Genomic DNA, 56,636 nt, shown 5'->3' with positions numbered 1-56,636 from the left:
TGAACCGATTTCTTATTGCGGAAACTGTTATGCCTGCCGTAAAGGCCGGCCAAATGTTTGTGCGAAGCTTTCTGTGTTTGGCGTTCATGAAGACGGCGGGATGCGGGAATATGTTGTGCTTCCTGAAAAGCAGCTTCACGCGGTTTCAAAAGAGCTGCCTTGGGAGGAGGCAGTTATGGCCGAGCCTTATACAATAGGTGCCCAGGCTGTTTGGCGGGGACAGGTGGAAAAGGGTGATCGCGTTCTGATTCAGGGAGCGGGGCCTATCGGCATCTGTGTGTTAAAAATGGCAAAGCTTGCGGGTGCTTCCGTCATGATAACCGACTTAAATAATGAGCGGCTGGCATTTGCTACAGAAAACGGTGCCGACGCTGTTGTGAATGTTCAAACAGAACATGCGGCTGAGCGGGTTCGGGAATGGACGGGCAATGAAGGAGCCAATGTAGTCATTGATGCTGTCTGTCTCCCTGCGACTTTTGAGCTTTCCGTTGATGTTGTTTCTCCGGCAGGGCGTGTGGTGGTGCTTGGATTTGATGAGAGAGCGTCACAAATTCCCCAGCTCCCCATTACAAAAAAAGAAGTCACGATTACCGGCTCAAGACTCCAGACAAATCAGTTTCCGAAAGTTGTAAAGCTGCTGAATGAAGGCCGGTTAGCGCATAACGGGCTCGTCACCCATACGTTTTCAGTTGATGATGTCCATCACGCGTTTCAATTTATCAAGGAGCATCCCGATCAGGTGCGGAAGGCAGTGATCACATTTGATTAAAAGGCTCAATCCGGAGGTGTACGATGAATATTACATTTCGATGGTATGGACAAGGCAACGATACAGTCACACTTGAACACGTGAAACAAATTCCCGGGGTGAAAGGCATCGTCTGGGCTCTTCATCACAAACCTGCCGGGGAAGTGTGGGAAATAGAAGAAATCAAAGCTGAGACGGAATATATACAATCCCATGGTTTTCATGCGGAGGTTGTCGAAAGCGTAAACGTTCATGAAGCGATTAAACTGGGCAGCGAAGAACGCGGCCGATACATTGAAAATTATAAGCAGACCATCCGCAATCTGTCTGCTTTTGGCGTGAAAGTGATTTGCTACAATTTCATGCCGATTTTCGACTGGACACGCACCGACATGTTCCGTCCGCTGGAAGACGGCTCAACCGCTCTGTTTTTTGAAAAAGCCAAAGTGGAGAGCCTGGAGCCTCAAGAGCTGATCCGGACGGTGGAAGAAGCGTCTGACCTGACACTCCCAGGGTGGGAGCCTGAAAAAATGGCTCGGATCAAAGAACTGTTTGAGGCCTACAGGACGGTCGATGAAGAACAACTGTGGAACAATTTATCATTTTTTTTGAAGGAAATTCTGCCGGTTGCTGAAGCGCATGGCATTCAAATGGCCATTCATCCGGATGACCCGCCTTGGCCGATTTTTGGATTGCCGCGTATTATCACAGGAGAGGCAAGCTATGAGAAGCTGCGGGCCATATCAGACTCACCTTCTAACTGCATCACCTTATGTACCGGTTCCATGGGGGCCAATCCCGCCAATGACATGGTGGAAATTGCTAAAACATATGCCGGGCTTGCTCCATTTTCACACATTCGCAATGTGAAGATCTTTGAAAATGGGGATTTTATTGAAACGTCTCATCTGACAAAGGACGGTTCGATTAATATTCATGGGGTCATGGCAGAACTGCACAAGCAGGATTACAACGGATATGTCAGGCCGGATCACGGTCGCCATATTTGGGGAGAGCAATGCCGTCCGGGCTACGGCTTATACGATCGCGCTTTAGGCATCATGTATTTGAACGGACTGTGGGACGCGTACGAATCAATGGCGAAAAAAGAGGTGGAATTATGATTCCTCTTCATCATCGACTGGCAGGTAAAGTTGCTGTTATCACAGGGGGCAGCGGTGTGCTCTGCTCGGCCATGGCCCGGGAGCTTGCCCGCCATGGCATGAAGGTGGCGATACTGAACCGGGCAGCTGAAACAGGACAAGAGGTTGTGAGGGAAATTACGAAAGCTGGCGGCACAGCATGTTCCGTTTCTGCTGATGTGCTGGACAGGACGTCGCTAGAGAAGGCGAAGACTGATATCCTTGACCGATTTGGCGCTGTTCATCTCTTAATCAATGGAGCAGGAGGAAATCATCCCGCTGCGATTACTGATGTGGAGACATATGAAGAAGAAGGAGAAGGGCAATCATTCTTTGACATGGATGAAAACGGATTTTCAACTGTTTTTTCAACCAATTTCACTGGGGCATTTCTGGCTACCCAAGTGTTTGGAAAGGAACTGCTGAAGGCAGACTCACCAGCCATTGTGAATATTTCATCAATGAGCGCTTATTCACCTATGACGAGGGTTCCGGCGTACAGTGCGGCCAAAGCATCAATCAATAATTTTACAATGTGGCTGGCTGTGCATTTTGCGGAAACCGGACTGAGGGTTAACGCAATCGCACCAGGCTTTTTTCTGACAAAACAAAATCACGATCTGCTGATCAATAAGGATGGAAGCTTTACAGACCGCTCTAAAAAGATTATTGCGGGAACACCGATGAAGCGATTTGGAAAACCGGAGGACCTGCTCGGCACGCTTCTTTGGCTGGCGGATGATTCCTATTCAGGCTTTGTCACCGGCATCACCGTTCCTGTCGATGGAGGTTTTATCGCTTATTCAGGAGTGTGACGAAAGCAGATACAGATACTGAACCAACATAGGGGTGAGGTTGAGATGTTTTCAAAAGATAAGCTTCCAGTCATCCTTTTTTTGTTCCTGGCTGGTGTGATTAACTATCTGGACCGTTCGGCATTGTCCATTGCAGCTCCATTCATTCAGGATGATCTCACACTGTCCGCTACACAAATGGGCTTGATTTTCAGCAGTTTTTCGATTGGATATGCCGTTTTCAATTTTCTTGGCGGTGTGGCATCCGACCGCTACGGAGCAAAATTGACCTTATTTGTGGCCATGGTCGTTTGGTCGCTGTTCAGCGGAGCAGTTGCATTGGCTTTTGGCTTTGTCAGCCTGCTGATCATACGAATTTTGTTTGGAATGGGGGAAGGGCCGCTTTCGGCGACCATCAATAAAATGGTCAATAACTGGTTTCCGCCGACTCAGCGGGCGTCTGTTGTCGGAGTCACAAATAGCGGAACGCCCCTTGGCGGAGCCATTTCCGGCCCAATTGTCGGCATGATCGCCGTTGCATTCAGCTGGAAGGTCTCCTTCGTTCTCATCATGATCATCGGATTGATTTGGGCATTTCTCTGGTTAAAATTCGTAAAAGAAAAGCCGGCTGAGCCAATGGGCAATGCTCCTGCGATGAAAGTTGAAGCCGCTCCCGAGGAGAAAATTCCGCTGACCTTTTATCTGAAACAAAAAACAGTCTTGTTCACGGCGTTTGCTTTTTTCGCTTACAACTACATCCTCTTCTTCTTTTTGACGTGGTTTCCGAGCTATCTTGTCGAGGAGCGGGGGTTAAGTGTTGGGTCAATGAGTGTCATCACAGTCATTCCGTGGATTTTAGGATTTATCGGCCTGGCAGCCGGGGGATTTGTTTCGGACTATGTATACAAAAAAACAGTCCGGAAAGGCGTGCTGTTTTCGCGTAAAGTCGTGCTCGTCACGTGTTTGTTTTCTTCCGCGGTATTGATTGGTTTGGCAGGGCTTGTCACCACAACTGTAAGCGCTGTTACGCTCGTGGCTCTGTCTGTCTTCTTTTTATATTTGACGGGCGCGATCTACTGGGCTGTTATTCAGGATGTAGTCGACCAAAAGAATGTCGGTTCGGTTGGCGGATTCATGCATTTTCTCGCCAACACCGCAGGCATCATCGGTCCCGCTTTAACCGGCTTTATTGTTGACCGGACGGGTACTTTTTCTGGCGCATTTTTACTTGCCGGAGGGCTGGCCGTCTTCGCTTCACTGGCTGTCATCCGTTTTGTGCGGCCGATCATCGGCAGCGCAGCAGGAACGCATGATGATACGGTTTCTTATTAATCTGGAAATATGGTGGGAGAGGCGTTGTGTTTGATGATACAATATGTAATAACGAATCGTAGCCGGTATGATAAGGAAGGGAAATAGATGGTAACCATTAAAGATATCGCAAAACTTGCAAACGTATCCCACACAACCGTTTCCAGAGCACTCAATAACAGCCCTTATATTAAAGAACACACGAAGAAAAAAATATTGGAGCTCGCCTCACAGCTCAACTATACACCGAATGTGAATGCAAAAAGCCTTGCAATGCAAAAATCCCATACGATCGGGCTTTTCTTTACAAGCATCACAAACGGAACCTCACACAGTTTTTTCGCTGATACCATAAAAGGCGTAAACCAGGCAATCAGCGAGGAGTACAATCTGTATGTGCGCGGCATTGATGATCTGAAAAGCTATGACTCTGTAACACCAATGAGATATGACGGAATTATTTTAATGAGTCAAAGTGATATTGATAATTCTTTTATTTATCATATTCGGGAAAAAAAGATCCCGCTCGTCGTGCTGAACCGGGATATCGATGACAGAGGCATTACCAACATATTGTCCAATGACAAGGAAGGTTCTCAGGAAGCTGTAGAATACTTGATTAAAAACGGACATCAAGACATCGCCATCATTGAGGGAATCGAAGGATTTAAATCATCTCAGCAGCGAAAGGAAGGCTACTTAGCGGCGCTGATTCGCCATCATATACCGATCAAACATGAATACAGTGTAAAAGGGCAATACGATATGGAGAGCGGCTTTCAGGCGATGGAACGCCTGCTGGCGCTTCCGAACACTCCAACCGCTGTCTTTTGTTCGAATGATGACATGGCGATCGGAGCAATGAATGCCATATTTGCCAAGGGGATGCGCGTGCCTGATGATATATCTGTCATCGGGTTTGATGATATTGGTTTTTCGCAATATATCACGCCAAGGCTTTCTACAGTGAAACGTCCTGTTGAAAAAATCAGCGTGCTCGGTGCAAAAAAATTATTGGCGCTGATCAGCACACCTGATACGAAAGCAGAAAAAATCTTTGAAAACACAGAGTTTATGGTGCGTGATTCAGTAAAAGATGTCACGACATGATGCCCCGTTTTTCCAGCGGGCATTCTTTATACAGAGAAATGTTAACGTGTGCATAAATCCGAAAGGGAGGCAATGACGGTGCAAAAGCTGAATAAAAAATTGTACGAAAGCTATACACAGTATCCGGAAAGGATTCTCCAGTTTGGAGAAGGAAATTTTCTGCGGGCGTTTGTCGATTGGCAAATTGAGCAATTGAATCGACATACTGATTTCAATGGAAGTGTCGCAGTTGTACAGCCGAGAGGTTCAGAGAAAATCAAAAGATTAAATGACCAGGATGGCTTGTATACTCTTTTTTTACAGGGAATGAAGGATGGAGAAGCGGTAAACGAAAAGATGATTATCAATTCAATCAGCCGCGGGATTGATCTGTTTTCCGACTATGACGAGTTCAAAAAGTTGGCTTCAAGCGAATCACTGCGTTTTATCATTTCTAATACGACCGAAGCTGGTATTGTTTGTGAGAAAGAAGACCGCTTAGAGGATAGGCCGCAAAAAACATTTCCAGGGAAATTAACAGCTTTTCTGTACTTTCGCTACCAAGCTTTTGCCGGAGACGAGACAAAAGGGTGTGTCTTGATTCCGTGTGAGCTGATTGAGAATAACGGGCAAAAGCTGAAGGAAGCGATTTTGCATTATGCTGATCTATGGGAGCTGGAAGAGGGGTTTGCGCAATGGATTCAGAACGCCAACACGTTTTGTAATAGTTTAGTAGACCGCATTGTTCCCGGTTTTCCTGTAGACAGCATTAATGAGATCACTGCGGAATTAGGCTATCAAGATGAACTGGTTGTTGTGGGAGAACAGTATTATTTATGGGTGATTGAAGGGCCGAATTGGATTGGAGAAGAATTGCCCTTTGCGGCAGCCGGTCTTCATACAAAGATTGTCAGCGATCTGACCCCATACAGGACGAAAAAAGTGAGAATTTTAAATGGTACGCATACGGCAATGACGCCAGTGGCTTCTTTATACGGTTTGAAAACGGTGCGTGATTCAGTTGAACATCCGGCAGTGGGGCGCTTTGTTGAGGATCTGATTCATGATGAAATACTTCCTGTTTTGAAAATGGAAGGGCTTACTCAATATGCAGAGGATGTGCTGAATCGCTTTAAAAACCCGTACATCAAACATTATGCAGAAAGCATCGCACTGAATTCAGTGTCAAAATTCAAAACGAGAAATCTGCCGACCCTTCAGGAATATGTTGAACAGAAGGGACAGCTTCCTGCACGTTTAGTGTTTTCATTCAGCGCGCTTCTGTATAGTTATCGGAATAGGGAAATGCAGGATGACCCGGCTGTTCTTCGATTTTTCCAAGAGGTTTGGAATCAGGAGAGCGGAGATATGCTCCGTATCGCTTCAGCCTTATTAGGAGAACAATGGCTGTGGGGAGCAAATCTGAATGAGATTCCGAAGCTGACTGAGAGAGTCGCTGAGTACTTGAATCATATTCATGAACTGGGAATGGAGCGGGCTCTTGAACAATGCTGTCTGCAAAGGGGGAAAGTGCTGTGAAATCATTTATAAAGATTCATAGACAGGATAATGTTTTGCTTGCTCTGCGTGATATTCAGAAGGGAGAGCGGCTGAATGCGGGCGGCGTGATGATTGAAGTAAAAGATGATATTAAAAGAGGGCATAAGATTGCATTGCAGCATATAAAGGAAAACGACAGCATCATCAAATACGGGTTTCCGATCGGGCATGCGTTAAAAGATATTTTTATTGGAGAGCATATTCATGTTCATAATACAAAAACAAATTTATCTGATATCCAAACGTACAGTTATACACCGAAATTTGAACAAAATCCATACACACATGAGAACCGGACATTTAAAGGATATAGAAGAGTAAACGGCAATGCCGGTGTTCGCAATGAATTGTGGATCGTGCCAACCGTCGGCTGTGTCAATGGAATTGCCGAAAAAATGCTTCAGCGGTTTGTCAGAGAAACGGGGGATATTGCCCCGTTTGACAATGTGTTAGTGTTAAAACATCAATACGGATGTTCACAGCTTGGCGATGATCATGAAAATACTAGGCAAATCTTGCTGAACGCCATTCGCCATCCAAATGCCGGCGGTGTCTTGGTGCTGGGGCTCGGCTGTGAAAATAACGAGTTGGCAGCAATGAAAAAAGCGCTTCAGGATGTCAACAAGGATCGGGTGAAGTTTCTTGAATCCCAGTCGGTGACAGACGAAATGGAGGCAGGTGTCGCATTGCTGAAGGACATCCATGAAGCGGCCAAAGGGGATAAACGGGAAGACATCCCGCTTTCTGAACTGAAAATAGGGTTGAAATGCGGGGGGTCTGACGGTTTTTCCGGCATCACAGCGAACCCATTGCTCGGACGATTTTCTGATTATATCATTGCGCAGGGAGGCAGCACGGTGCTGACGGAGGTGCCGGAGATGTTCGGGGCGGAAACGCTGCTGATGCAGCGGGCTGCCAATGAAGAGGTATTCCATAAAATTGTCGATTTAATCAATGATTTTAAACAATATTTTATACAGCATGATCAGCCGGTGTACGAAAACCCTTCGCCAGGCAACAAAGCAGGCGGCATTTCCACCCTTGAGGATAAATCGCTGGGCTGCACGCAAAAGGCGGGGATTTCTCCTGTCTCAGATGTATTAAAATACGGTGAAGTGCTTCAGACAAACGGACTGACGCTATTGAGCGCGCCTGGCAATGATTTAATCGCCTCCTCCGCATTGGCTGCGGCGGGCTGCCACATTGTTTTGTTTACAACGGGGCGAGGCACGCCGTTCGGCACTTTTGTTCCAACGGTAAAGGTGGCGACGAATACACAGCTGTACGAGACGAAGCCGCACTGGATTGATTTTAACGCAGGTCTCTTAGCAGAGGATGATGTTCATGAGGAATTTGTGCTTCGTGAGTTTATCGATTATATCACGAAGGTTGCAAGCGGAGAGCTTGTGAATCACGAAAAAAATGACTTCAGAGAGCTTGCCATTTTTAAATCGGGTGTGACGCTATAAACCAAGAAAGGCTATCCTGTACAGGATAGCCTTCTTGATTAAATCAGCTTTAATCCGCTGATTAAGATAATGGATGCCATAATAAATTGCAGCGGACGGGGTGAAAATCTAGGTGAGAGATGACTGCCAACCAGCACCCCCGGAATGGAACCGATAAGCAAATTGGCCGCTAACAAATAATCAACACTCCCGAAGCTTGCATTTAAAATACCTGCCGCAGTAACGAGCAGAAAAGCATGCGCAATATCTGTTCCGACAATGTCGGATGTTTTCATTTTAAATAAGTACAGCATAGCAATCGCAAACAACGAGCCGGAACCGATCGACGTCAAGCCGACGATAAATCCAAACACGACACCGATAAGAATCGTAAGCATCCGCTTATCTTCTAGCGGCATCAGCTGCCAGCGGTTCGGGCGAAGTTTTTTGTCCAGAAACAGGCGGACGATGATCGAAATGGCAACTAGGGTCAACACATAACCAAGAGCGTGTTTAATAATCTCTTCCTGATGCTGGTGGAAGGCGGGAAACAAATGAAGTATGCCAATGGCTATAGAAGCACTCGGAATACTGCCGATGGCTAAGTATTTTACCAATTTAAAATTGATTGTTTTCTGCCGCCAATGGGACGCAACACCAAACAGCTTGGTGATCGAGTTATAGACAAGGTCCGTACCGACTGCAATGGAAGGATTGATTCCAAGCACTATTAAAAGAGGAGTTAAAAGCGCAGCTCCGCCTACACCTGTCAATCCGACTAAGACACCGACTAACAAACCCATCAAAATGATGCTAACACTCATGATAAAGGCCTCCTGAAAACCCGACTATTTTTATCAGATTATATATGATTAGGTCGCTTTAATCAATTAAATTTTTTGAATATTTGTACGTGTGTTTCTTTGATTTTTGTATGCTCAATATCTTTATTCATTTGCCCTATAATGAGTGTCAGGAGGACGAGATGGGATTGAGTTTGATCGGTTAAAACAGGTCATTCGGGGCGGTATTTGGCTGAATGAGATCACCAGTCAGCTATATGCAAATACCGGCTGTCACTGGGAATCGCGGTGTGTTGGATACGGTAGTGAACTGAAGGCAATAAAAAAAGATACCTTTAGATCAGGTATCTTTTTTTAGGTTACATACGCTGCTGATAAAAAGGCAGCTCCGTATGGCCCATTTCTCTTACATAAACAAATAGGTTGCCTTTATGGTGAATTTCATGCTCCATCGCAAGCTGAAGCAATGCGCTGCCAGTGACTTTTCTTCCGAAAGTGGCTGTCAGGTCAATTTCTCTGTCAAGGTGTTCCTCAGTGAGCTGCTCAAGGATGGCAGCCGTTTTTTCTGTAAACGTTTTAGCCAAAACATTGAGATCTGTTTCCGTTTCTTCCTGCTTGTTTTGAAAAGGTGAGGCATTGCCTTCTTTAATGACATTTGCGAACAGATGGAAAGTCGTCAGGATGTGCTTGACAAGCTCTTCTGCTGACATTGATGTTTCCGTCGGTTTGTAGCTGTAATGATTTTTGCTGATTTTTTCTGTCAGCTCAATCGTCACATTGCGATGTGACAAAAAATGACTCACAATTTGAGTGGATTGGCTCAATAGAATCTCCTCCATATGTAAAAATAAATGGTGCAATGAAATCCTATATCAATGGGCATAAATTAACAAGCAATATGCTGAGAAGTGATTGTATTTTTTGCGGTTAGCCGAAATTCGACAATTGCGGTCTTTTTGCGTTCTTCTTTTTCTTGTAAATATGATAAAATATGACATATCTCGGGTATATAAAAGGGGGGATTAATTGAGGATGAAGCAGACTATTCCGTCCTCTTATGTCGGGCTTAAAATTAATGAATGGTATACCCATATCCGGCAGTTTCACGTAGCTGAAGCCGAACGGGTCAAGCTCGAAGTAGAAAGAGAAATCGAGGATATGGAAGAAGATCAAGATTTGCTGCTGTATTATTCTTTAATGGAATTTAGGCACCGTGTTATGCTGGATTACATTAAGCCTTTGGGAGAGGACACCTCGCAGCTAGAGTTTTCAGAATTATTAGAAGACATCGAGGGGAATCAGTACAAGCTGACAGGACTGCTCGAATACTACTTTAACTTTTTTCGCGGGATGTATGAATTTAAGCAGAAAATGTTTGTCAGTGCCATGATGTACTATAAGAGGGCAGAAAAGAACCTTGCCCTTGTGTCAGACGACATTGAAAAAGCTGAATTTGCTTTTAAAATGGCTGAGATCTTTTACAATTTAAAGCAGACTTATGTCTCTATGAGCTATGCCGTTCAGGCGTTAGAAACGTATCAGATGTATGAAACGTACACTGTCCGCAGAATCCAATGTGAATTCGTTATTGCAGGTAATTATGATGATATGCAGTATCCAGAAAGAGCATTGCCCCATTTAGAACTGGCTTTAGATCTTGCAAAGAAAGAAGGCAATCCCCGCCTGATCAGTTCGGCCCTTTACAATCTCGGGAACTGTTACGAGAAAATGGGTGAACTGCAAAAGGCAGCCGAATACTTTGAGAAATCTGTTTCTATTTGCAAGTCGGAAAAGTTCGATAATCTTCCGCATTCTATCTACTCATTAACACAAGTTCTGTATAAACAAAAAAATGATGCCGAAGCGCAAAAGCAATATCGTCAAGGATTGGAAATCGCCCGTCAGTATAGTGATGAATTATTCGTGGAGCTTTTTCAATTTTTACATGCGTTATACGGAAAAAACATTGACACAGAATCAGTCTCACACACCTTTCAATTTCTTGAAGAACATATGCTGTATCCTTACATTGAAGAGCTGGCGCATGATGCTGCCCAATTCTATATAGAAAACGGACAGCCTGAAAAAGCACTTTCCTTTTATGAGAAAATGGTGCACGCACAAAAACAAATCCAGAGAGGAGATTGTTTGTATGAAATCTAAATGGATGACAGGTTTGTTGCTCGTTGCGGTCGGGTTCAGCTTTACTCAGGTGATGGTCCATGCAGGAGAAACAGCAGATACAGAGGGAAAAACATTTCATATTGCGGCACGCAATCAAACATGATGATGACAAAAAAAGACCCTCAGGGGTCTTTTTTATTTCAGATTCCATTCCTTTATGGCCAGCTCAGAGGACCCGCTGGACACCAATGGATCAGCTTGTCCGATTTCGCGCGCCTCTTCCAGTGAACCCGCTTTGATAACGTATGCTCCGCCTGTGGCGTCGCTGAAAGGCCCGAACATTTTTAAGCGTTTTTCTGCCTGCAGACGGTCCAAAAATTCATAGTGTCCGGCTGCATGCTCCTGATTGAATTGATCTGTTCTCGTAGTCAGTATTAAGTACGTATTCAAGAATGTCCCCTCCTTTTGAACTTTAGCTTAGCACAATTATCCATATAGCGGTGCTTTTCGTCCTACGAATGCCACCTATTGATGAAAAAAGAAAAAGGAGAGATGATAGGTGAGCATTCAAGTGAAGAAAAATTTGGTTTCTGAGGCGAAGTACGCGCTGAAATGCCCGAATGCGATGTCCGCTGAATATATTACCATTCACAACACGGCAAATGACGCGTCCGCTGCCAACGAAATTAGCTACATGATCGGAAACACCAGCTCGACAAGCTTTCATTTCGCGGTTGATGATAAAGAGGTGATTCAAGGATTGCCGCTTAACCGTAACGCTTGGCATACTGGTGACGGCACAAACGGTACAGGCAACCGCAAGTCGATTGGCGTTGAAATTTGCTACAGCAAATCGGGAGGCCCAAAGTACGAGGCAGCTGAGGCATTAGCGATCTCTTTTGTGGCACAGCTTTTGAAGGAGCGGGGCTGGGGAATTGATCGAGTCAGAAAGCACCAAGACTGGAACGGAAAATACTGCCCGCACCGCATTTTATCAGAGGGGCGCTGGGAGCAAGTCAAGGCGGCAATTGAAGCGGAATTAAACGGCAGCGTTTCAGCGAAAAAGGCTTCTTCTTCTGCGCAAGTGTATCATGTGAAAAAAGGAGATACGCTGTCCGGTATCGCAGCATCACACGGTGTCAGTGTGAAAACTCTGCAAAGCTTAAATCACATCACTGATCCAAATTACATTAAAGTCGGACAGGAGATCAAGCTTTCCGGGACCGCCTCTTCCTCTAAAAGCCATGCCGCATCCTCTTATCCGCTGCCATCGGGGGTAATCAAAGTAACGAGCCCGCTGACAAAAGGCACAAAAGTAAAGCAGGTTCAGACTGCGCTGGCAGCTCTTTATTTTTATCCTGATAAAGGGGCGAAGAATCATGGGGTTGACGGTGTATATGGGCCAAAAACAGCAAATGCTGTCAAACGCTTTCAATCTGTCAGCGGATTAACGGCAGACGGCATTTACGGGCCGAAAACGAAAGCTAAAATTGAACAAAAACGATAATGAAAAAAAGGAAGCTTCACTTGAATGGAGCTTCCTTTTTCCCTTACAAACAAACGGCAGCGAGAACCTTTTGACTGATTTGGCACAGCAGGAGAGTGCCGCGCCATAATAGGATGTTAAGAGTTATGAACAATTTGCTGGGCACGAAGTTGACAAGAAATCTAGAAAAGCAAAAACCTTCGAGCAATAAAATAGAAAATAAAAAGACCCGGTGATCACCGGGGAAAAGAAATAGAAAGTTACAGGTTTAGTAATACTTTTTATATTCTACTTTGTAATCATAGTCATGCTTGTCATGGTCATAACACTTTTTGCCGTGGTCATAATATTTTTTGTCATGGTCATAGTACTTTTTGTCGCAATCATAATCTTTCTCATGATCATCATAATACTTTTTATCGTGGTCGTAATACTTCTTGTAGTACTTCTTTTTGTAAGTGTAATACTCTTCTTTATATTTTTTATAATAACCCATACTAAACCCTCCTTTAATGTTTGATCAGTTTTATTATATGGATTAAAAAAGAGATGGTATGGTCAAATGTATTCGTCATCAAAAAAAGGCTGTTTTCAAAAACAAACTGATAAAAATGATAGCGTGCCATCTTACATAAGCCTTTTAAAAGAATGATTTATAACATTTATACTTAATCCACCTGTAGATCGACGGCATAAGGCCCCCATTTAAACGCCGCAGTTTTTCTTTCTAGTAAAATAAGTGCTTACTCTTCTTTCGCCTCAGCTGTTGAAAGAGTTGACACATTCCAGCAATATATCGATAAATCCCTTCATATATCTCCTGATATGGAAATACGATAAAAAGGTTTTCATTCATAGATGAGTAGAGTAAACTGGTGCTGACTGATAAAGGAGAGCGCTTAACATGAAAGATATGTATGACAGTTTTTTATCTCTTTCTGCGTCTGAATCGGAATACCGGATTATTTATGAAGAGAACAGCGGGAGCGAGCATATTGTCATCGGCCCTCACGGCGGAAGAATTGAGCCGGGCGTCAGCGAACTGGTGCGGGCATTTGCTGATCAAAGTTCCATTTATATCTTTGAAGGATTGAAGCAGCGCAACAACCGTTCGCTCCACCTGACAAGCACTCGTTTTGATGAACCGCTTGCCATAGAAAAAGTAAACGCTCACCGATTCGCGCTGGCATTTCACGGCTATCGTGATCTGAAAAAGCCGCATACATTGGTCGGGGGCGCGGATCGGATAAAAGCAGTAGCCATTTGCGAGTTGCTGAATGAGGCAGGTTTCAGTGCGGAACTGGTCAGTGAAAAAGACCGGCTGGCAGGTGTTCATCCGCAAAATATCGTCAATCGGACGAAAAGGGAGATGGGGCTGCAGCTGGAACTGAGTACGGCGCAGCGGAGCGCGCTATTTCACAATTTTGGCTGCCGTAAGGGACAATACATAGAAAACAATCTTTTTTCTCGATATGTGAATGCCGTTAAGCTTGGTTTTTATGGAAGAAGCAAGCAGGACCTGCAATAACTGCCCATTCCTTCATATGCTGTGATTGTTTGAATGCGCAGGGAGGAATGAACGATGTTTTATCATATTAAAGAGCTTCAATATCAGGCAAAGCCTTCCCATCCGGATCCTGTTTATGCAAAAAAGCTCCAAGAGGTGCTGGGCGGCCAATTTGGTGAAATTAGTGTGATGATGCAATATTTGTTTCAGGGTTTTAACTGCAGGGCGGATGCCAAGTATAAAGATTTGCTATGTGATGTGGGGACGGAAGAGATCGGACATGTGGAAATGTTGGCAACAATGATTTCCAGGCTTCTGGATGATGCTCCCGCTGATGTACAGGAAAATGCTTATAAAAGCAACCCCGCTATTGCAGCAGTGATGTCAGGGATGAATCCTCAGCACGCTATTGTGTCCGGCTTGGGTGCGATGGCATCAGATAGTGAGGGCTATCCGTGGAATGCAAAATACATTATCTCAAGCGGAAATCTGCTGGCGGATTTCCGTGCAAACTTAAATGCGGAAGCTCAGGGGCGCCTTCAGGTGACACGGCTTTACGCCATGACTGATGATCCCGGGGTAAGAGATATGCTGTCATTTTTGATTGCAAGGGATACTTATCATCAAAATATGTGGTATGCAGCGATTAAAGAGCTGGAAGAAAGAGAACGGGATATTGTCGTTCCCACGACATTTCCGCGTGAGCTAGAAAAGCAGGAAGTATCCTATGACCTGTTTAACTTTTCCAGAGGGGATGAAAGCTCACAGGGAAGGTGGGCTCACGGTGAATCATTTGACGGCCGGGGAGAATTCAGATATATACCGGCTCCGATTGCATTTGGTCCGGAACCTCATCTTAAACCGGCACCGAAGTGGTTGCATGATACGATGCCTCCCATGTCAAAATGCTAGTTTCTCTGCCGGGCTGAGGACATATGTCCCCAGCCCGTTTTCATGTCAGCCACGCCTTCTGATATTGTACAGTGCTTTTGCTTCCGCTACCTGTAATGGGGGCTGATCTTCCTCATATTCCGCTTTTGGCCGCTTATCAGATAATAAATAAGCAAGCCGCTTCTGAAATTGAATACCTGCTTTACGCCGTTCAAACATTTCAAGTCTTTTCTCAGCAAAGTCCTTTGTTACCCGGAATACCGTCGCAATGGTTGCAAGAGCCTGACTTCTCCATTGCGGCAGTTCCATCTGCAACAGCATAAAGGTTGGCACACAGAAGTGGTACATAAATTGGTTCGCCTGAAATTCCTGCAGCTCCCTGAAGAGCTTGTTCATCTGAAAATGATTGCCTGCATGCTTTAATACGTGGCACAGTTCATGGCCAAAATCCTCCCATTGCTCTTCCTGGGACTTTTTTTGGTTCAATATGATACTGTACATGCCGTCGTATTTCACCATCATGCTTCCCATATCCTCGAAATGAACCCATATATCAAGATCGTTTGCGATTTTCAGCATGTCAATGTGATGGGGAGAGGTGATGCCCAGCCTGCTGTATAAATTTTTTACGTATTCCTCCAGATGTGATAAGTAATCGCCCAATTGAATACTCCCTTTCGAACATACGTTCTGTTTATAGCGAGAAAGAAAAGCCCGTTTAGGACTAAAAAGTGTGTTGAAATCTTTCCCTTTTCTTTAAAAAATAAACACTTTTTTCTTTATATCGGTCTATTTTTTATATGTTTTAGAGAACAGAGAAATATTTATTTGTTTTTCGGTTTCCGGTTTTTCTCTTTTTCTTTTAAATAGTTGATAAATTCGATGGCCTGCTGCTTGCTTTCCGGGGAAAAATCCTGCATATCCCGGTATGCGAGCTGCAAGTCCGGATCAGAAAACATATCATCATCAGATTTTTTTTCTTTTCCTGTTAATAAGTAATCCGTTGTCACTTGGAAGTAATCAGCCAGCTTTTGCAGTGTGTCGTAATCAGGTTCGCTTCGCCCGTTTTCATAATGAGAATATCGTGCGCGCGATACACCGATGTGAGATGCGATTTCTTCCTGTGTCCTTTTTCCTCTGAGACTCTTCAATCTGCCGCCTATCATACTATGACCTCTCTTTTTTTAACTCCCTAAGTTACTTATGATTATAGATACAATCTGTATCAAAATAAAGTTATGATAAAAAAAGTATCAAAAATAACTTGATGATACGGAATGTATCGTTTATACTTGGTAACAGTTGATACGAATTGTATCAAAGACAAATCGGGAGAGTGATCATATGCATCCGATTCAAATCGTTTTTAGTGAACATCCGATAGATCAGCGCCATCTCGGACAATCCGGCGGCTCCATTTCTTTTACGGCATGCGGCTTTCCGGTATTCCATTTTGAAAATCGAGAACAATTTCAAGCATACTTGCTGTTAAAAGAAGAGGTGAAACGCAATGAAAAGGGATAAAAGCTATCCTTTTCCCATGTATTCAGGGCTCTTGAATTCAGAACATTATGACAAAATAGGCTCGGCCCTGTGGCTGTTTCTCTGGTTTATCAGCTCAACGACAAAAGAAATTGAGAAGGACGGCGTGAGCTGGGGAATTGTGCTCGGTCATAAGCCATTAAAAGCAAGAGAGATGGCGGCCGTATTCGGTGTAAGTGAAAAAACAGTCAGAAGATGGCTGGAGCTTCTTGAAAGCCATGGATACATAAAGGCTGCCCGCGCGCCATACGGACTCATGATTTCTGTGAAGCACTCTAAAAAATTCAGCTTCAGATCGGACAAAACTGCACACCGCAGCGATAATGAGCGGTCATTTTCGCCGCTGGCACAGGACAAAGAAGACCGCTCTAATATAGATAAAACAAAAACATATACTGCTGCTGATGATGCAGTGGATCACATTGCGAAGCGGTTTACACAATTACGGTCGGCTCAAGAAGGACGCACCGTGTATCCTTCCTCCAGAGATTATCAAGCCATCGCCCGTATTGTCGCCATCGGCGTTCCCGTAACGCAAACAATCAAATGGCTTGAGGAATGTTTTCAAGCTTTTGAAAACCGGCGAACCGCTGCTTCAGAAACGATAAAGGCCTTTCGCTACTGTTCGAAATTCATCGAAGACCGATTTTTCGCGCAGCAAGCCAAAAAGACCGCTGCAATACAACATGAGAGGAATGAAAGTAATGACAAAACATACAATCGAGCAGATTTTAGACGAGTTGAGAAAAGGGAGACGTCCATTACTGGCGGACAAACCGGCCGAATCAGACACAAGCCGGTATGATTGCCAGCGATGCAAGGATCAGAGAGGATATCTCAGCCGGCAAGACGGTCTGGAAGTGTGGACAATGTGCAGCTGTATGGCAGAACGAAAAGTGAAACGGCTGCTTGGCGCAAGTGAAATTACACCTGCTTTCAGACAGCTTGGCTTTCATGAATTCCGCACCCAAGGGAAGCCGCAGGCCGTCAAGGACGCGTTTGAATGCGCCAAAGAGTTTGTGGCGGATTATGAACAAATCAAGGACAGCCGGAAAAACAGCATCGCCCTTTTGGGTCAGCCTGGTTCCGGGAAAACACATCTTCTTACCGCTGCGGCCAATGACCTGATGAGAAAGCGCCATGTGCCGGTCATTTATTTTCCATTCGTCGAAGGCTTTATTGATTTAAAAAATGATTTTGATCTTTTGGAAGCCAAGCTGAACCGAATAAAGCAGGCAGATGTGCTGTTCATTGATGATCTCTTTAAACCGGTAAACGGCAAACCGCGCGCCACTGATTGGCAGCTGGAACAAATGTATTCCGTTTTGAACTACCGCTACTTAAATCATAAACCGATTCTGCTTTCAAGCGAGCTTACGATTGAAACGCTCGTCCGGGTTGATGAAGCGATCGGCACGAGAATCTATGAAATGTGCAGTGATTATTTAGTGATTATCAAAGGAACAGCGTATGACCTGAATCATAGATTGGAGGGCATCAGATAATGTGCAAGCTCTGTAAGACAAAGAAAGTAATTGTTGAACATACCGGGATCGGAACGGTTTTTCATCCATGTCCGAACTGCCGGTCCGGCAATGATTTAACGCCTGTTATTCAAAAGCTGGAACAAATGCTGACAGCCGGAAAAGCGGGGCTGAATGCCCGTGATTAAACAGCTGGCTGCTCTGTTCGCGTTGCTGTTTCGGGCGAAGCGGACAGAAAAAAACATCGAACAATGGTACAAGGATGACGGGAAGTGAAGCAGATGCCGGAAACAAAACAATTTGAAATGAGTCCTGCGCCGTGGCGTGCTGTCGCATGCGGGGATGAGAAGCCAATTTATATCTATTCTGCTTACAGTGAAGAAGAAAAAGAGAGATTCCCTTATTCAAACGGCCGGCTGATCGCCGCTGTATTTGACCTCAGCTCTTTTTCGCAAATAAGCAATGCCAACTTGATGGCAGCCGCACCTGAGCTGAAGGAAGCGGCTAAAGCGGCGCTGGATTTTCTGAACGGGAATTCCGCTCATTCCAAGGAGCACATCATAAAGGTATTAGAAGAAGCCAACAAAAGCGCTGAACCCGAAAGGAAGGAAATGACACATGATCAACCCTAAAAAACTCGTAAATATTGATTCCATCACGCTTGACAGCCAGCTTGAGGATGGGAAAATCCGCGTTATTATAGTCGACGGCATAAAGCAAGAAGCCTGGATCACAGAAGCTCCGGAGCACGGGAAAACGCTTGTTGAAACGAGAAAGGGAGACCTTGCCCGCGTAGAATTTGAAATCGGCTACAAATTAAATTAAAGCGAAAAAAGAATACGTCCAAGACGGAAAGCCTGCGGACACTGATCAACATGCACAGCATTTGTGCGTTGATTGGTGTCCGCTTTTTTATTGCACAAATGAGGAGGAATCATAGAATGCAAGACTTATTATTTGAATATAAACGCACATTAAAACAAACAAGAACACAATATAAACCGCTCGCTGAAGCAGATGAATCAGTGCTCTCAGCTGAGGACATGAAGGATAAAAAGATTATCAGAAACATCATCACAGACCTTGAATATGTAACAGAATGGCTTGAAAAAGGAAGACAGCCCGGCATCAGACGGGCGATTGACCGGCGTGATGCGTATCAGCGGCTGATGATCAAAGATCCAAGAATCATAGAATCATTTTCTTGCGATATGATGTTTGAGCCGGACGGACAGGTATCTGAGGAAGACAGGGAGAGAATCCGAGAAGCTTTATCCCTTTTAACGGACAGGGAGAAAGAAATGTTTTTGCTGCACAAGGTGGAATGCTTTTCTTATGAACGCATTGCCGATCTTCTTGGCGTCAAAAAATCAACTGTGCAGACAACAATCAAACGGGCTTTATTAAAGATGCAAAGACAGCAGGAGGAAATAAACCGATCGCTTGCCTGAATGCTTGTCATACGTTTGCCACCTATAAGTGAAAAGAGCATGACACATAAGCGGCCGGCATAACCAGCCGCTTTTATGAATAGAAATCCATGCTGGAGGTGGCGGTGATGCCGTAGCATGAAAACACAACAGAGAGAACAAGCATTAGCAATCTATCAGCACCATCAGGGAAATATCACAAACAGGGCCATTGCAGACACAATCGGCGTTTCGGCGAAAACAATCGGCATCTGGAAAAAACAGGACGGATGGAAAGAAGCCTTGTTTTCTGAAAACGGACATAAGCAGCGCCGCATAGAAAACGATGAATTAAATGAACGGCAGCGGCTGTTCTGCCTGTACTACGTAAAAAGCTTCAATGCGACACAGTCAGCGATCAAGGCGGGCTATTCTCCGGACAGCGCCCATGTGACGGGCTGCAGGCTGTTAAAGAATGAAAAGGTTGCCGCTGAAATCAGGCGGATAAAAAAAGAAATGGTGAATGAAGTGTTTATTGAAGCGATGGACGTTTTGCAGGTATATGTCAAAATCGCGTTCGCCGATATTACGGATTATGTGACCTTTGGCAAAAAAGAGGTGCAGGCCGTCGGAAAGTCGGGACCGCTGTTTGATGAAGATGATAACCCGATCATGAAGGAAATCAGCTTTGTCGACGTCAAAGACTCCGGTCTCGTTGACGGCACTATTGTCACGGAGGCAAAGCTCGGCAAGGAAGGCATCGCCATTAAGCTTGCCGATAAGATGAAAGCACTTGAAAAGCTGTCATTATACTTTGATTTGTTTCCGGATCAATTTAAACAAAAAATAGAAAAAGAGAAGTTAAAGCTCGCAAAACAAAAAGCGGAAAAAACTGATGACGGCCGCGAGCCAATTGAAATCATGATCAAACGAAAAGAGGACAAGGCATGATTGTAAAAGAAATCAATCCTCATTTTGAAGATTACGTGTTCAATTGGGAGCAGACGTACCAGTTTCTCGTCGGCGGCTACGGCTCATCCAAAAGCTATCATACGGCGCTGAAAATCGTGTTAAAGCTGTTGAAGGAAAAGCGGACGGCGCTCGTCGTACGAGAGGTGTTCGATACCCACCGGGATTCGACCTTCGCTTTATTTGAAGAGGTGATTGAAGAGCTTGGTCTCACGAAGGCAGCCGCAGCACTTTCTTCCCCGCTTCAGCTGCGGTTTCAAAACGGCAGCCGGATCATGTTCAAAGGAATGGACAACCCGGCGAAGCTGAAATCTGTTCACAACATTTCTTTAATATGGATTGAAGAGTGCTCTGAGGTGAAATATGAAGGCTTTAAGGAATTAATCGGCCGTCTTCGCCACCCTGAGCTGAAACTGCACATGATTTGCACCACCAATCCTGTCGGCACCTCCAATTGGACGTACCGGCATTTTTTTCGGGATGAACGCAATCAGCGGTTTGTGCTGGACGACAGCGAGCTTTATGAAAAGCGGACACTTGTCAGGAGAGATACGTATTACCATCATTCCACGGCAAACGACAACCTCTTTCTCCCCGAAAGCTATATCAAGCAGCTTGACGGACTGAAGGAATATGATCCTGACTTATACCGAATTGCCCGTAAAGGCAGGTTCGGCGTCAATGGAATCAGGGTGCTGCCGCAGTTTGAGGTGCTCCCGCACGACCGTATCGAAGAACGTATTGCCGCCATCAGCAAGCCGATCCTTCGCACAGGCATGGATTTTGGTTTTGAAGAATCCTACAATGCTGTCGTCCGTCTCGCCGTCGATCCTGATAAGAAATATCTCTACATTTATTGGGAGTATTATAAAAACAAAATGACAGATGACAAGACGGCTGAGGAACTGCGGGAATTGGCTGAAACACAGGAAATGATCAAAGCCGACTCCGCTGAGCCGAAAAGCATTCAATATTTCCGCCAGCAGGGTTTTCGGATGGTCGGAGCCAGGAAGTTTCCCGGCTCCAGGCTTCAATACACCAAAAAGGTCAAACGCTTCAAAAAAATTTTCTGTTCGGACCGCTGTGAAAATGTCATCTATGAGCTCAAGACACTGACGTATGCCAAAGATAAAAACGGTGCGCTGATTGAGGATGAATTCACGATCGATCCGCATACGTTTTCTGCTATTTGGTATGCGCTTGATGATTATGAGGTCGCAGATGTGAAGGAAACAGCGCAAAAACGAATCCGTCCGAACCGAGAAAGGAGGAGGTCATAAATGCCGCACAATCAAACAGTCAGAGCAACGGTTTTAAAAGCCAATGCATCTGCTCCTCAGACAAAGCAAATTTATGAAGACGACTTTTCTGATTTGTACGGAGAGGATATCATCGCTCCGCCCTACAATATCACCGAGCTCAAAACAATTGCTGAATACTCAACCATTCTTCAGCAATGCATTGATGCGTACAGAGTGAATATTACTGGTTTTGGTTTTGATGTGGAGTACACGTTTGATGTCAACGCCACGGATGTCGACCAGGCGAAAAAGAAAAAAGCGGAAAAAGACTGGGCCAGACTTGAAGCCTTTTACAAATGCCTTCACTTTGATGAATCTGCTGAAATGATTTTAGGCTATGCCATTGAAGACAGGGAAAAAACCGGAAACGGCTTTATGGAAGTGCTTCGCGACGGGATGGGAAAACCGGCCGGCATTGAATATTTGGATGTGAAATATATGCGCGTATGCGGAGCCGGCGAACCTGTCGAAGTATCTTTTATGTATGAAGAAAACGGAAAAGTGAAGAGAATCAAAAGGCAAAAACGGTTTCGGAAATTTGTGCAGATGATCAATGGAAAAAAAGTATTTTTCAAAGAATACGGCGATCCTCGAAAACTGGACATGCGCACGGGCGAATATGTCAGCACACTGGCTGAAAAGCACCAAGCAAACGAAGTGATCCATCTTAAAATCGGAAGCGGCGTATACGGCGTGCCCCGCTGGGTAGGCAATATCGTCAATTTATACGGCGCCCGGAAAGCGGAAGAGCTCAATTTTATGTACTTTAAGCAGGGGCGTCACGTACCCGCGGCGATTACGGTGGAAAACGGGATGCTGTCTGAAGCTTCTTACCGGGAACTGCAGGAGTATATGAATGACCTTGAAGGTGTGGAAAACGCCCATAAATTTCTTCTGATTGAGGCGGAAGGCATCGCGAAGGAGAAGGACCTTCACGGCGGTGAAGATATCACGCCGGTTTCTGTGGAAATCAAATCCCTTGCGGAAATCCTGCAAAACGACGCCTTGTTTCTTGAATATGATGAAAAAAGCAGAAATAAGCTGCGCTCTGCTTTCCGTCTGCCGCCGCTTTATACGGGAGAAGCTCAGGAATACAACCGAGCTACGGCTGATACAGCGAGAAAAATTACGGAGGAGCAGGTGTTTCAGCCAGAGCGGAAAACGCTTGTCAACAAATTGAACACACTGCTTTTGCCGGAGCTGAATCTTCATGATGTGAGGCTGACATTAAAAGGACCGGACTTTCGTGATCCGCTTGAGATTGCGAAAGTGCTCGGTCCTTTTATTACAGCTGGAGCCGTTTCGCCGAATGATTTGCGAGACCTTGCCGGACGGGTGCTCGGCAAAACGCTTGAGGAGTGGCCGGAGGACATTTACAAACGCCCTGCCGGACAGGATGCTGAAAAGACAAATCTGACAGCACTTATGCAGGAGCTGAAGGACAGCATCGAAGATATCAAAACGTCCTGAAGGGAGGTGAATCAAGCAGGTGGCGCGGGAATTGAAAAATGCCAAAATCAGCTTTGTCAGCTATGTGGACAAGGCGGCAAACCAGACAGAATTTTTCTTTACGAAGTCAGCCGAACCTCCGTCATTTGAAAAAAAAGTTCGGCTGTTTACGAAAAGCGAGCAGGATGAACAAAAGCTCGTATACGGAATTGTGTATGAGCCTGATGTTCCAGATGCCCACGGCGACTATATGACCGCAGAAGAAATTGAAAAAGCGGCGCATGGCTTTCTTGCAGACGCGCGGGAGATTGATATCAATCACAGCTTTGAAGGCGGCACAGGCGTGGTCGTTGAATCCTATGTGGCGCCCGATGATTTTATCATCGGAACAAAACGGATTACAAAGGGCTCGTGGGTGCTTGTGACAAGAGCGTCAGATGAGGTGTGGGAACAAATCAAAGCCGGCATCATCACCGGCTACAGCATGGCGGGCACTGCTGATGTATATGAAGAAGAACCGGTTGAAAAAGCCGGATTTCTAAGCGTGTTCAAGCAGCTGCTGGCCGACAAAACAGGAAAGGAGACTGAAGAAATGAGGAAAGAAGACATGAGGGAATCAATCGAGCATGCGCTGTATCCGTTGCTCAAACGGCTGGAGACAATTGAAAAAAACACAGAAACAGAGGAAAAACCGGAGCAGACGGGAGATGACGAGCGCCTGAAGAAGCTCGTTGAGGACATGATTGCCCCGCTGATCGAACGCATTGAAGCCCTGGAAAAAGCTCGGGGAGCCTCTAAACAGACGGCGGACGATGCGGCCGGCAATACAGAGCAAGTCAAAAAATCAATCTGGAGCGGACTGCTGTAAACCAGTCAAAGAGGAGGAAATCAATTGAGAAATCAAGAGATCATTCGGAAAGCGGAAATGTCGCTTTCTGCTTTAAAAAGCGGCGGGCTCATGAACCCTGCACAAGCATCAGCTTTTATCCGCATGGTGCAAAACACGCCGACGATTTTCAGTGAATCCCGCGTGATTCAAATGGAAAACGATTCGCAAAAATTTGAAAAAATCGGCTTCGGCCAGCGTATTTTGCGCGCGGCTCAAGAAGGAAAGGCGCTGACAACAGACGAACTGACGGTTCCGACGACAAGCACTGTCCAGCTGAACACAAAGGAAGTCATTGCGGAAATTAACATTACGTACGACACGCTCGAAAACAATATTGAAAAAGGCGGACTGCAGCAGACGATCATGCAAATTTTAGCAGAGCGGGCGGCAGTTGATATTGAAGAGCTGATCGTAAACGGAGATACTGCATCAGCAGATCCATACCTGGCGCAGCTGGACGGCATCCGTAAACAAGCAGTGTCCCACATCGTCGATATGAACGGTGAAGAACTGTCGAGAGCGACATTTAAAAAAGGCTTAAAGGCTGTTCCGCCGAAATATTTGCGCATCCCTCAGGAATTCAGATTCTATACGTCGCACGGCTTAGAAGTTGAATGGAAGGACCGCGTGGCGGACCGTCAGACAAATCTTGGGGACCAGGCTGTTCAGGGCGGCTTGTCCACAGCATTCGGCGTACCGGTAAAAGGGGTATCCAATATCCAGCCGTACGCAGTCGGAGAGGGAGACGCGCAATATGATGCGTCCGATATCATTCTGACACATCCGAAAAATATCATTCTCGGCTTCTCACGCAATATTCGAATTGAAGTCGACAAGGATATCCGCTCCCGTAAGTTCATCATTGTCTTAACGGCGAAGCTGGACAGCAAGTTCGAGGAAGAGGATGCCTGCGCTAAATTAATTAACGTAAAAGAATAATCGAAATGGGGTGGCCAGCTTATATGCTCATCGAACCGACGGACGTTGCCTCCTATTCGGTCTATGACGAGGTGAAAAACAGGCCGGAAGAACTGCTGGCGCAGGATATCATCGAGGCGGAATCGGAAGCGGCCCACATTACAGGGCACAGCTTTACAGACAGTATCTACGACCCGCTCCCTGAAAAGGCGAAATTAGCTTTGCTGAAGCTCGCCCAATACTTTGCGCTAGTAAACAGCGACGAATCAGCCGCATCAAGCTATCAGTCTGAGAAAATGGGGGATTACTCTTACACGGTTTCCGGTGAAGCCGGCATTCAAAAGCCCGATGTGTATCATTTGCTGGAAGAGTTTATCGCACCGGACTATGTTCCGGAGTCTGCCAGATTGAAGGTGCGGTCGTTATGAGTTATCAGCAGATGCTGATCCATCGCTGTGATATTTATCATGAAACAGCGCAGCCGCCGCCGGCAGGACGATTCGGAATTCCGGCGGACAAGCTTCAGCCGGTATTTTCATATCCGAATACACCTGATGAAGAAAATGTCCCTTGCTACTTTACAGAAAAAACGCAGCAGCTGATTCAGGAGGAGCCTGATCAAACCGTGTATCACAGCTTTCTTGTCCATTTTCCATTCTCTGCGGATATCCGGATGAACGACAAAATCATTTGGCAACACAACAGTTATATTCTGAAGCTGCCAAAAAAGATCAGACACCATCATTGGGAAGTCATCGCTGTCAGAGATGAAAGTCTATGAAGATAGCGGGACTTAAACAGCTGAACGCATCGTTAAAAGAAGCGGCATCCGGCGGTTTTTCCCGCGAGGCGTCCCGGTGGCTTGAAGAGTGCGGGCAAGATTTTCTGGAGATCGTACAATCTGAACTCATCAGCACGCAAACGATAGATACAGAAAAACTGCTCAGCTCCTTTCAGAAAGGCTCAGAGGACAACCTCTGGAAGATACAAAGCGGCGGACTCTCACTTGAGGTCGGGACCCAGCTTGAATATGCTTCTTTTCTCAATGACGGCCACTGGACGTCGAAAGCGGACGATGTGAGATGGGTGCCGGGGCATTTTCAAGGCTCACGGTTTATCTATGATCCGGCTTCTTCCACAGGCATGGCACTCAAGAAAAAATGGATACCCGGCACGAGCTATTGGGAGCATGCACTGCTTCTATATGAACAGCTGTTTGCAAAATCAATGGAACATAAATTGCGCCAGTGGCTGAAAAAGATGTAAAGGAGGAGCGGGATGAACAGCGAAACAGGATCGATCATGGCTTTTTTGTACAGCCAGTGGTCTGTTCCCATTTATGAAAGCGAGCTGCCTGATCAGTTTCAAGTGCCGTCTTTATATGTCCCTGCGCCATCTGTTTTTGAAGAAACAGATACAGTCTCCACGTTTAAAAAAACCTACAGTCTCAATGTGAAGCTGTTTCATCTTGACTCCGTGCAGGCGCTGGATGAAGCGGACAGGCTCGCGGATGCCATCAGAGAAGCGAGAAATATGATACCGCTGCTCAGTGAATCCGGTGAGAAGACAGGGGATATGCTTCGCATCACCCGAATCGAGACGAGGGTGGGAGACAGGGGCGAGGCGGTCATGGTGATCAGGTGGAGCAGCCGATATTATTATCACAAAACAGAACAGCCTGTCTTACAGGATATCGATATGAACAGCGGGGTGAAATAGCGGTGGCAAAGCAGAAACAAGCGAAGGCTGTACATACAGAGAGCCGGGAAGCACTTTTTGATACAGCGGATTTGATCAAGCACGCAAAGGAACTGTTCGGCGTTAAGCCGGAGATCCTTCAGGGGGCTTTATTTGGCGTGGACAAAACACGCCTGACGAAATCAGAGGCAAGTCAATTGATACAAACATTTTTAACTAAGGAGGTCATGCAATAATGAATGGCGGAACATTTACAGCGGGAAAAGAAAAGGACCGTGCAGGCATTTATTTCAATTTTAAAACGACGGCACAGGAACGGGTGTCACTTGGTGAACGGGGGACGGTCGCACTTCCTGTCGCATCAAGCTGGGGCGAAGCGAAAACATTCGTCTCCATTTCAAGCGTGGAGGATTTAAACAAAAAAGTGGGTCTCAGCATCGACGATCCATCTTTATTACTGTTGCGTGAAGCGAAGAAAAACGCGAAAACGGTATTGATGTACCGCCTCACTGAAGGCGTCAGAGCATCTGCCGATATTGCCGAAGGCGTTAAAGCGACTGCTTTATACGGCGGATCAAAAGGGAATGACATCATCATCCGCATTAATGAAAATGTACTGGATGCAGCGTCATTTGATGTCACAACGTATATGGATGAATCAGAAGTGGATAAACAGACTGTCAAAAAAGCTGAAGAATTAACAGCAAACGGCTATGTGACATTTACCGGAACAGGAGATCTTTCCTCTTCAATTCCGCTGACTGGATCAGAGGGAGACACGGCTGCCGAGACGCTGAACGCATCTGCGGGAATCCGTCTATCCGGCGGTACGGATAAAGCGCCGGTCAACTCAGACTATACCGATTTCTTGGCTGCGGCTGAAACGGAGAGCTTTGATGTCATCGCTTTGCCGGTTGCAGAAGGAGATCAGCTGAAGGCGACCTTTGCCGCATTCATTAAGCGTCTGCGTGACGGGCAAGGGCAAAAAGTCCAAGGGGTAACAGCCAATTACAGCGGTGACTATGAAGGTATCATCAACGTGACAGAAGGTGTGCTGCTGGAAGACGGAACAGAAGTGACACCGGACAAAGCGACGGCGTGGGTAGCCGGTGCAAGTGCGGGAGCAACCTTTAACCAATCTCTCACATTTGTGGAGTATGAAGGTGCCGTTGATGTCTTAAACCGCCTTGACCACGACGCGATTGTGGAGCGCTTAGGCAAAGGCGAATTTTTATTCACATTTGACGCCCGCGATAAATCGGTAAGCGTAGAAAAAGACATTAACTCACTTGTCACGTTTACGGCTGAGAAAAACAAGAAGTTTGCGAAAAACAAAATCGTCCGTGTACTCGACGCCGTCAATAACGATTTAACACGCGAGCTGAAAGCCTTAATCAAATCAAGAAAAGGCAGCGGAAGCGATATTCCGGCGTCTGAAGACGGACTTCAGTATGTGAAAACGATGATTACGCAATACATGACAACCCTTCAGGATGCGGGCGGCATTACCGGTTTTGATTCTGATCAAGATATCACAATTTCAATGAATGAAGACCGTGACGGCTTCTTGATCGACCTCGCTGTACAGCCTGTCGACGCAGCAGAAAAATTCTACTTTAATGTGGAGGTAAACTAATATGGCATTAAAAGCACAAAACACGATTTCAGGTAAAGAAGGACGCTTATTTCTCGATGGAGAAGAAATGGCGCATATCAAAACATTTGAAGCAAATGTGGAGAAAAACAAGTCTGAAGTAAATATTATGGGCCGCCGCATGACAGGCCATAAAACAACAGGCGCAAACGGAACAGGCACAGCGACGTTCTACAAAGTCACTTCAAAATTTGTGATCCTCATGATGGACTACGTCAAAAAAGGCAGCGATCCTTATTTCACCCTGCAGGCTGTGTTAGATGATAAATCTTCCGGAAGAGGAACGGAAAGAGTCACGCTTTACGACGTAAACTTCGATTCCGCAAAAATCGCCAGCCTCGATGTCGATTCAGAAGCATTAGAGGAAGAAGTTCCGTTTACATTTGAAGACTTCGACGTGCCTGAAAAGCTTTCTGACACGTTTTAATCAAAACTGAACAAGCCATAAACAGACCTTTCTCAGAAAGGTCTGTTTTTAAATGATGAAATCAATTTAAAGATAAGGGAGTTTTTTACATGAGCGAGAAGAACGAAAACGTATATGATCTTTCCTTTTTTATGCCGGGAAAAACAATCGAAGCCGAAGAAATCAAAGTGCCGATCTCTAAACGTTTTGTTGATAAAAAAGGAAATATCGTACCATTTATTTTCAAAGCGATCACGACAGAGCGCATTGACGAACTGGAGAAAGAAACAACAACTTATAAAAATGTAAAAGGCAGAGGCCGTGTAAAAGATTTAGACAGCCAGCGCTTTTATGCCCGAATCGCAGTGGAATCGACAGTCTATCCGGACTTCCGTTCAAAAGATCTTCGAGAAGCTTACAAAACGGCCGACCCGGTAGAAGTAGCTAAACGTGTCCTGTCTGTAGGAGGCGAATACGCAAACTGGCTCAACAAAGCAATTGAGATTAATGGATTCGAAGACGAATTAGAAGACCTGGAAGAAGAAGCAAAAAACTAATAAAAGATGGGCATAAAGAAGCCGTGTATCTCTACTATGCGATGCACGAGCTTCATTATTCTCCATCAGATTTATTAGAACTGTATGAAGCGCCCAAAAACTTTAAGGCGCTGTTGTATGGGCTGATTGGGTATAAGCTTGAATTAATGGAAAAAGAATCGAGGAAAGGAGGTACATAATATCGCTAAATTGACAGCTCGTTTTGACCTGGAAGATAAAGTTTCTAAAAAGTTAAAACGAATTCATAAAGGGTTTCAAATGGTCGAAAAAAAGGTGAAAACCATTAATCGACAAATCAAAATCAGTATTAAGGCAGAGGACCAAGCCTTTTACAGATTGAGGAAGATCAATGACTATATTGTTTTGAAATTCGCAAAATCACTTGAAGTTAAAGTGGTTCTAGATGATCAGGCGACTGCCGGGCTTAATGTTATTGAGCATAAGCTGAAACGGCTCCCGAAAGAAAGAAACATTACTGTAAGTCTAATTGAACATGTAACAGATGCTTATAAAAAAATAAGAAAAATGTTGAGCGGAAATCAGTTTTCAGTCGGTCTTTTCGTCAATGATCAAATCACCCTAGCTACAAAACGAATATTGGGATATTTGCAAAAGAACCTTAAAAACGGGTATTCAGTTAAATTAAAAGTGATTGATGAAATAACAAAAACCGTTAATCGAATTACAGCCCTTTTAGGAGATTTTGAAAAAACATATACAGTTAAATTAAAAGTGATTGATGAAATAACAAAAACCGTTAATCGAATTACAGCCCTTTTAAAAGATTTTGAAAAAACATATACAGTTAATATTATCGCTAAAGAAAAATTAACTGCTGATAAGATCAACGAGAAGAAACCGGAAGAAAAAAAGAACTGGTTTATGCAAACATTAGAAGACTTCGGAACAGCTTTTAAAGATAAAGTGATAGAAAAGATTCTTGACTCGTTATTTGAAAAAATTCCTTGGTTTAAAAAAAATGATAATGAAGAAAATACCCCGAATCATGCGCCTGGGAATACGCAGAGTAATGAGAAAGTCGATAACCGCAACACCGGGCAGAGATGCTGTTGTTGCTGCTGTGGGTGCGGAGGTAATAGCTCTGGAAGCAAAGCCAACAAAAGATATAAAAAAAGAAAAAGTCCGACAAGTGCAAGGACTTCAGGACGAACACTGAGAGTTCCAGGCGAGGTATTACGAAGACGTCAGAGCGGTGCATCAGGAGAAAATGCCACAAGCGGAAGAAATTCTGGTTCTAAGTTCAGAAACTGGCTCGGAAGCATGAGGTCCACTGCCACCGACTCATCAAAATGGGGGAAAGTTTTAACGCCTTTAAAAGGTTTGGGGAAATTTGCGAAAGGTATCCCTCTTTTGGGAACTGCATTAGCGGCAACCGATTTGCTCGGGATGAACAAAGAAAATGCAGGTGAAAAAGTTGGTTCCTTTGCGGGGAATCTTGGCGGAGCCGCTGCAGGTGGAGCCGCAGGAGCAGCCATTGGTTCTGTTGTCCCTGTTGTCGGCACTGCAGTTGGCGGAGTTGTCGGTAGTATCGCAGGCGGTATAGGGGGTTCTGATTTAGGATCCTCTATTGGCAAATGGTTTGATGATGGCGGCGCTTCTAAAGCTTGGGATGGAATTGTTGACGGCGCAAAAAATGCTGTCGATTGGATCAGCGATACTTGGTCTGATTTCTCGGATTGGTTCACGGATAATGTCTGGACTCCTGTTAGTGATTGGGCCGGAGATAAGATTGATAAGATCACCGAAAAATTCGAGGATGCTAAGAAATGGCTGACTGATACCTGGAATGACGTATCATCCTGGTTTATGGATAACGTGTGGACACCAATTTATAACACGGCAGTTCCGATCATAAATTTAGTAGTAGGTGCTTTTTTATTTGCCTGGGATGGTATCCAAGCGCTCTGGAGTATTGTTTCTACTTGGTTCATGGATAATGTCTGGAATCCATTAGTTGACGGTGTCACTGATGCCGCTGATTGGATTTGGACAAAAATAAATGACGCCTGGACTTGGATCTCAGATACATGGTCTACAGTCTCAACTTGGTTCATGGATAACGTGTGGAATCCGATTAGTAATGCAGTGGCGACTGTGGCTGGCTGGATACAAGCACATATTGATTATGCGCGAATCTGGATCCAATTAAAATGGCTTCAAGTGGCGACGTGGTTCTATGACAACGTCTGGAATCCGATCAGTACAGCTGTTAGTAACGTGGCAAATTGGATCTGGACGAAGATCAACGAAGCATGGACATTTATTTCGGATTTATGGTCTACAGTCTCAACTTGGTTTATGGAAAATGTGTGGACACCGGTAAGTGATGCAGTCACTAATGCAGCAAACTGGATATGGACTAAGCTTAACGAAGCATGGACATGGATATCTGACAAGTGGAGTGCAGTTTCAACTTGGTTCAGTGAAAATGTTTGGAATCCAATTGTTTCAAAAGTGGAAGATGCCAAAAAATCCATTTCCGAAAAATTTGAGTCAGCTATAACAGCAGTTAAAGACGCTTGGAAAGGTATTAAGGCTTGGTTCCAAAAAAATGTGGGTGATCCGTTAGGCGAAATAGCTGATGGAATTAAGACGAAGTTTGAAGATACCTTCTGGTGGGTCATTAAACTCCAAGAATTGGCCGGCGCTGGAGGACGGTTCATAAATAACCTTATCGGTAGAGGTGAGGAAGCTACTGGAATAACAACAAAGGAAACCGGTAAGTCTTCATCCGGTAAAAATCCTAGCGGTAGCGGAGGAATTGCTGGTCTTGTCCAGTCTCAGTCATCAGCGCCAACAAGTATTTTTCCTAAACAAAAAAGTGTTCTTGAAACTGAAACGAATGCGACGGGCGGCTATATTACGAAACCAACCATTTCATGGATTGGTGAAGCGGGTAAAGAGTTTGTCATCCCTGTTGATAACAACAAAGGCCGCGGTAAAATGCTTCTTTCTCAGGCAGCTTCAAAACTGGGGATGAGTGTTGTTGACGACGTGGCTTCTGCTTCATCCGCAGGCGGAGAATCAGCAGTTTCTCCATTAGCCGGCGCAGCATCAGTCACCGCAACAGTATCTCCTACCGTTGATACTTCGAGTCTTAATGAACAGGCTTCTTCTTTCGGCCAACAGTTCACTCGGGGTTTTGATCAAGGTATTGAGGATAAAGTTGTTTCGATGGCCACTTGGAAACAGAAAAACGTTGGTCAGCCTATGAATAATTTGATCTCCTACTCTCCGAATTACGGAAAACAGGTGGTCAATGGTTATGCTAACGGTCAGAACAGTACAGCAACCGGCACAGATGGCTTCTTACAGACGAAAGTTAAAACACCATTCCAGAACACCGTGAATAAATCCTCCTCATGGGGAAGCAGTACAATCAAAGGATTTGCTTCCGGACAAAATAGTTCCCAAACCGGTACTGATCAATATGTAAATACACATGTGAATAAGCCGTTTTTGCGATCTAAAGAATCATCAAACGGCTGGGGAAGCGGCATGATTGGGAATTTTGTTTCAGGTATGACTTCAAAGGCAAGTGAAGTCCATGAAGCCGCCAAGGAACTCGCGAAAAAAGTTGAGAAGGCTTTCCGTGAAGAATTAGATATCCATTCGCCTTCTCGAGTTATGATGAGTCTCGGTCGCTTTGCATCTGTCGGTGTAGTAAAAGGATTGGATTCTGTCGATGTGAAAAAATACGCTGAAAAGCAAGCCGGTTCACTGGCAGCTGCTTATTCCGGAATGGGTGCAGTAGGGGGAAATGTGAAGCAGTGGCTTATGGCTGCAATGATGGCCACAAAGACACCATTAAGCTGGCTTCCAGGATTGATGACGATTGCTCAGTATGAATCAGGAGGCAACCCGAACTCTATTAACCTGTGGGACAGCAACGCGAAGGCGGGAAATCCATCACAAGGACTCATGCAGACAGTCCCGACCACATTTAATGCTCATAAAGCACCGGGCATGGGTAACATTAGAAATCCGATTCACAACGCTGCTGCCGCTATCGGCTATATCAAAAGCAGATACGGCTCAATTGATAATGTACCTGGCATTAAAAGCCTGAAACGTGGCGGTCCCTATGTCGGTTATGCCAACGGCGGGCTGATCACAAAAGAACAAATCGCCCGTGTCGGTGAAGGAAACAAGCGGGAATGGATCATTCCGGAGGAGCGGGGCATTCGCGGCCGCTACCTCCTTCAGAGAGCAGCCCAAGCTTTAGGAATGGAAGTAACAGATCCATCACAAACTCAGCAGTCTGAGCTTTCATCAGGACAAGTTTCAGCAGCCGTTACTTCCGGATCCCGGCAAACGGTACAAACAGCCGGAACGAAAGAAATAAAGATTGAATTCAATGGCGACCAGCATTTTCATAACGGACAGGATGCTGACAGTCTAATAGCTAAAATCAGGCAAGCATTACTTGATGAATTACAAAAAGACATTAACACCGGAACAAAGGGGGTCGTGGCTTTTGACTAAGTCTGTCTATGAATTTTGGATATCACAGGGGAAGGAAAAGCTGCGATTTCCCGTTCTTCCCGAGACAATTGACGTATCTAATAGCTTACAAAATGACTCAGTAAAAATAACAGGGCTGGGTGAAATCACATTTATTGAAGAGCCCGGAGCTAAAGAAATCTCTTTTTCTTCTTTTTTTCCAAAAAAGTATAGCCCGATAGCTGAATATCAGAATATCCCTTCTCCAGAGAACGCCTTTGTTAAAATTGAAAAATGGATGAAGGCTAAAAAGCCTGTTCAATTTTTAATTACGGGAACAAAAATAAATATGACATGCAGCATCGAAAGCTTTAAATACAGTGAAGGAGACAAAGAGATAGGAGATAGGGATTTTGATATTGTACTGAAAGAATACAAAACCGCTTCCCCCCGAAAAATCAAGCAAAAGAAAAAAACAAAGGCAAAACGTCCGTCAAAGGCCTCTCCGAAAACCTATACAGTAAAAAAGGGAGACACGCTTTGGGACATTGCCGGCAGATTTTACGGGAACAGCACGCAATGGCGCAAAATTTGGAACGCCAATAAAACAGCGATGATCAAGCGAAGCAAACGAAATATCAGGCAGCCGGGCCACTGGATTTTTCCCGGTCAAAAATTAAAGATACCGCAATGAAGCAGGTGATGTATGATGATAGAATTGTTCGTCATTAAAGATACAGAATGGCTTGAGCTGGTAGCGGAAAGCGTGTCGCTGGAGGGGCACCGATATCAAGCGCCGCGCTCCATAGAAGCGACCATCGTCATTAAACAGGGCGACCAGAAATATTACAGCGTCACAGAAGGAGATACCGTCTTGTTTAAGTGGAAGGGAAAAGAGCTTTTCCGCGGGATCGTCTTCGCCCGAACGCCTGATGAACATACGCTTGCCTTCAGTGCGTACGATATGCTGCAATATCTGGTCAAAAATCAGGATGTGTACGTGTTTTCCAATCAGCGTGCTGACCAGATGATCAGGAGGATCGCCAATGATTTTCAAATTCCGACAACCTCTATTGCGAACACAAGTCATACGATCAAAAGCCTTGTGATTAAAAATGATACGAGCCTGTACGACATCATATTGAAGGCTTTAAAACAGACAAAGAGCCAGACGGGCCGGAATTATCAGCTGTATTCGGAAAAAGGAAAGCTGGGTCTGCGCGCTTGGCCAGATCCATCAGAGGTATGGGTGCTGGAAACAGGTGTCAATATTACGGGCTACCAATACAGCACGTCTATAAATGATACTGCTACACGAGTCGTGCTGCGCCGCCAGAAGGATAATAAGACGTATAAAGCGTCTGCGAAGGACAGTTCAGGCTTAAACAAATACGGCGTGCTTCAATATACGGAGACCGTAACAGACGAAATTAACCAGGCGCAGCTTCAGCAGAGGGCCGACGTACGCCTTGCTGAAAAAAAGGGCGTAAAAAAAGAACTGAAAAATATTCAGGCCATCGGCATTCCAGAAGTGCAGAGCGGCTTGCCTGTCTATATATCCATTCCGGAGGCAGGTATCAAGAAAACCTACTGGGTAGATACAGACCGGCATGAGTTTAAAGGAACGAAACATACGATGACCATTGATGTAGTCGAAAAGAATACGATGCCGGAAGGGGTTTCCTGATGAGACTGAGTGAAGCCATCAAACATTTGGCCGTCGGTGCGGTTGATGCTGAATCTCCGGTGGAGTTGCTCCCAGCTGAGGTGGTTTCGGTTTCTCCTGCTGAAATCAAATTAAAAGAAAACAGCAAACTGATTATACCGGCTGACGCTCTCATCATCCCAAAACGGATGCAGTCCGGAGGAGATGATGCACTCGAGCTGGGGGATCGCGTCATGACTGCATCCCTGACAGGCGGGCAATCGTTTTATATTTTAGATAAACTGTAAACAAAACCGCTCCGGACGAAGTGGTTTTTTATTTAGCATGTATAAAGGAGTGGGCATCATGGCCCTGACACCAGAAGTGGAGTTTGAGGATATTGAAGATGACGGCGAAGTCATTGAAACCTCGCAAACCTACAAAATAGATTTTGAAAACGGAAGAATTACAAATGAGCTGATTACCGGGCTTGAAGCAATCAGACAGTTTGTGTATATCGCTTTACAAACTGAACGATATGCGTATTCAGTTTACAGCCATAATGTCGGAAATGAGCTTCAGGACGTACTTACAGATCATGAGACGACTGATGCCTACAAAAAAATGGAGATTCCAAGGCTCATAGAAGAGGCACTTGTTTATGATGACCGTATTTCCGCTGTAACAGACTTTGAGATAGAAAAACAAGGTGATGCGTTTCATGTTTCCTTTGTAGTCGAGACAGATGAAGGATCGCTTGAGATTGAGGAGGTGATTGGCGAAGATGTTTGAGGATCAGACCTTTGAAGAGATTATGGAGCGTATGCTGAACAGCATCTCAGCAGATATTGACACGAGAGAAGGCAGTGTTATTTATAACGCATTAGCCCCAGCGGCAGCCGAGCTTGCGAAGTCGTATATATGGCTTGATACCGTGCTTGAGCTTGTGTTTTCTGATACTGCGCAAGGAGAGTTTTTGGACCGGCGCGCTGCGGAAGCGGGGATTGAACGGACAGCTGCCACAAAGGCCGTGAGAGCAGGGGAGTTCACAGCTGGCGTTAGAATTCCTGAAGGCTCCCGCTTCTATGTGGACAATCTTTATTTTCAATATACAGGAGACGGGACGCTTGTCTGTGAAACGCCGGGAGAAGCAGGAAACGCCAATCTTACCGGACGCAATCTGTTGTCACTGGATACCATCCCGGGATTGGAAAAAGCGATTGTCAAAGAGATTCTGATTCCGGGGCGTGAAGAAGAAGGAGACGATAGTTTAAGAGAACGGTATTTTACGAGGGTTCGGCGTGAGGCTGTCAGCGCCAATAAAATGCATTATAAAGAGTGGGCTGAAGAAGTGGACGGGGTTGGAAAAGCAAAGATCTTTCCGCTTTGGAACGGAGACGGGACGGTTAAAATTGTCGTCACGAATGCCAATCTTGAACCGGCTTCTGAAATTTTAATTCAAAAAGTGAAAGACTATATTGACCCTGAGCCCGGTCAGGGCGAGGGGCAGGCGCCAATCGGAGCCGTTGTCACAGTGGAAAGCGCGGTCTGGAAGGAAGTTGAGATTTCTGCCGAGGTGCTTCCGGAAGTCAATCACTCGATTGATGAAGTAAAGACAGAAATTCAAGAAGGCGTTTTAAATCTCTTTAAGAAAATGGCATTCGAAGATAACATTATCCGCCTTTCTCAAATTAATAACATCGTCTATAATTCGCCGTCTGTCAGTGATTATTCAAATATTAAAATCAACGGCACTTCCGAAAATTTAGTGCTGAGCGACGTAGAAATCCCTAAGCTTGGGCAGGTGAAGATCATTGAGCAAACAAGATGACATGATTTCATATCTGCCGCCGTTTCTCACCAGCTTAAAAGAAATGTCGGAGCTGCTGAAAGCGGAAGCACCTGAGTTTGATCAGCAAAATAACAGCATATTTGATCTGACAGACCAGTTATTTGTGCCAACAGCAACATGGGGGCTCAGCCGCTGGGAAAAGATTTTAAACGTGCCGCGGGAATTGGGAGACACCGATGAAATCAGGCGATTACGGCTCATTTCGAAAATGTCGAACATCCCGCCGATCACCTACCGGGCCATTGAGCAGGCGGTGAACCGTTTCTTAAAAAAACCGTCGGCACAAGTCCGCCTGCTGCCCGGTGAATACCGCTTTAATGTAGACATCAATATTGATGATCTCCAGCACATGAATGAGCTGATCGAAGCATTGGAAAATATGAAGCCGGCACATCTGGCGTATACGCTCAGAGGCGGATTAAATGAGACGCTCCAAATAAAGGACAGAGTCATCCTGAATCACCGAAGATACCGAACAGCCAGTGAGCTGAAGGTCGGTTATTCTGTCACCCTTAACAATAATGAGGTGGTCTTAACTTGATTTCAACCATATACAGAGAACGTACAGCTGCCGATCTGAAAAGCAGGATTCATCACGTGCTGCTTAACGGCCAAGAAACAGAAATAGTGGATCTCACCATTGACGGTGCAAAAGTGACTGTTCTGACAAAACGTGAGGAAGATATTAAACATATCGAAACGGTACAAATTTTTGACGAACTGGGCAATGTCATTACAGAAAGAAAAACAGACCTGGACGTCAGCGAAAATCGAACACTCGATTTCAGATTTACCTTTGAGGTGGTGTAAACATGGCATACGATGAAAAAACAGACTGGCTTCCGGATGATCCAATTAACGAGGACGACGTCAACCGCTGGGAAAAAGGCATAAAAGACGCCCACACCGACCTGTCTGCCCACAAAAACGACATGAACAACCCCCACAACACAACAAAGGCGCAAGTCGGGCTGGGGAATGTGGATAATGTGCAGCAGGCCGCAAAGAAGGATTTTGACCAGCATGAGCAAGATCAGGTACGGCATATTACAGAGGAAGAGAGAGTGAAATGGAACAGCGGACAGTTATCTAAGATTACAAATGATAATGGACAACCTATGTTCAATATCACGAGTGATTTCCATACGGAACTGTTGAACTATCCTACATTGACTTATTTTTCTTATACTGGCACGCCTTTAAATTCACCAGGCGGCTCAGGAAGAGGATTTTGGACTTGCAATGACAGCAAATTAAATGGTCATGTAATTGTGATGACAAATGATAATAAAACTTTCCGTAAAACTCTCTTAAACGGCAACTGGTCAAATTGGATCGAATTAGAGACGACGGAGGGCGCTCAAACAAAAGTGAACGCTCATGCAGGTAAGGCGGACATACATGTCACACAATCAGACAAAGACAAGTGGAATAACAGTCAGCTTTTTAAAGTCACAGCAGACAACGGTCAAGCCAAAATATACTTAAGCGAAACAGATGATTTCCATGAAATTGTTCCGAAGAACACTGGAATGGTTCATTTCACCTCAATGTCAAAAACGTTAAATGGTCCAGGTACTTCGGTCAGGGGCATATGGACAATCAATGCTGCCGGTGATTACGGTCAGATTATCGCTTTTAATAATGCTAATAAAACGTATCGGAAAACGATATCAGGTGGAAACTGGTCCGAGTGGATTGAATTAGAGACAACAGCTGGGGCAGAGGCAAAGGTATCTAATCATGCTAAGGATTCAGTAATACACATTACATCTGCTGAGAGAAGCAAATGGAATGGAGCTCAGCTTACTAAAATAACAAGCGATATAGGAGGGGTGTCCATTGCAGCAAACGAAGGAGAGGACATTCTTCAAAAAATAATTGATCAAGGTAGAGGCATGGGCACATTTTATGCACATGGAAAAGCTGTAAATGCTCCATCTCCATTTTCAATTAGAGGCGTATTTCATTTGACTAGCCAATCAACCGACGGTAAAGGTATGTTTGGTTGGGTCTTTGCTACTGATTACAGAAACAATGTCTTTACGAATTATTATGATGGAAGCACTGTTGCATGGCAAGGATGGAACAAGGTTGAAACTGAAACCAGCGCACAAGCTAAAGCGGATAAAGCTTTGTCTAATGCTAAAAACTATGTTGACACAAATTATACAAATCAAAAATTAACTGTGCTTACCGGCTCAAATGCAATCCAAGATGCGAGAACAAGCGGAAATGATTACCCAGCTGGTATTACTTTCATGGACATAGGAGCCAATAACACAACAGGATACCCGCTTACTTATGGAATTGTAAAAAATGAAAAGCATAGTAATTTTCGATTTGCTCAGTATTTTTATGGAACTGGAAATGAATCTAGCTCCAACTTTACTAACACAGGTTCTTGGATCCGCCATTGGTGGGCAGATTCAGGATGGACGGCTTGGCAGAAAATTTCTGGATTTGCTCACGTGAATATTGGTACTACTGGAAAACAGTTGTTAACAAAAGGCGAGTCTCAAAAAGTTAATTTCAATAGGAAAATAAAAGACAGCCATAACTGCTTTGATCCTACAAACAACCGTTTTGTTGTACCGAATGACGGAATGTATTTAGTCAATGCAGGTATATATATAGAAAATTATTTAGAATATGCAAACTATGAAACATCTATATATGTAAACGGGAGTAGATATAAAAACATCGCACATTATAGAATCAGCCCTTCGAATCCCGAAGATAATACGAACATTAATATAGGTATATATGGTGCAGCAACAGTATCTGTCAACAAGGGAGACTATATTGAGATTTATTTGTATGTCGGATATAACGGGCAGACACAACGCTATATCACAGATAGTTTAGGTTGGTACAACTACTTTGATATAACAGAAATAGGTGGCCAAAATTACCCTGTACGATAGGAGGTACAAAATGATATTATACGATGCAATCATGTACAAATACCCTGACGCTGTGCCAAGAAAGGATTTCGAGCTGCGGAATGACGGAAATGGTTCCTACATTGAAAAATGGAACCTGCGCGCACCGATCCCGACGCAAAAAGAACTGGAAGCCTGGTGGGAGGAAACGCAAAAAAATCCTCCGTACGAGCCGCCTGATCAGGTGGAGCTGCTTGCTCAGGAATTGTCGCAAGAAAAGTTGGCACGCAAGCAGCTTGAAGAGCTAAACAAAACGTTGGGGAGCGAGCTGTCAGATATAAAGCTTTCATTATTATCTTTGAAAGGAGAGAGTGCTGAATGAATTATTGGGTGCTTGCCTTACATTATGATTGGGCGACGACAGATATGGTGAAGCAGGCCATACAATTCAAAGACTGTTCTAAAGAGGATCTGGCAGAAGGGGTGAACAAAAAGCTGATCACTTCTGACCAGTATGAAGAAATTACCGGTAAAGCCATGTAGGCTTTTTTATTTTGCTCGTTTTTACATGAAAAGGAGGATAAAAATGGTCAAGTATCAATATGAGTTTCCTCTCGATAAGACTGGAAAAGCTGGAGCTGTGAAGCCGTATAGAGGAGAAAAAAACGATTTTGTCACACCTGTTTCGAATCTCTCAGGTGTAGCGGAGATTTTAACAAATGCCGTGCTAAAGGCAACTGAGGCATACAGTCAGCTCGGGCAAGACCGGCTTGGCGCAGTTCTGATTTCGAAAGTAAAGGGGTGGGCGTATGCAGATCGTGAAGGCACGCTCTTTATAGAGGAAAGCGACAATAACAATGTTTGGACAACGACAACAGCTGTCAATGTTGCTGCAGGTGTTCTGACAGCGACTGACTGGGTGTATATCACGAAACGCTATTACCGATTTCGGTATGTTAACGGCAATCTCCAGCAATCGGAGTTTGTGTTATATCAATCAGTCGGCGCAGGTGAAATGGACGTACGCTTAAATGAAAATCTTCCTTTGCAAATTGATTTGAAGGAAAACCAAACAGACGATGGGCGGCTGAAAGTGGAAGCTGGCAAAACGTTTGACTTTGTTTTTCACGAAAATGCCGAGTCCGCCGGCGAAGGTGCTGCTTTACCCTTGGACGGTGCCGCGCATTTACTCGTTGAAGTATTTGGCACAGCGGAAACGAGTGAGGTGAAATTTTGGGGGAAATCTGTGTCAGGACAGAAACTTCCAATCAGAGGCGTGAAATCGGATGATGCTTCTACCGCTTGCAGCACCTTAGGCAAGGATGAGGCTTGGTCCTTTGATATTAAAGGCTTTAAGGAGATCGTGATGGAGATTGCCAGCATGAGCGGCGGGAGTCTATCAATTAAAGGAACCGCGGTCTCTTAACCATTGCAATTGGCCTCGGAAAGGAGGTGATCCGCATGTAAAGGAGGAGTGAATGATGCAGCAAGACATAGATGTTAATGTGTTTCAGCAGGATTTAGCAGACATGAAAGGTGAACAAAAAGCGCTCGAACAGAGAGTTTCCGCATTAGAACGCGTGTCTGACCGGCAAGATCAGCAAATCATGACGCTGAACGAAAAATTAAACAAAATTGATGAAAATACAACATGGATTAAGCGCACCATCACTGGTGCCATCATTACAGCAGTGTGCACAGGGATCATCGGCGGAGCGATCGCCATTATGTACAACCTGCTGCAGCATTAAGGGGGATTATCATGAAAACGTATGATAAAGGCACGGTCACTAGGACGGTGCTTCTTTTGCTTGCGCTCATCAACCAGAGCATGCTGATGTTTGGCAAATCACCATTGGACATACAGGAAGAGCAGGTGAATCAGCTTGCAGATGCTCTGTATTCAGCAGGATCAGTGATCTTCACAATTGGGACAACACTAGCAGCTTGGTTTAAAAACAACTATGTAACAGAAAAAGGGAAAAAGCAACGCGACTTGTTAAAGGAAAATAATCTGACGAAATAAGGAGAGATGAAAATGGTTAACATTATTCAAGATTTTATTCCGGTCGGTGCAAATAACCGTCCAGGCTACGCGATGACACCTCTTTATATTACCGTACACAATACAGCGAACACGGCAGCAGGCGCCGATGCCCAAGCGCATGCCCGCTATTTGAAAAAACCTGATACGGCGACAAGCTGGCATTTTACAGTTGATGATACAGAGATTTATCAGCATCTGCCGTTAAATGAAAACGGCTGGCATGCAGGAGACGGGAACGGAAGCGGCAACCGGGCTTCTATTGGGATTGAAATTTGTGAAAATGCGGATGGCGACTTTGCACAAGCATCAGCTAATGCCCAGTGGCTGATCAAAACATTGATGGATGAACACGGTATCAGCCTCGCTAACGTCGTGCCTCACAAATATTGGTCAGGGAAGGAATGCCCTCGCAAACTGTTGGATACGTGGGACTCGTTTAAAGCGGGAATTGGCGGTGGCGGGAGCCAAACTTACGTCGTAAAACAAGGTGACACACTTACATCCATAGCGAGAGCGTTCGGTGTTACTGTTGCTCAGCTGCAAGAGTGGAACAATATCGAAGATCCGAATCTCATTCAGGTTGGTCAAGTGTTAATTGTAAGTGCTCCATCGTCCGCTGCAGAGCCAGAACTCTATCCGCTCCCTGACGGTATCATTCAGCTGACAACACCATATACCTCAGGCGAACACGTCTTTCAAGTGCAACGAGCGCTGGCGGCTCTCTACTTTTATCCTGATAAAGGAGCTGTGAACAACGGAATCGATGGCATTTACGGGCCGAAAACAGCAGACGCGGTTGCTCGTTTTCAGTCTGTTAACGGTCTACCCGCCGACGGTATCTATGGACCTGCGACAAAAGCGAAGATCAGTACTCTATTAGTTTTGTAGAAAAAGAAAACATTGACAACGTCTGCTAGTAAAACCATACTGAATATGAGAAATTTGTATTTTGGGTGGTCATACTGTGCAAAAAGATATTAAATTAAATAACGTCAAAGGCGTATTGATATTTTTGGTTGTATTTGCCCATCTGCTGGGTGTCAGTAAAAGCGGGCTGGAAAATATGATTGAAATCATTTATTCATTCCACATGCCTGCTTTTATTTTTCTAAATGGTTATTTTTCCAAAAGGCCATCAATCAAAAAAGTTATCAATCTCATACTGTTATATGTTATTTTTCAAACCTTTTACTGTGTGTACCGTTACTACGCAGGGAACTTTTCTGTCATTCAATTTACTTACGGCAGCCCGCATACTCATTTATGGTATATTGTCAGTCTGGGCAGCTGGTATGCGCTGGCTATCATTCTAAAAAAAATTAACGTGAGAAAAATCTTACAGGCAGCTTTGCTGATTTTGTTGCTGGGGCTAAGCTTTTATTCCAGGTTTTATGCAGATCAAATTATAGATTTTATCAAAATATATTATAGCAACATGCATACGCAAACACTGTCTATATTAAGAACCTTTGTTTTCCTTCCGTTTTTCCTGGCTGGTTTTTATTGTTCAAAAGATATCATGAATAAAATATACAGCTCTTTAGACAAATTTAAGTTTAAATTATTTTTCACTTTATCTGTCTCTGTATTGGTATTTATTATTTTGGATGAGCATAATGATAAATTTGATCAGCTGTTTTTTGGTTTCCTTGGCTACCAAAAGTTCCATATAGAGAATCTTAGTTATACAGGGATTGTACTTTTTCATTATTCCTTAGCTATGTTAGGCATTTACTTAATATTAAATGCAGTTGGTGCTAGTAAAAGCAAGTTGACCCAATGGGGAGAAAACTCACTTGCTATCTTTTTATTTCATATGATTTTTGTCTTTCCGCTTTTTAATCACAATAGTTGGTTAAACGAGCAAAACCCTGACACGCGGTTGATTATTTGTTTTACGATGGCATTAGGAATAACGTATCTATTTGGATCGCGTGCATTTAACCGGATAGTGAAATATATCATTTATCCAATGAGGTATTTAGAAATCATTTATGCAAGGCTCCTTAATCAAACAGATAGAAATGATGAATATAAAAAGCGACATATTGTTTAAGTGTCGCTTTTTTTTGTCCGTTTTTTTAAATGTTTCAATATCATGGCACTCCGCTCCCTCACCCGAAGCGAATACCCGGAAAAGCCAAACCTCCCGTAATCAATAACCTTCACACGCCGCACCAATTTTTTCACTGTATCACCTGACATTATCCTCTGTTTGTTTTATTATATGTAGCCCCTTAAGAAAAGGAATAAGGACAAGAGCTGTTTCTCTTGTCCTTTTAGTGTGATCATGCTTTTTTTCGTTTATACTCATCAATCAGCCGTTCGTTTTCTTTGAAGATTCTTGCTGTGTGCGGACTGACTTGATAGCTTGCGACACTGGTGGTTGAACGTTTTTTCAGGATTTTAAACGGTTTCTTTGCCCGCGGATGGCATCCGTTTTGAAACGCGTTTTCCATTATCCTTCACCTTCCTCCTCAATTGGCAGCACCAAATCATATATGCTCGTTAATGATGTGAATAGCAAATAATCAAATTCCGTTACAATGCTGTCAGACGTCAGTTTGATGACATAGCTCTGTGTCTCGATTGTAAAGGGAATGAGCACTACTTTTCCATACTGGTCGTAATAGACATCCTTTCGATCCAGCCTCGTTTGCACGTCAGCGGGATCCTCCATGTGCTCGGTTAACCGGTCTTTATCAGGCTGTGTCGAATAGTGACAAAGGCTGGCCGTCAGATTCATTTTATCAGCATAGGTTTTCAGCAGTTTATCAATTCCTTCAGCATATGCTTCTATACTTCCATAATAAACATGAATCGGTTCGTTTTTCAATAGATATTGGTATGTTTTCAGCCGATCGAGATACATGTGGAGCATTTCGTTGTTTTCTTCGAGAATTTCTCTTGTGTCTGTTTCCAGTTCACTGCCGGCCAGTTTTTTCACATAAGCGCTCAAAAAGATAAAAGCGTCAATTAAAGCAAAGCTGACAGCGACAATGACATACCGTTCCCAGTTTGTGAACAGGGAAGAGGGATCATATGTCCAGTATATCATGGCACCAAAAACAAATAGCAAATACCATGTTTTTCGGATGGCGGACATTTTTTCTTTGACCTTCGCTTCGAACCGCCACGTGGCGTATACGTATAAGCCTAAAGCGGCCATAGTGCACCAGACCATGATTTGAAACAATAAAAGCATACATCAATCCCTCGCATCTGAAATAGGTTCTGATTATTGTATTCTAGAAATGCGGCTGGTTTTCCTGTTTCATCAAAAAAACCGCTCCTTTGACAGAAGCGGTGAAACATTAAAAAATCATATTTAAGATAAAGTAGGCGATGGCACCAAGTGTCGCTGAAATCGGAAGCGTGATGACCCATGTAATGAGCATCCGCTTAGCTGTGCCCCAGTTTACGCCTTTTACCCGGTGTGATGCACCGACGCCAAGGATTGATGAAGAAATGACGTGGGTTGTACTGACCGGCAAATGAATAAATGTGGCGCCGAAAATAATGGCTGCCCCGGTTAAGTCAGCGGATACACCGTTTACCGGACGAATCTTCATGATTTTTCCGCCAACGGTTTTAATGATTTTCCATCCGCCGATTGAAGTTCCGAGACCCATGGCTGTCGCGCAGGCGAATTGCACCCAGGTTGGAATATCATTAGCAGAAGTATGTAAATTTGCTGTGATGAGAGCCATTGTGATAATTCCCATTGCTTTTTGCGCATCGTTTGTTCCGTGTGTATAGGATTGCAGGGCAGCAGTTATAATCTGCACTCTGCGGAATTGCTTGTTTGTTTTCGCCAAATTGCTGTCTTTGAAGATCAGCTTGACGATGCTGTAAAGAATATAACCAAGGACAAAGGCAATAATTGGTGATAAGATGAGTGCCTCAATGATTTTAATGAAGCCCTTATAATTTAACGCAGTAAATCCGGCTGCCGCAACGGCTGCACCGGCAATCGCCCCGATGATGGCATGGGATGAGCTGCTTGGGATGCCGTAATACCAAGTGAGCAGGTTCCACGCTATTGCTGCGACTAAAGCAGCCAAAATAACAACAGAGCCATTTTCCAAAGTATAAGGGTCTACAATATCTTTCGTAATGGTTTTGGCAACACCTGTAAACGTCATTGCTCCGACAAAGTTCATCACTGCCGCCATTATAATGGCATGGCGCGGTTTCAACGCTTTTGTTGATACTGAAGTCGCAATTGCGTTCGCCGTATCATGAAACCCGTTGATGAAATCAAACGCCAGAGCAAAAATGACTATTAGTATCGTTAATATAAATAGAATATCCATTTTTACCCCTCGTTACGCGTTTTTCATAATGATGGTTTCAAGATTATTGGCAACACTTTGGCACGAATCGGCAATTTCTTCAAGTGTTTCGTAAATTTCACGATATTGAATGACTTTAATTGGATCTGTTTCATTTCCGAAAAGATTCTTTAATGATTTTCTGTGCAGGTTGTCACAGCTGTGCTCATACTCTTTAATTTTGATCGCGTGAGGCTGAATATCCTTTAAACGGTTTTCTGCCAGCAGCTCAATTGTAATCAAAATTTCTTTCGCGCATTCTCTGATGTATCCGCTGAATTTATCGATATGCTCGTCTGATGAAGTAATTGAGAAAATCTCCATCATGGCAGAGAAATGTTCGATTCCGTCAAGCACATCATCCAGGCTGTTTGTCAGCTGAAGGATATCCTCGCGCTCAATAGGAGTGATGAATGCTTTGTTAAGCTCTTTGATCATGACATGAACATGATTGTCACCTTTTGTTTCATATTCCTTTAACGTATCTGCAAACTCTTTAAGCGTCGTTTGGTTAGTGACCTTAAAATTCAAAAAATATTCTGCAGTTTCGTCTATGTTCTTTGCAATTTCTGTTAAAAGGAGTGAGAACTTATCTTTTTTTCTTCTTATCATTAAAAACCCTCCATAGTTTGAATGAACAATGCACACATCAAATTATTATATAGCCTTTTGTCGAAAAAAAACAGGAAAAGTCGAAAAAAACGCGGCTTGACTTTTTCGATAAAACGTGTCTCCTTATTTTGGCCTACTTCACCTCAAAAAAACGAACCAAGTTTGCAAAATCTTTCTGGTTAACGTAAAAAGTATATCAAAAGTTGTGTTTTTTTTGTCAACATTTATCTTCTGATTCACCAAAAAACGGTTCCCTAAACAAGGGAACCGTTTTTTTAGCTGGCTTTTCGTTTTTGCATCCAATAATACACAGGGAGTCCGGCCAGACCGATGAGAATTGATAATCCGCAGCTTAATGTGTCTGTAATGAGTGTGCTTCCCAATACAAAGAATGAACCTGCGATCGCCAATATCGGCATGAACGGGTAAAGCGGAACACTGTAAGCACGCGTTTTTCCCTTTGTTTGTTTGCGAAGAATAAATACTGCAAAAAAGGCCATCACATAAAAGATATAGATCATAAAAATAGAGATTTCAGAAAGCTTATCAGGATTACTGATGAGCATCAGGATGATCGCCACAGCGATTTGGAAAGAAATCGCAATCCACGGTGTGCGGAATGTCGGGTGCACGCGGGACAATTTCTCAGCAAAAGGCAGCTGTTTTCGTTCTGCCATCGCAAAGGTCACACGCGGGAAAGAAAGAACCTTTCCGTTTAAACAGCCGAAGATGCTGACAATAATTCCGATACTGACCAGCTTTCCGCCGATTGAACCGAACAGCATGCTGGCAGCAGTGCTTGTCGCATTTTCTCCAAGTGTCACAATTTCGTTTGCGGACAGGATATGCAGCAGCGCAAAATTAATGAAGATATAAATGGCTGTTACGATTAACAGTCCGCCAGTCATTGCGCGAGGCAGAAGCTTTTCAGGATTTTTCATTTCTCCGCCGAGAGCCGCAAGCAGGATCCATCCGTCATAAGCAAACAATGTGGCCAAAATGGCTGCTCCGAAATTCATATCAGAAATGCTTTCGTTTACTGCCGTAAAGATATGCTGATCGCCTTTCCAAAGGCCGAAAATAATGATACAAGCAATCGGAATCAGCTTTCCGACCGTAGTCAGCGTTTGAACAAAACCGCCGTATTTTGTACCGATAATATTAATTACACATAAAAAGATAACTGCGATAATACCGATTACCTTTGATAGTCCTGAACCCCAGCCGAAAAGATTCGCCATTAAAGATCCAAAATATAAACCGAGTGCCCCGATAATCGCCGGGCCGTAAATAATGATCTGCACCCAGCCGCATAAAAATCCCCAAAACTCGCCGTATACTTCTTCAAGGTACGTATAAAGTCCGCCTGTTTTCGGAATCTGCGTACCGATTTCTGCAATCGTCAGTCCACCTGCCAGCGTTAATATACCGCCTAACAGCCACGCAAATAGCGCAGTTTTTGAGTCTCCTGAATAAGCGAGCACAGCACCGGGCTTCATAAAAACGCCGGAACCGATAATGGTTCCAATAACAAGAGTAAGGGCAAACAAGAGGCCTATCTCTTTTTTTAAACCGTTTTCTTCAGTATGCATGTCCTTAACCTCCTATGATGAAGCTTCGTGATGAAGAATCTATTTTTCATATTGTAAACCCTATTTTAGAAAAGTGAAATAAAATAAATTTTCTGATTTTCGATATTTGCTTTATTTCCATTCGTGAAATCTGTGAAATCGTCTATTTACTATCTCTTGAAACGAATAAAATTGAGGATAATCTTATCTAAAGTTCGTGTTTTGCGAAAGGTGTTCAAGCGGAGAATGAACACATTAAACGGCTGACAGCGGGACTTAGCAGGATGCCGGACCTAGATGAAGCTGATATGTTGACTTTCGTATGTGAATAAAATACCTTGTAATTAGGAAAATAAATATACATCTTTAATATAATATCTCGAAATCGAGATAAATTGACCTGGAGGGACAGCATATGAAAGTCAACGGCATTCACCACGTGTCCGCATTAACAGCTGACGCGCAAAAAAACTTAGATTTCTATAGTAAAGTATTAGGATTAAAACTCGTCAAAAAATCCGTAAACCAAGATGAACCGACGATGTACCATCTATTCTACGGAGATGAAGTGGCAAATCCGGGAACGGAACTGACGTTTTTTGAGATTCCCCGCATTGCGCCGTTTCATGCGGGAACAAACAGTATTTCTTCTATTGGATTGCGTGTTCCAAGCACAGAAGCGCTGCATTACTGGAAAGAACGTTTTGAAGAGCATCAGGTGGCGCATAGCGGCATCGCCCAAAGAGCCGGACGTGACATATTGGCGTTCGAAGATCATGAAGGACAGCGCCTTGTGCTGACTGCTGATGAGAAAGGCAAAGGTTATGGTCTGCCTGTTAAACAAAGCGGCATTCCGGAAGAATTTTCATTTCGCGGGTTAGGGCCTGTTGAACTGACAGTGCCGTACGCTGAACCAACATTACATGTATTAACCAATATTCTTGGGTTTACAGAGATCAGCAGAGAGCCGGTTGAAGGACAGGGAACAGCGGTCATTTTAGAATCTGGAGAAGGCGGTGCGGCCACAGAAATCCATTTAATTGAAAGAAATGATCTTCCGCGCGAACGTCAAGGAAAAGGAAGTGTCCATCATGTCGCATTTCGCGTGAGAGACGAAGAAGAGCTTGCCGGATGGCACCGCATCATCAGCCGGGAAGGCTTTAGCAACTCAGGCATCGTTGAGCGCTACTATTTCAAGGCGCTGTATTTCAGAGAACCGAACGGCATTCTGTTTGAGTTATCTACAGACGGTCCGGGCTTTATGGTTGATGAAGAAATTGATGAGCTTGGCCAAACCATCGCTCTTCCTCCATATCTTGAGCATAGAAGAGAGGAAATCGAAGCAAGACTGAAGCCGATTCAATAACGATATATTGTGATTCTTTGCCTTCCGGCGTCACCGGAAGGCTTTTTTTGTTCAAAAACGGCTTACATAAATAGCATGGATGATTAGGTACAAAATATCAGATTTAGAACGGGATAAAGACCCAAAAACTTTTGCTTTTATGGACTGATCGTATGAATTGGTTTTGGCAAAAATATTGCCTTTGTTTATTAATAGTTTTTTCACATTTGCTTGTTACACTATTTCAAAGTTAGACGAAAAGGAGTGAAGACACACGTGGAAAAGAAAAAACGCGAGCTGGACATCTTCCTGATTCTCATTTTGCTCGCATCTGCATTTTTAAATATCTATAACATCTGGAATGATGATACGGTGAATCCTTATTACACCGCTGCAGTCACAAGTATGATGCAAAGCTTTCATAATTTTTTCTATGCCTCATTCGATGCGGCGGGGTTTATAACGGTTGATAAACCGCCTATTACGTTCCAGATACAAACCATCAGCGCACTTATATTCGGTATGCACGGCTGGAGCGTCATCCTGCCTCAGGCACTTGCTGGTGTAGGTTCTGTTCTTTTAATGTATCTGTTAATAAAACCGACATTCGGTAAGACGGCAGCAAGAATTGCCTCTTTCATCATGGCATGTACACCGATTGCGGTGGCTGTGGCCCGGACAAACAATGTTGATGCATTACTGGTATTTTTCTTATTGCTGGCTACATGGCTTCTCTTTAAAGCCATCAGAAAAGGAAAGCTGATCTGGCTGTTAGCAGCATTTTTCGTCGTTGGTGCAGGTTTTAACACAAAAATGCTTCAAGCTTATATGATTTTACCGGCTTTCTTATTGTTCTACCTGATTGCGGCAAATGCCACAATCAAGAAAAAAATCATTTCATTAGGAAGCGCATTAGTTGTATTAGCGGCAGTTTCGTTATCATGGCCGCTCATCGTTGACAATATCCCTGCCAGCAAACGCCCTTATGTCGGAAGCAGCCAGACCAACTCTGTTTTGGAATTGGCTTTCGGATACAACGGAATTCAGCGGCTGACAGGGCAAAATTCCGGCGGCGGTCAGGGCGGGTCAAGCGGAGACACAGCAAAAGAAATGCCTTCTGCGGAGAACCGTTCATCTGACGCTCAGGCACCGCCTAATCAGTCATCAAGCAGCAGCCCATCAAACGATGACAAATCTGCAAATGGCAATATGACGGCACCGCCATCCAATGGGGAAATGCCAAGCGGCGGTCAAGGAGGCCCTCCTAACGGCGGAGGAGATGGCGGACAAGGCGGACCTGGCGGCGGAGGTAAGGGCGGTTCAGGCGGATCGAAAATGCAATCAGGTACAGGAATGTTCGGAACGGGAACACCTGGCCCGCTTCGGCTCTTCCAACAAGAACTATCTGATCAAATCAGCTGGCTGCTGCCATTTGCGCTTTTTGGAATTGCAGGCTTGCTGATTGCAGGCGCGAGAGAAAGAAGAAGATTATCAGTTGAGCAGAAGGAGACGGTGTTCTGGGTTGCATGGCTTGTGCCGATTTCCGGATTCTTCAGTGTAGCAGAATTTTTCCATCATTATTATCTCATTATGCTGGCGCCGCCGATTGCTGCACTTGTCGGAGCTGGATGGGTTGCGCTCGTTCAGCTATACCGAAACCATACAGGCTGGAAGTCTTGGCTTTTGCCGGCGGCGATGATTGCCGCAACAGGATTTGAATTGTTTATTCTGAGAAACTACAACGATCAAATCGGTGTCGGATGGAGTATCGGCGTAGGGGTTATCGGTGCGTTATCTGCCATTGCTCTTTTGATTTTTAAACAGCGCCAAAAACCGCTCACATATTATATATCACTTGCAGGTCTTCTCGTATTGCTTGTGATGCCGATTTATTGGGCAAGCACACCTCTCCTGTACGGAGGAAACAGTTCTCTTCCTGAAACAGGGCCGCAGCTCGCTTCAAGCAGCGGAAAAGGCATGGGAATGAACGAGTCGAGTGTAAATGAAAAATTGATTGAGTATTTAGAAGAAAACAACTCCGGAGCGGAATATTTATTCGCCACAACTGATTCAAACACAGCGGCTCCGTATATTATCAAAACGAAAAAGGCCGTCATGACGATCGGCGGATTCAGCGGTTCTGACCCGGCCATCACGCTGACTCAATTTAAAAAGCTCGTAAAAGAAGGAAAAGTGAAATACTTCTTGGCTTCAGGAATGGGGAAAGGCGGAAACAATGAAATTGTCGAATGGGTTCAAGAAAACGGCAAGAAAGTTTCTTCTGATAAATGGCAGTCAAGCGCTGATCAGCAGACATCATCTGATCAGACTGATTCATCAGGTACGGCAAGCGAGAGCAACGCTTCAGGCCAAACCGGCAAAATGGGCGGCGGGCCTGGCGGAATGAACCAGTCAGCTGCATTATACGAACTACATGCTGATGAATAGGAGGAAAAAAACATGAGCAGACATATTCAATATTCAATTGTGGTACCTGTGTATAATGAAGAGCTTGTCATTCATGAAACCTATCAGCGCTTAAAAGAGGTCATGGATCAAACGAAGGAAAACTATGAACTGCTATTTGTCAATGACGGCAGCAAAGATCGCAGTATTGAGATTTTAAGAGAACACAGTCTGATTGATCCGAGAGTGAAAATCATTGATTTTTCCAGGAATTTTGGGCACCAGATCGCGATTACAGCGGGAATGGATTATGCACAGGGGAATGCAATCGCCGTCATTGACGCCGATCTGCAGGACCCTCCTGAGTTAATTTTAGACATGATTGAAAAGTGGAAGGAAGGCTATGAGGTCGTATACGCCGTACGTACAAAACGAAAAGGGGAAACCTTTTTCAAAAAACAGACAGCGGCCATGTTTTACCGGCTTCTCAGCAGCATGACAGATATTGATATCCCGATTGATACCGGGGATTTCCGTCTCATGGACAGAAAAGTCTGTGATGAAATGAAAAAATTAAAGGAAAAAAACCCTTTTGTCCGAGGACTGGTCAGCTGGGTAGGCTTCAAACAAACGGCAGTTGAGTATGTACGTGATGAAAGGCTTGCCGGAGAAACGAAATACCCGCTTAAGAAAATGCTGAAGCTTTCAATGGATGGCATTACGACATTTTCACATAAACCGCTGAAACTGGCAAGCTATGTCGGGGTCTTAATGTCAGGCGCAGGATTTCTGTATATGTTTATCGTACTGTATTTGAAGCTGTTCACCGACAGCACCATTACCGGCTGGTCATCGCTTATCGTCATCCAGCTCCTGTTCAGCGGCATCGTGCTTCTGATACTGGGCATGATTGGTGAATATATCGGCAGAATCTATGATGAAGCCAAAGACCGGCCGCTTTATATCGTACAGAAATCGTACGGGATTGAAAATAAAAGACTCTATAGAGACCAGCATATGTCCTAACCTGAAACCCCTGTCCATTACGGACAGGGGTTTTTTATGTTCTGCATGCTGATCAAAGTAAAAGATGCTGATAGGGAAGGAAGAAGAAGAGAAGAAGGGACTGTGAACTTGCACTGCGGTTCACCGCGAGCTGAAATCAGCTGTTAGATTGAGGGTTTTTTAAGAAACGCATAATCACAGCAGTGACTGTTATGTTTAACAGAATGCTGGTCCCCAGTGTAACTCCCCATGCCAATGTTGATGCAGGAAGGAGAAAGCTCAGCATCAGAAAAGCCAATCCTGCGCAAATTATGCTCAATCCCACGGTTTTCATGTCATTCCTCCTTTTTAAACAATGCTTCAAGGATCTGATTAGAATGATGTCAGCCTGTATCATATGCGGGTGTCTTGGCAGAAAGTTTCATAGAGTATATAGGTCTTTTGTCTAGTGAAAAGCCTCAGACCGCTTTTGCGGCCTGAGGCGCTTTTCTTAAGAAGGTGTTTCTTCTTTTTGATCGAGTTTGATTTTTTTCGTCATTTCTTTTCCGTTTCTGAGAATTTTCACTTCGACGGTGTCGCCGATATTTGCGTCTTTATATAGGATGTTGCGCAATTCGCTGCCAGTGTCGATTTCTTTGCCTTTTAAGCTGATAATAATATCTTCAGCTTTCAGCCCGGCCTTTGCAGCAGGGGAGCCTGAAGCGACTTCACGGATGTATACGCCTTTATTCAGCTGGCTGCCGAATAAGCCAAGTGTGCCTTCTTGATAGTTTTGCGGCACCTGTTCCAAATCGAGCATGCTGACACCGATATACGGACGTTCAATTTGCCCTTTAGACAGCAATTCTTCAGCTATCGGTTTTACATCATTGCTTGGTATGGCAAATCCGATGCCCTCAACATCATCTTCACTGATTTTCATACTGTTAATGCCGACAATTTTGCCGTCTGTATTTAACAATGGACCGCCGCTGTTACCTGGGTTAATCGCGGCATCAGTTTGAATCACGTTAATGCTTGTTTGACCGGCTGAGGTTGACATTGAAACTGTTCTATCCACGCCGCTTACAATTCCTTGTGTTACTGTGCGAGACAGGTCTTTTCCGAGCGGATCTCCAATCGCAATGACGGTTTCGCCTGTTCTGAGATCTGATGAATCACCGAAGTTTGCTACCTTTGTTACGTGGTCATCACTGATTTGAAGAACGGCTAAATCTGTTAAAGAGTCACTGCCTACGAGCTTAGCTGTCACATCAGTGCCGTCGTATAAAGACACCTTAAGTGAAGTTGCGCCTTCTACAACGTGGTTATTCGTAATGATATAAGCCTTGCCGTTCTCTTTTTTGAAAATGACACCCGATCCTGAGCCGCTTTCTGTATCTTCGCTTGAATCAGAGCTGGAACCGGAAGAGCCAGAGCCAAACAAAGAGCTGTTTGACTGAGCCTGAAGGTTTGTGATGCCGACAATCGCCGGTGAAAGATCTTCCACCATATCTGAGATTTTAGAAGAATCCTCACTCTTAAATGCAGATGAGCTTGTCGAGCTTTTGCTTGATTCAGAGGATGTGCTTTTAGCTGTAACAGATTGAGTTTGCTGCTGGCTGGACGTCTGTTTCGCTGCGTCCTGAGAATCGTGGTCGCCAAGCGGTGTGAACGTATAAATGCCAAGGGCGAGACTTCCGCCGATGACTCCGCCGAGCAGCGGCCTGAACCATCCGAATCCGCGTTTTTTCTTCTCTTGATCATGAATCACATTGCGGGCTGAGTAAGACGGGTTTTGATCATTCTCTTTCGTTAAAAAAACCTCATTCTCTTGTCCTTCTGTTCTATTTTCGTCACGATAGTTATCCATCATGTTCACTCCGTTTCTCTCTATTTTCAACTCATTACATTTTGATTATGGCAGTTTTATGACTTGATTTTATCATAAACAAAAACTGTGGGATAAAAATGAAAACATTATGGGAAATTGTGAAAAAGTGCGAGAAACGGTACACTTTATAAGGAATATTGTACATGAAAGGGCTGAAACGATGGAGTCAATCGGATTGATCGGATATGGCAGCATGGCGGATATGATCGCCAGACAGCTGTTGAAACATAAACAAATAGAGGAAAATGAGTTGTTTGTTGAGACGAGAAGTAAGGGAGAGCGGCTTCAGGCATTGCTCGCTGATTATCCAAACGTTTCGGCAAAACCGCTTGAGATATGGGCGGAAAAGTGCGCCTTGATCTTTATATGTGTCCCGCCGCTCCATGTCATTGAAACAGTACGCCGGCTTCACCCGTATGTGTACCGGAATACTCATATTGTATCCATTGCGGCTGGTGTGCCTCTGCGGCTTTTAGAGGCTGAAACGGCGGCTGGAATATCACGGTTGATTCCGGCCATTACATCTGAAGCGGAAGCCGGCATCTCACTGGTTGTTCACAGTGAAGCACTGGCGGCACAGAAGAAAGAACGTTTGGATGAATTGTTATCGGCTTTCAGCAGTGTGCGAGAAATAAAAGAATCCAATTTAGATGCCGCCAGTAATCTGACGAGCTCTGCTCCGGGCTTCATCGCCGCAGTGTTTGAAGAATTAGCGCTGTCTGCTGTGAGAAACAGCGGCCTGACAAAAGAAGAAGCCTTTGATTTCCTGATACACTCACTGTATGGGACAGGCAAGCTGCTGATCGAAAAGAAGATGTCCTTTGAGGAGACGCTGAATCGTGTTGCAACGAAAGGCGGAATTACAGGGGAGGGAGCGGCGGTGATACGTGCCTCTGTGCCGCATGTTTTTGATCAAGTATTTGAAAAAACACTCGAAAAATATGAACAGCTGACAGAACAGTCAGCAAAAGAAACATGAATCCTTGAAAGAGGATTCTTTTTTATCTCTGAACGTTAGTGATTTTTCCCAGCTATATTGCATTTTTCCTCTTTTTTTAATATAATCTGTTAGAATATTCATAATTTAGTAAAAAAGGAGGAGCGTTATGAAACTGTACATGTCAGTAGATATGGAGGGTATTTCAGGTCTTCCGGATGATACCTTTGTTGATTCCGGCAAGCGTAATTATGAACGCGGACGGCTGATCATGACCGAAGAAGCAAACTACTGTATTACCGAAGCGTTTAACAGCGGGTGTACGGAGGTGCTGGTGAATGACAGCCATTCGAAGATGAATAATCTGATGATTGAAAAGCTTCATCCGGAGGCGGATTTGATTTCCGGCGATGTTAAACCATTTTCGATGGTGCAGGGGCTAGATGATACTTTCACGGGCGCGTTGTTTCTCGGTTATCAC

66 protein-coding genes and 2 pseudogenes (2 of these 68 cut by a window edge) are annotated in these 56,636 nt (G+C 44.4%); 54 read left to right on the top strand and 14 right to left on the bottom strand.

Translation table 11 applies throughout. From position 1 onward, the window contains the following. The 7 genes from WA325_RS11230 to WA325_RS11200 all read left to right on the top strand — a co-directional run. A protein-coding gene (locus WA325_RS11230; RefSeq protein ID WP_326325837.1) for a zinc-binding alcohol dehydrogenase family protein crosses the window boundary here: on the top strand, positions 1-769 show its 3' portion. Its footprint begins 251 nt before the window's first position; the window shows 769 of its 1,020 coding nt (coding positions 252-1,020); its start codon lies off the left edge, out of view; its stop codon occupies positions 767-769. Positions 770-792: 23 nt separating this feature from the next. Beyond that, positions 793-1,872: a mannonate dehydratase gene (uxuA, locus tag WA325_RS11225; protein ID WP_305933943.1), complete on the top strand. Its 1,080-nt coding sequence runs from the start codon at positions 793-795 to the stop codon at positions 1,870-1,872. Next, the gene (locus tag WA325_RS11220) at positions 1,869-2,705 is read left to right on the top strand and encodes an SDR family oxidoreductase (protein WP_336183624.1); all 837 of its coding nucleotides are present in this window, start codon (positions 1,869-1,871) and stop codon (positions 2,703-2,705) included. Before uxuA ends, WA325_RS11220 begins: the two co-directional genes overlap by 4 nt. A gap of 45 nt (positions 2,706-2,750) precedes the next feature. Further along, the gene (locus WA325_RS11215) at positions 2,751-4,016 is read left to right on the top strand and encodes an MFS transporter (protein WP_105953668.1); all 1,266 of its coding nucleotides are present in this window, start codon (positions 2,751-2,753) and stop codon (positions 4,014-4,016) included. Between the two features lie 87 nt (positions 4,017-4,103). Beyond that, the gene (locus WA325_RS11210; protein ID WP_059292966.1) at positions 4,104-5,105 is read left to right on the top strand and encodes a LacI family DNA-binding transcriptional regulator; all 1,002 of its coding nucleotides are present in this window, start codon (positions 4,104-4,106) and stop codon (positions 5,103-5,105) included. Between the two features lie 78 nt (positions 5,106-5,183). Then, a complete protein-coding gene (locus WA325_RS11205; RefSeq protein ID WP_336183623.1) occupies positions 5,184-6,623 on the top strand; it encodes a tagaturonate reductase in 1,440 nt (479 codons plus the stop codon). Then, positions 6,620-8,113 carry a UxaA family hydrolase gene (locus WA325_RS11200; protein WP_105953665.1) on the top strand — a complete coding sequence of 498 codons (1,494 nt, stop codon included), beginning with the start codon at positions 6,620-6,622 and terminating at the stop codon, positions 8,111-8,113. The genes WA325_RS11205 and WA325_RS11200 overlap by 4 nt, the downstream gene beginning before the upstream one ends. Before the next feature lie 38 nt (positions 8,114-8,151). Here the strand turns inward: WA325_RS11200 and WA325_RS11195 are convergent, their stop codons facing one another. Both WA325_RS11195 and WA325_RS11190 read right to left on the bottom strand, forming a co-directional pair. Beyond that, on the bottom strand, positions 8,152-8,916 hold the full coding sequence (locus WA325_RS11195; RefSeq protein ID WP_044156273.1) for a sulfite exporter TauE/SafE family protein: 765 nt from the start codon (positions 8,914-8,916) through the stop codon (positions 8,152-8,154). Positions 8,917-9,254: 338 nt separating this feature from the next. Beyond that, on the bottom strand, positions 9,255-9,719 hold the full coding sequence (locus WA325_RS11190; protein ID WP_105953664.1) for a DinB family protein: 465 nt from the start codon (positions 9,717-9,719) through the stop codon (positions 9,255-9,257). A gap of 202 nt (positions 9,720-9,921) precedes the next feature. Here WA325_RS11190 and rapA point away from each other — a divergent pair, with 202 nt between their 5' ends. Beyond that, positions 9,922-11,058, top strand: a complete 1,137-nt coding sequence (rapA, locus tag WA325_RS11185) for a response regulator aspartate phosphatase RapA (RefSeq protein WP_105953663.1) — start codon at positions 9,922-9,924, stop codon at positions 11,056-11,058. Next, complete coding sequence (phrA, locus tag WA325_RS11180; RefSeq protein WP_024121047.1) at positions 11,048-11,182, top strand: phosphatase RapA inhibitor PhrA; 135 nt, start codon at positions 11,048-11,050, stop codon at positions 11,180-11,182. Before rapA ends, phrA begins: the two co-directional genes overlap by 11 nt. 32 nt (positions 11,183-11,214) lie before the next feature. Here the strand turns inward: phrA and WA325_RS11175 are convergent, their stop codons facing one another. After that, positions 11,215-11,469 carry a YciI family protein gene (locus WA325_RS11175; RefSeq protein WP_105953662.1) on the bottom strand — a complete coding sequence of 85 codons (255 nt, stop codon included), beginning with the start codon at positions 11,467-11,469 and terminating at the stop codon, positions 11,215-11,217. A gap of 109 nt (positions 11,470-11,578) precedes the next feature. On the opposite strand from WA325_RS11175, the gene WA325_RS11170 reads away from it, so the two are divergent. Beyond that, positions 11,579-12,526, top strand: a complete 948-nt coding sequence (locus WA325_RS11170) for an N-acetylmuramoyl-L-alanine amidase (RefSeq protein ID WP_105953661.1) — start codon at positions 11,579-11,581, stop codon at positions 12,524-12,526. A 247-nt stretch (positions 12,527-12,773) separates the two neighbouring features. On the opposite strand, the gene WA325_RS11165 is transcribed toward WA325_RS11170, so the two are convergent. Next, a complete protein-coding gene (locus WA325_RS11165; protein ID WP_024121050.1) occupies positions 12,774-13,001 on the bottom strand; it encodes a hypothetical protein in 228 nt (75 codons plus the stop codon). A gap of 408 nt (positions 13,002-13,409) precedes the next feature. On the opposite strand from WA325_RS11165, the gene WA325_RS11160 reads away from it, so the two are divergent. After that, the gene (locus WA325_RS11160) at positions 13,410-14,033 is read left to right on the top strand and encodes a poly-gamma-glutamate hydrolase family protein (protein ID WP_336183622.1); all 624 of its coding nucleotides are present in this window, start codon (positions 13,410-13,412) and stop codon (positions 14,031-14,033) included. Between the two features lie 54 nt (positions 14,034-14,087). Further along, positions 14,088-14,924 (top strand): manganese catalase family protein, encoded by an 837-nt coding sequence (locus tag WA325_RS11155; RefSeq protein ID WP_024121052.1) that lies wholly within the window; start codon positions 14,088-14,090, stop codon positions 14,922-14,924. Between the two features lie 45 nt (positions 14,925-14,969). Here WA325_RS11155 and WA325_RS11150 read toward each other — a convergent pair whose 3' ends face one another. Together WA325_RS11150 and xre are read right to left on the bottom strand one after the other, a co-directional pair. Then, positions 14,970-15,566 (bottom strand): ImmA/IrrE family metallo-endopeptidase, encoded by a 597-nt coding sequence (locus WA325_RS11150; RefSeq protein WP_024121053.1) that lies wholly within the window; start codon positions 15,564-15,566, stop codon positions 14,970-14,972. A 161-nt stretch (positions 15,567-15,727) separates the two neighbouring features. Further along, positions 15,728-16,069, bottom strand: a complete 342-nt coding sequence (gene xre, locus WA325_RS11145) for an HTH-type transcriptional regulator Xre (protein ID WP_024121054.1) — start codon at positions 16,067-16,069, stop codon at positions 15,728-15,730. 178 nt (positions 16,070-16,247) lie between these two features. On the opposite strand from xre, the gene WA325_RS11140 reads away from it, so the two are divergent. The 37 genes and pseudogenes from WA325_RS11140 (at position 16,248) to WA325_RS10955 (ending at position 44,128) form a co-directional block, all read left to right on the top strand. Next, on the top strand, positions 16,248-16,427 hold the full coding sequence (locus WA325_RS11140; protein WP_336183621.1) for a hypothetical protein: 180 nt from the start codon (positions 16,248-16,250) through the stop codon (positions 16,425-16,427). Next, positions 16,414-17,250: a phage portal protein gene (locus WA325_RS11135; protein ID WP_105953657.1), complete on the top strand. Its 837-nt coding sequence runs from the start codon at positions 16,414-16,416 to the stop codon at positions 17,248-17,250. The genes WA325_RS11140 and WA325_RS11135 overlap by 14 nt, the downstream gene beginning before the upstream one ends. Beyond that, positions 17,150-17,950: an ATP-binding protein gene (locus WA325_RS11130; RefSeq protein ID WP_336183620.1), complete on the top strand. Its 801-nt coding sequence runs from the start codon at positions 17,150-17,152 to the stop codon at positions 17,948-17,950. Before WA325_RS11135 ends, WA325_RS11130 begins: the two co-directional genes overlap by 101 nt. Next, positions 17,950-18,117, top strand: a complete 168-nt coding sequence (locus WA325_RS11125; RefSeq protein ID WP_105953655.1) for a hypothetical protein — start codon at positions 17,950-17,952, stop codon at positions 18,115-18,117. The genes WA325_RS11130 and WA325_RS11125 overlap by 1 nt, the downstream gene beginning before the upstream one ends. Positions 18,118-18,210: 93 nt before the next feature. Further along, positions 18,211-18,561 (top strand): phage portal protein, encoded by a 351-nt coding sequence (locus WA325_RS11120; protein WP_207203504.1) that lies wholly within the window; start codon positions 18,211-18,213, stop codon positions 18,559-18,561. Then, positions 18,548-18,754 carry an XtrA/YqaO family protein gene (locus WA325_RS11115; protein ID WP_024121060.1) on the top strand — a complete coding sequence of 69 codons (207 nt, stop codon included), beginning with the start codon at positions 18,548-18,550 and terminating at the stop codon, positions 18,752-18,754. Before WA325_RS11120 ends, WA325_RS11115 begins: the two co-directional genes overlap by 14 nt. A gap of 116 nt (positions 18,755-18,870) precedes the next feature. Further along, positions 18,871-19,380, top strand: coding sequence for a sigma-70 family RNA polymerase sigma factor (locus WA325_RS11110; RefSeq protein ID WP_024121061.1), 510 nt, complete (start codon positions 18,871-18,873; stop codon positions 19,378-19,380). Between the two features lie 117 nt (positions 19,381-19,497). Further along, positions 19,498-20,289, top strand: a complete 792-nt coding sequence (locus WA325_RS11105) for a terminase small subunit (RefSeq protein ID WP_202852828.1) — start codon at positions 19,498-19,500, stop codon at positions 20,287-20,289. Further along, the gene (locus WA325_RS11100; RefSeq protein WP_105990652.1) at positions 20,286-21,587 is read left to right on the top strand and encodes a PBSX family phage terminase large subunit; all 1,302 of its coding nucleotides are present in this window, start codon (positions 20,286-20,288) and stop codon (positions 21,585-21,587) included. Before WA325_RS11105 ends, WA325_RS11100 begins: the two co-directional genes overlap by 4 nt. After that, entirely contained in the window at positions 21,588-23,078 is a 1,491-nt protein-coding gene (locus WA325_RS11095) for a phage portal protein (protein ID WP_044156250.1), read from the top strand. Positions 23,079-23,097: 19 nt separating this feature from the next. After that, entirely contained in the window at positions 23,098-23,925 is an 828-nt protein-coding gene (locus tag WA325_RS11090) for an XkdF-like putative serine protease domain-containing protein (RefSeq protein ID WP_024121065.1), read from the top strand. Between the two features lie 21 nt (positions 23,926-23,946). Then, positions 23,947-24,885, top strand: a pseudogene (locus WA325_RS11085) (phage major capsid protein); the annotation flags it as partial. A 23-nt stretch (positions 24,886-24,908) separates the two neighbouring features. Next, positions 24,909-25,292 carry a protein YqbG gene (gene yqbG / locus WA325_RS11080; protein ID WP_336183619.1) on the top strand — a complete coding sequence of 128 codons (384 nt, stop codon included), beginning with the start codon at positions 24,909-24,911 and terminating at the stop codon, positions 25,290-25,292. After that, positions 25,289-25,645 (top strand): YqbH/XkdH family protein, encoded by a 357-nt coding sequence (locus tag WA325_RS11075; protein WP_101860760.1) that lies wholly within the window; start codon positions 25,289-25,291, stop codon positions 25,643-25,645. The genes yqbG and WA325_RS11075 overlap by 4 nt, the downstream gene beginning before the upstream one ends. Beyond that, positions 25,642-26,130, top strand: coding sequence for an HK97 gp10 family phage protein (locus tag WA325_RS11070; protein ID WP_105990656.1), 489 nt, complete (start codon positions 25,642-25,644; stop codon positions 26,128-26,130). The genes WA325_RS11075 and WA325_RS11070 overlap by 4 nt, the downstream gene beginning before the upstream one ends. 12 nt (positions 26,131-26,142) lie before the next feature. Further along, the gene (locus WA325_RS11065; RefSeq protein WP_105953650.1) at positions 26,143-26,583 is read left to right on the top strand and encodes a phage tail terminator family protein; all 441 of its coding nucleotides are present in this window, start codon (positions 26,143-26,145) and stop codon (positions 26,581-26,583) included. Between the two features lie 2 nt (positions 26,584-26,585). Further along, entirely contained in the window at positions 26,586-26,798 is a 213-nt protein-coding gene (locus tag WA325_RS11060; protein ID WP_059336109.1) for a hypothetical protein, read from the top strand. Further along, a complete protein-coding gene (locus WA325_RS11055; protein ID WP_024121072.1) occupies positions 26,798-28,198 on the top strand; it encodes a phage tail sheath family protein in 1,401 nt (466 codons plus the stop codon). The genes WA325_RS11060 and WA325_RS11055 overlap by 1 nt, the downstream gene beginning before the upstream one ends. 1 nt (position 28,199) lies before the next feature. Next, complete coding sequence (locus tag WA325_RS11050) at positions 28,200-28,643, top strand: phage tail tube protein (protein ID WP_003220592.1); 444 nt, start codon at positions 28,200-28,202, stop codon at positions 28,641-28,643. Positions 28,644-28,732: 89 nt separating this feature from the next. Further along, the gene (locus WA325_RS11045) at positions 28,733-29,179 is read left to right on the top strand and encodes a phage tail assembly chaperone (protein WP_014663652.1); all 447 of its coding nucleotides are present in this window, start codon (positions 28,733-28,735) and stop codon (positions 29,177-29,179) included. 41 nt (positions 29,180-29,220) lie between these two features. Next, positions 29,221-29,358, top strand: a complete 138-nt coding sequence (locus WA325_RS11040; RefSeq protein ID WP_087941868.1) for a hypothetical protein — start codon at positions 29,221-29,223, stop codon at positions 29,356-29,358. 1 nt (position 29,359) lies between these two features. After that, complete coding sequence (locus WA325_RS11035) at positions 29,360-33,685, top strand: transglycosylase SLT domain-containing protein (protein ID WP_442895280.1); 4,326 nt, start codon at positions 29,360-29,362, stop codon at positions 33,683-33,685. Continuing rightward, on the top strand, positions 33,678-34,337 hold the full coding sequence (locus tag WA325_RS11030) for a LysM peptidoglycan-binding domain-containing protein (RefSeq protein WP_105953647.1): 660 nt from the start codon (positions 33,678-33,680) through the stop codon (positions 34,335-34,337). Before WA325_RS11035 ends, WA325_RS11030 begins: the two co-directional genes overlap by 8 nt. Positions 34,338-34,352: 15 nt before the next feature. Beyond that, on the top strand, positions 34,353-35,330 hold the full coding sequence (locus WA325_RS11025; protein ID WP_248339394.1) for an XkdQ/YqbQ family protein: 978 nt from the start codon (positions 34,353-34,355) through the stop codon (positions 35,328-35,330). Continuing rightward, positions 35,330-35,596: a DUF2577 family protein gene (locus WA325_RS11020; RefSeq protein WP_336183617.1), complete on the top strand. Its 267-nt coding sequence runs from the start codon at positions 35,330-35,332 to the stop codon at positions 35,594-35,596. Before WA325_RS11025 ends, WA325_RS11020 begins: the two co-directional genes overlap by 1 nt. Positions 35,597-35,654: 58 nt before the next feature. Further along, a complete protein-coding gene (locus tag WA325_RS11015; protein WP_024121077.1) occupies positions 35,655-36,080 on the top strand; it encodes a DUF2634 domain-containing protein in 426 nt (141 codons plus the stop codon). Then, positions 36,073-37,119 (top strand): baseplate J/gp47 family protein, encoded by a 1,047-nt coding sequence (locus WA325_RS11010; RefSeq protein ID WP_185848047.1) that lies wholly within the window; start codon positions 36,073-36,075, stop codon positions 37,117-37,119. The genes WA325_RS11015 and WA325_RS11010 overlap by 8 nt, the downstream gene beginning before the upstream one ends. Further along, on the top strand, positions 37,103-37,681 hold the full coding sequence (locus WA325_RS11005; protein ID WP_336183616.1) for a YmfQ family protein: 579 nt from the start codon (positions 37,103-37,105) through the stop codon (positions 37,679-37,681). The genes WA325_RS11010 and WA325_RS11005 overlap by 17 nt, the downstream gene beginning before the upstream one ends. Further along, positions 37,678-37,950 carry a hypothetical protein gene (locus tag WA325_RS11000; protein WP_105990663.1) on the top strand — a complete coding sequence of 91 codons (273 nt, stop codon included), beginning with the start codon at positions 37,678-37,680 and terminating at the stop codon, positions 37,948-37,950. The genes WA325_RS11005 and WA325_RS11000 overlap by 4 nt, the downstream gene beginning before the upstream one ends. A gap of 2 nt (positions 37,951-37,952) precedes the next feature. After that, positions 37,953-38,219 (top strand): annotated as a pseudogene (locus tag WA325_RS10995) (terminase); the annotation flags it as partial. 1,858 nt (positions 38,220-40,077) lie between these two features. Then, positions 40,078-40,407 carry an XkdW family protein gene (locus WA325_RS10985; protein WP_336183615.1) on the top strand — a complete coding sequence of 110 codons (330 nt, stop codon included), beginning with the start codon at positions 40,078-40,080 and terminating at the stop codon, positions 40,405-40,407. After that, positions 40,404-40,568: an XkdX family protein gene (locus tag WA325_RS10980; protein WP_193660423.1), complete on the top strand. Its 165-nt coding sequence runs from the start codon at positions 40,404-40,406 to the stop codon at positions 40,566-40,568. The genes WA325_RS10985 and WA325_RS10980 overlap by 4 nt, the downstream gene beginning before the upstream one ends. A 43-nt stretch (positions 40,569-40,611) precedes the next feature. Beyond that, complete coding sequence (gene xepA / locus WA325_RS10975; RefSeq protein ID WP_202852822.1) at positions 40,612-41,451, top strand: phage-like element PBSX protein XepA; 840 nt, start codon at positions 40,612-40,614, stop codon at positions 41,449-41,451. 55 nt (positions 41,452-41,506) lie between these two features. Beyond that, positions 41,507-41,776: a hemolysin XhlA family protein gene (locus tag WA325_RS10970; RefSeq protein WP_024121085.1), complete on the top strand. Its 270-nt coding sequence runs from the start codon at positions 41,507-41,509 to the stop codon at positions 41,774-41,776. An 11-nt stretch (positions 41,777-41,787) separates the two neighbouring features. Next, positions 41,788-42,051: a phage holin gene (locus tag WA325_RS10965; RefSeq protein WP_024121086.1), complete on the top strand. Its 264-nt coding sequence runs from the start codon at positions 41,788-41,790 to the stop codon at positions 42,049-42,051. 12 nt (positions 42,052-42,063) lie between these two features. Further along, a complete protein-coding gene (locus WA325_RS10960) occupies positions 42,064-42,960 on the top strand; it encodes an N-acetylmuramoyl-L-alanine amidase (protein WP_336183614.1) in 897 nt (298 codons plus the stop codon). A gap of 76 nt (positions 42,961-43,036) precedes the next feature. Continuing rightward, a complete protein-coding gene (locus tag WA325_RS10955) occupies positions 43,037-44,128 on the top strand; it encodes an acyltransferase family protein (protein WP_336183613.1) in 1,092 nt (363 codons plus the stop codon). Here the strand turns inward: WA325_RS10955 and spoIISC are convergent. The 6 genes from spoIISC to steT form a co-directional block, all read right to left on the bottom strand. Next, positions 44,125-44,277, bottom strand: a complete 153-nt coding sequence (gene spoIISC, locus WA325_RS10950; RefSeq protein WP_142391712.1) for a three component toxin-antitoxin-antitoxin system antitoxin SpoIISC — start codon at positions 44,275-44,277, stop codon at positions 44,125-44,127. The genes WA325_RS10955 and spoIISC overlap by 4 nt on opposite strands. Positions 44,278-44,360: 83 nt before the next feature. Next, positions 44,361-44,531 (bottom strand): type II toxin-antitoxin system SpoIISB family antitoxin, encoded by a 171-nt coding sequence (locus WA325_RS10945; RefSeq protein ID WP_024121090.1) that lies wholly within the window; start codon positions 44,529-44,531, stop codon positions 44,361-44,363. Then, positions 44,531-45,277: a type II toxin-antitoxin system SpoIISA family toxin gene (locus WA325_RS10940; RefSeq protein ID WP_105953636.1), complete on the bottom strand. Its 747-nt coding sequence runs from the start codon at positions 45,275-45,277 to the stop codon at positions 44,531-44,533. Before WA325_RS10940 ends, WA325_RS10945 begins: the two co-directional genes overlap by 1 nt. A gap of 109 nt (positions 45,278-45,386) precedes the next feature. Next, positions 45,387-46,388, bottom strand: coding sequence for an inorganic phosphate transporter (locus WA325_RS10935; protein ID WP_024121092.1), 1,002 nt, complete (start codon positions 46,386-46,388; stop codon positions 45,387-45,389). A gap of 12 nt (positions 46,389-46,400) precedes the next feature. Next, complete coding sequence (locus WA325_RS10930) at positions 46,401-47,018, bottom strand: DUF47 domain-containing protein (RefSeq protein ID WP_010333926.1); 618 nt, start codon at positions 47,016-47,018, stop codon at positions 46,401-46,403. Between the two features lie 275 nt (positions 47,019-47,293). Beyond that, positions 47,294-48,610 (bottom strand): serine/threonine exchanger, encoded by a 1,317-nt coding sequence (gene steT / locus WA325_RS10925; protein ID WP_099042852.1) that lies wholly within the window; start codon positions 48,608-48,610, stop codon positions 47,294-47,296. 394 nt (positions 48,611-49,004) lie between these two features. Here steT and WA325_RS10920 point away from each other — a divergent pair, with 394 nt between their 5' ends. The 3 genes from WA325_RS10920 (at position 49,005) to WA325_RS10905 (ending at position 53,366) form a co-directional block, all read left to right on the top strand. Then, entirely contained in the window at positions 49,005-49,955 is a 951-nt protein-coding gene (locus WA325_RS10920; RefSeq protein WP_105990669.1) for a ring-cleaving dioxygenase, read from the top strand. A 255-nt stretch (positions 49,956-50,210) separates the two neighbouring features. Further along, positions 50,211-52,382 carry an ArnT family glycosyltransferase gene (locus WA325_RS10910; RefSeq protein WP_105953634.1) on the top strand — a complete coding sequence of 724 codons (2,172 nt, stop codon included), beginning with the start codon at positions 50,211-50,213 and terminating at the stop codon, positions 52,380-52,382. A 12-nt stretch (positions 52,383-52,394) separates the two neighbouring features. Beyond that, a complete protein-coding gene (locus WA325_RS10905; protein ID WP_105953633.1) occupies positions 52,395-53,366 on the top strand; it encodes a glycosyltransferase family 2 protein in 972 nt (323 codons plus the stop codon). 136 nt (positions 53,367-53,502) lie between these two features. Here WA325_RS10905 and WA325_RS10900 read toward each other — a convergent pair whose 3' ends face one another. Both WA325_RS10900 and htrA read right to left on the bottom strand, forming a co-directional pair. Further along, positions 53,503-53,679, bottom strand: coding sequence for a hypothetical protein (locus WA325_RS10900; RefSeq protein WP_181185710.1), 177 nt, complete (start codon positions 53,677-53,679; stop codon positions 53,503-53,505). A 156-nt stretch (positions 53,680-53,835) separates the two neighbouring features. Then, positions 53,836-55,197, bottom strand: coding sequence for a serine protease HtrA (gene htrA, locus WA325_RS10895; RefSeq protein WP_105953632.1), 1,362 nt, complete (start codon positions 55,195-55,197; stop codon positions 53,836-53,838). 181 nt (positions 55,198-55,378) lie between these two features. Here htrA and proG point away from each other — a divergent pair, with 181 nt between their 5' ends. Beyond that, positions 55,379-56,197: a pyrroline-5-carboxylate reductase ProG gene (proG, locus tag WA325_RS10890; RefSeq protein WP_336183612.1), complete on the top strand. Its 819-nt coding sequence runs from the start codon at positions 55,379-55,381 to the stop codon at positions 56,195-56,197. A gap of 127 nt (positions 56,198-56,324) precedes the next feature. After that, on the top strand, positions 56,325-56,636 hold the 5' portion of the coding sequence (gene dppA, locus WA325_RS10885; RefSeq protein ID WP_105953630.1) for a D-aminopeptidase DppA. The gene runs 513 nt beyond the window's last position; 312 of the gene's 825 nt are visible here — the first part of the coding sequence; the start codon lies at positions 56,325-56,327; its stop codon lies off the right edge, out of view.

This window comes from Bacillus sp. 205(2023) (assembly GCF_037027485.1).
Classification (GTDB): domain Bacteria; phylum Bacillota; class Bacilli; order Bacillales; family Bacillaceae; genus Bacillus; species Bacillus halotolerans.
The sequence above is the reverse complement of the archived record's forward strand: the minus strand, read 5'-3'. Positions and strand labels throughout refer to the sequence as shown.

Excerpts from the sequence above, each read along its gene's own strand:
- WA325_RS11155 (WP_024121052.1), top strand. The coding sequence starts at position 14,088 with ATGTTTTATCATATTAAAGAGCTTCAATATCAGGCAAAGCCTTCCCAT.
- WA325_RS11015 (WP_024121077.1), top strand. The coding sequence starts at position 35,655 with ATGGCCCTGACACCAGAAGTGGAGTTTGAGGATATTGAAGATGACGGC.
- WA325_RS10960 (WP_336183614.1), top strand. The coding sequence starts at position 42,064 with ATGGTTAACATTATTCAAGATTTTATTCCGGTCGGTGCAAATAACCGT.
- WA325_RS10900 (WP_181185710.1), bottom strand. The coding sequence starts at position 53,679 with ATGAAAACCGTGGGATTGAGCATAATTTGCGCAGGATTGGCTTTTCTG.
- WA325_RS11020 (WP_336183617.1), top strand. The coding sequence starts at position 35,330 with ATGAGACTGAGTGAAGCCATCAAACATTTGGCCGTCGGTGCGGTTGAT.
- WA325_RS11220 (WP_336183624.1), top strand. The coding sequence starts at position 1,869 with ATGATTCCTCTTCATCATCGACTGGCAGGTAAAGTTGCTGTTATCACA.
- WA325_RS11140 (WP_336183621.1), top strand. The coding sequence starts at position 16,248 with ATGCATCCGATTCAAATCGTTTTTAGTGAACATCCGATAGATCAGCGC.
- htrA (WP_105953632.1), bottom strand. The coding sequence starts at position 55,197 with ATGGATAACTATCGTGACGAAAATAGAACAGAAGGACAAGAGAATGAG.
- WA325_RS11120 (WP_207203504.1), top strand. The coding sequence starts at position 18,211 with ATGCCGGAAACAAAACAATTTGAAATGAGTCCTGCGCCGTGGCGTGCT.
- WA325_RS10935 (WP_024121092.1), bottom strand. The coding sequence starts at position 46,388 with ATGGATATTCTATTTATATTAACGATACTAATAGTCATTTTTGCTCTG.
- WA325_RS11055 (WP_024121072.1), top strand. The coding sequence starts at position 26,798 with ATGAATGGCGGAACATTTACAGCGGGAAAAGAAAAGGACCGTGCAGGC.
- WA325_RS10930 (WP_010333926.1), bottom strand. The coding sequence starts at position 47,018 with ATGATAAGAAGAAAAAAAGATAAGTTCTCACTCCTTTTAACAGAAATT.
- proG (WP_336183612.1), top strand. The coding sequence starts at position 55,379 with ATGGAGTCAATCGGATTGATCGGATATGGCAGCATGGCGGATATGATC.
- WA325_RS11010 (WP_185848047.1), top strand. The coding sequence starts at position 36,073 with ATGTTTGAGGATCAGACCTTTGAAGAGATTATGGAGCGTATGCTGAAC.
- WA325_RS10905 (WP_105953633.1), top strand. The coding sequence starts at position 52,395 with ATGAGCAGACATATTCAATATTCAATTGTGGTACCTGTGTATAATGAA.
- WA325_RS11110 (WP_024121061.1), top strand. The coding sequence starts at position 18,871 with ATGCAAGACTTATTATTTGAATATAAACGCACATTAAAACAAACAAGA.
- WA325_RS11100 (WP_105990652.1), top strand. The coding sequence starts at position 20,286 with ATGATTGTAAAAGAAATCAATCCTCATTTTGAAGATTACGTGTTCAAT.
- WA325_RS11045 (WP_014663652.1), top strand. The coding sequence starts at position 28,733 with ATGAGCGAGAAGAACGAAAACGTATATGATCTTTCCTTTTTTATGCCG.
- WA325_RS11065 (WP_105953650.1), top strand. The coding sequence starts at position 26,143 with ATGAACAGCGAAACAGGATCGATCATGGCTTTTTTGTACAGCCAGTGG.
- WA325_RS11165 (WP_024121050.1), bottom strand. The coding sequence starts at position 13,001 with ATGGGTTATTATAAAAAATATAAAGAAGAGTATTACACTTACAAAAAG.
- spoIISC (WP_142391712.1), bottom strand. The coding sequence starts at position 44,277 with ATGTCAGGTGATACAGTGAAAAAATTGGTGCGGCGTGTGAAGGTTATT.
- yqbG (WP_336183619.1), top strand. The coding sequence starts at position 24,909 with ATGCTCATCGAACCGACGGACGTTGCCTCCTATTCGGTCTATGACGAG.
- WA325_RS11135 (WP_105953657.1), top strand. The coding sequence starts at position 16,414 with ATGAAAAGGGATAAAAGCTATCCTTTTCCCATGTATTCAGGGCTCTTG.
- WA325_RS11130 (WP_336183620.1), top strand. The coding sequence starts at position 17,150 with ATGACAAAACATACAATCGAGCAGATTTTAGACGAGTTGAGAAAAGGG.
- WA325_RS10920 (WP_105990669.1), top strand. The coding sequence starts at position 49,005 with ATGAAAGTCAACGGCATTCACCACGTGTCCGCATTAACAGCTGACGCG.
- WA325_RS11160 (WP_336183622.1), top strand. The coding sequence starts at position 13,410 with ATGAAAGATATGTATGACAGTTTTTTATCTCTTTCTGCGTCTGAATCG.
- WA325_RS10970 (WP_024121085.1), top strand. The coding sequence starts at position 41,507 with ATGCAGCAAGACATAGATGTTAATGTGTTTCAGCAGGATTTAGCAGAC.
- WA325_RS11105 (WP_202852828.1), top strand. The coding sequence starts at position 19,498 with ATGAAAACACAACAGAGAGAACAAGCATTAGCAATCTATCAGCACCAT.
- uxuA (WP_305933943.1), top strand. The coding sequence starts at position 793 with ATGAATATTACATTTCGATGGTATGGACAAGGCAACGATACAGTCACA.
- WA325_RS11040 (WP_087941868.1), top strand. The coding sequence starts at position 29,221 with ATGCACGAGCTTCATTATTCTCCATCAGATTTATTAGAACTGTATGAA.
- WA325_RS11115 (WP_024121060.1), top strand. The coding sequence starts at position 18,548 with ATGATCAACCCTAAAAAACTCGTAAATATTGATTCCATCACGCTTGAC.
- WA325_RS11195 (WP_044156273.1), bottom strand. The coding sequence starts at position 8,916 with ATGAGTGTTAGCATCATTTTGATGGGTTTGTTAGTCGGTGTCTTAGTC.
- xre (WP_024121054.1), bottom strand. The coding sequence starts at position 16,069 with ATGATAGGCGGCAGATTGAAGAGTCTCAGAGGAAAAAGGACACAGGAA.
- WA325_RS10945 (WP_024121090.1), bottom strand. The coding sequence starts at position 44,531 with ATGGAAAACGCGTTTCAAAACGGATGCCATCCGCGGGCAAAGAAACCG.
- WA325_RS10940 (WP_105953636.1), bottom strand. The coding sequence starts at position 45,277 with ATGCTTTTATTGTTTCAAATCATGGTCTGGTGCACTATGGCCGCTTTA.
- WA325_RS11025 (WP_248339394.1), top strand. The coding sequence starts at position 34,353 with ATGATAGAATTGTTCGTCATTAAAGATACAGAATGGCTTGAGCTGGTA.
- WA325_RS11095 (WP_044156250.1), top strand. The coding sequence starts at position 21,588 with ATGCCGCACAATCAAACAGTCAGAGCAACGGTTTTAAAAGCCAATGCA.
- WA325_RS11070 (WP_105990656.1), top strand. The coding sequence starts at position 25,642 with ATGAAGATAGCGGGACTTAAACAGCTGAACGCATCGTTAAAAGAAGCG.
- WA325_RS11050 (WP_003220592.1), top strand. The coding sequence starts at position 28,200 with ATGGCATTAAAAGCACAAAACACGATTTCAGGTAAAGAAGGACGCTTA.
- phrA (WP_024121047.1), top strand. The coding sequence starts at position 11,048 with ATGAAATCTAAATGGATGACAGGTTTGTTGCTCGTTGCGGTCGGGTTC.
- WA325_RS11075 (WP_101860760.1), top strand. The coding sequence starts at position 25,289 with ATGAGTTATCAGCAGATGCTGATCCATCGCTGTGATATTTATCATGAA.
- WA325_RS11125 (WP_105953655.1), top strand. The coding sequence starts at position 17,950 with ATGTGCAAGCTCTGTAAGACAAAGAAAGTAATTGTTGAACATACCGGG.
- WA325_RS11215 (WP_105953668.1), top strand. The coding sequence starts at position 2,751 with ATGTTTTCAAAAGATAAGCTTCCAGTCATCCTTTTTTTGTTCCTGGCT.
- steT (WP_099042852.1), bottom strand. The coding sequence starts at position 48,610 with ATGCATACTGAAGAAAACGGTTTAAAAAAAGAGATAGGCCTCTTGTTT.
- WA325_RS10985 (WP_336183615.1), top strand. The coding sequence starts at position 40,078 with ATGATATTATACGATGCAATCATGTACAAATACCCTGACGCTGTGCCA.
- WA325_RS10965 (WP_024121086.1), top strand. The coding sequence starts at position 41,788 with ATGAAAACGTATGATAAAGGCACGGTCACTAGGACGGTGCTTCTTTTG.
- WA325_RS11210 (WP_059292966.1), top strand. The coding sequence starts at position 4,104 with ATGGTAACCATTAAAGATATCGCAAAACTTGCAAACGTATCCCACACA.
- WA325_RS10980 (WP_193660423.1), top strand. The coding sequence starts at position 40,404 with ATGAATTATTGGGTGCTTGCCTTACATTATGATTGGGCGACGACAGAT.
- xepA (WP_202852822.1), top strand. The coding sequence starts at position 40,612 with ATGGTCAAGTATCAATATGAGTTTCCTCTCGATAAGACTGGAAAAGCT.